General features: G+C 50.5%; 54 protein-coding genes, 1 tRNA gene and 2 pseudogenes (1 of these 57 cut by a window edge). 28 read left to right on the top strand and 29 right to left on the bottom strand.

Going from position 1 to position 56643, the window contains the following annotated elements; genetic code table 11:
- The first annotated feature begins 112 nt into the window (after positions 1 to 112).
- On the top strand, positions 113 to 757 hold the full coding sequence (locus AGRI_RS13850; protein WP_008985522.1) for a MarC family protein: 645 nt from the start codon (positions 113 to 115) through the stop codon (positions 755 to 757).
- A gap of 45 nt (positions 758 to 802) precedes the next feature.
- Here AGRI_RS13850 and AGRI_RS13855 read toward each other — a convergent pair whose 3' ends face one another.
- Positions 803 to 2311, bottom strand: a complete 1509-nt coding sequence (locus AGRI_RS13855; RefSeq protein ID WP_008985523.1) for a Na+/H+ antiporter NhaC family protein — start codon at positions 2309 to 2311, stop codon at positions 803 to 805.
- Between the two features lie 306 nt (positions 2312 to 2617).
- Here AGRI_RS13855 and AGRI_RS16805 point away from each other — a divergent pair, with 306 nt between their 5' ends.
- A complete protein-coding gene (locus AGRI_RS16805; protein WP_420169886.1) occupies positions 2618 to 2728 on the top strand; it encodes a PEP-CTERM sorting domain-containing protein in 111 nt (36 codons plus the stop codon).
- Between the two features lie 97 nt (positions 2729 to 2825).
- Here the strand turns inward: AGRI_RS16805 and AGRI_RS13860 are convergent, their stop codons facing one another.
- From AGRI_RS13860 to pepA, 3 genes are read right to left on the bottom strand one after another with little or no spacing between them, the layout of a single operon-like run.
- The gene (locus AGRI_RS13860; protein WP_008985524.1) at positions 2826 to 5684 is read right to left on the bottom strand and encodes a valine--tRNA ligase; all 2859 of its coding nucleotides are present in this window, start codon (positions 5682 to 5684) and stop codon (positions 2826 to 2828) included.
- Positions 5685 to 5703: 19 nt separating this feature from the next.
- On the bottom strand, positions 5704 to 6168 hold the full coding sequence (locus AGRI_RS13865; RefSeq protein WP_008951098.1) for a DNA polymerase III subunit chi: 465 nt from the start codon (positions 6166 to 6168) through the stop codon (positions 5704 to 5706).
- On the bottom strand, positions 6168 to 7676 hold the full coding sequence (gene pepA / locus AGRI_RS13870; protein ID WP_008609119.1) for a leucyl aminopeptidase: 1509 nt from the start codon (positions 7674 to 7676) through the stop codon (positions 6168 to 6170). The genes AGRI_RS13865 and pepA overlap by 1 nt, the downstream gene beginning before the upstream one ends.
- A gap of 230 nt (positions 7677 to 7906) precedes the next feature.
- On the opposite strand from pepA, the gene lptF reads away from it, so the two are divergent.
- Entirely contained in the window at positions 7907 to 9010 is a 1104-nt protein-coding gene (gene lptF / locus AGRI_RS13875) for an LPS export ABC transporter permease LptF (RefSeq protein ID WP_008985525.1), read from the top strand.
- Position 9011: 1 nt separating this feature from the next.
- Positions 9012 to 10079 (top strand): LPS export ABC transporter permease LptG, encoded by a 1068-nt coding sequence (lptG, locus tag AGRI_RS13880; protein WP_008985526.1) that lies wholly within the window; start codon positions 9012 to 9014, stop codon positions 10077 to 10079.
- Between the two features lie 30 nt (positions 10080 to 10109).
- On the opposite strand, the gene AGRI_RS13885 is transcribed toward lptG, so the two are convergent.
- Positions 10110 to 10613 carry an RDD family protein gene (locus AGRI_RS13885; protein ID WP_008985527.1) on the bottom strand — a complete coding sequence of 168 codons (504 nt, stop codon included), beginning with the start codon at positions 10611 to 10613 and terminating at the stop codon, positions 10110 to 10112.
- A 396-nt stretch (positions 10614 to 11009) separates the two neighbouring features.
- Between AGRI_RS13885 and AGRI_RS13890 the strand changes: the two genes are divergently transcribed.
- Positions 11010 to 11096: transfer RNA gene (locus AGRI_RS13890), tRNA-Leu, on the top strand.
- Positions 11097 to 11345: 249 nt separating this feature from the next.
- Complete coding sequence (locus tag AGRI_RS13895) at positions 11346 to 12083, top strand: hypothetical protein (protein WP_008985528.1); 738 nt, start codon at positions 11346 to 11348, stop codon at positions 12081 to 12083.
- Here AGRI_RS13895 and AGRI_RS13900 read toward each other — a convergent pair.
- Positions 12080 to 13486, bottom strand: a complete 1407-nt coding sequence (locus tag AGRI_RS13900; RefSeq protein WP_008985529.1) for a heavy metal sensor histidine kinase — start codon at positions 13484 to 13486, stop codon at positions 12080 to 12082. The two genes, AGRI_RS13895 and AGRI_RS13900, sit on opposite strands and share 4 nt — an antisense overlap.
- The gene (locus AGRI_RS13905) at positions 13479 to 14165 is read right to left on the bottom strand and encodes a heavy metal response regulator transcription factor (protein ID WP_008985530.1); all 687 of its coding nucleotides are present in this window, start codon (positions 14163 to 14165) and stop codon (positions 13479 to 13481) included. The genes AGRI_RS13900 and AGRI_RS13905 overlap by 8 nt, the downstream gene beginning before the upstream one ends.
- 155 nt (positions 14166 to 14320) lie before the next feature.
- On the opposite strand from AGRI_RS13905, the gene AGRI_RS13910 reads away from it, so the two are divergent.
- The 7 genes from AGRI_RS13910 to AGRI_RS13940 all read left to right on the top strand — a co-directional run bounded on the left by AGRI_RS13910 (position 14321) and on the right by AGRI_RS13940 (position 20758).
- Positions 14321 to 16132, top strand: a complete 1812-nt coding sequence (locus tag AGRI_RS13910) for a copper resistance system multicopper oxidase (protein ID WP_008985531.1) — start codon at positions 14321 to 14323, stop codon at positions 16130 to 16132.
- Between the two features lie 341 nt (positions 16133 to 16473).
- The gene (locus tag AGRI_RS13915; RefSeq protein ID WP_420169887.1) at positions 16474 to 17289 is read left to right on the top strand and encodes a copper resistance protein B; all 816 of its coding nucleotides are present in this window, start codon (positions 16474 to 16476) and stop codon (positions 17287 to 17289) included.
- A gap of 49 nt (positions 17290 to 17338) precedes the next feature.
- The gene (locus AGRI_RS13920; protein WP_008985533.1) at positions 17339 to 17734 is read left to right on the top strand and encodes a copper resistance CopC family protein; all 396 of its coding nucleotides are present in this window, start codon (positions 17339 to 17341) and stop codon (positions 17732 to 17734) included.
- A gap of 17 nt (positions 17735 to 17751) precedes the next feature.
- On the top strand, positions 17752 to 18645 hold the full coding sequence (locus tag AGRI_RS13925; protein WP_008985534.1) for a CopD family protein: 894 nt from the start codon (positions 17752 to 17754) through the stop codon (positions 18643 to 18645).
- A gap of 38 nt (positions 18646 to 18683) precedes the next feature.
- Positions 18684 to 19169, top strand: a complete 486-nt coding sequence (locus AGRI_RS13930) for a YybH family protein (protein WP_008985535.1) — start codon at positions 18684 to 18686, stop codon at positions 19167 to 19169.
- A gap of 20 nt (positions 19170 to 19189) precedes the next feature.
- Positions 19190 to 19696 carry a DUF411 domain-containing protein gene (locus tag AGRI_RS13935; RefSeq protein WP_008985536.1) on the top strand — a complete coding sequence of 169 codons (507 nt, stop codon included), beginning with the start codon at positions 19190 to 19192 and terminating at the stop codon, positions 19694 to 19696.
- 90 nt (positions 19697 to 19786) lie between these two features.
- Entirely contained in the window at positions 19787 to 20758 is a 972-nt protein-coding gene (locus AGRI_RS13940) for an IS481 family transposase (RefSeq protein ID WP_040292038.1), read from the top strand.
- Positions 20759 to 20937: 179 nt separating this feature from the next.
- Here AGRI_RS13940 and AGRI_RS13945 read toward each other — a convergent pair whose 3' ends face one another.
- Positions 20938 to 21363: a hypothetical protein gene (locus AGRI_RS13945; protein ID WP_008985538.1), complete on the bottom strand. Its 426-nt coding sequence runs from the start codon at positions 21361 to 21363 to the stop codon at positions 20938 to 20940.
- A 271-nt stretch (positions 21364 to 21634) separates the two neighbouring features.
- On the opposite strand from AGRI_RS13945, the gene AGRI_RS13950 reads away from it, so the two are divergent.
- A complete protein-coding gene (locus tag AGRI_RS13950; RefSeq protein ID WP_008985539.1) occupies positions 21635 to 22438 on the top strand; it encodes an undecaprenyl-diphosphate phosphatase in 804 nt (267 codons plus the stop codon).
- A 159-nt stretch (positions 22439 to 22597) separates the two neighbouring features.
- Here the strand turns inward: AGRI_RS13950 and AGRI_RS13955 are convergent, their stop codons facing one another.
- Together AGRI_RS13955 and AGRI_RS13960 are read right to left on the bottom strand one after the other, a co-directional pair.
- On the bottom strand, positions 22598 to 23785 hold the full coding sequence (locus AGRI_RS13955) for an IS4 family transposase (protein ID WP_083847149.1): 1188 nt from the start codon (positions 23783 to 23785) through the stop codon (positions 22598 to 22600).
- Positions 23786 to 23871: 86 nt separating this feature from the next.
- Positions 23872 to 24633, bottom strand: a complete 762-nt coding sequence (locus AGRI_RS13960; RefSeq protein WP_008985541.1) for an IS5 family transposase — start codon at positions 24631 to 24633, stop codon at positions 23872 to 23874.
- Positions 24634 to 25373: 740 nt separating this feature from the next.
- Between AGRI_RS13960 and AGRI_RS13965 the strand changes: the two genes are divergently transcribed.
- A complete protein-coding gene (locus AGRI_RS13965; RefSeq protein ID WP_008985542.1) occupies positions 25374 to 25784 on the top strand; it encodes a DUF3703 domain-containing protein in 411 nt (136 codons plus the stop codon).
- A 65-nt stretch (positions 25785 to 25849) separates the two neighbouring features.
- On the opposite strand, the gene AGRI_RS13970 is transcribed toward AGRI_RS13965, so the two are convergent.
- From AGRI_RS13970 to AGRI_RS13990, 5 genes are all read right to left on the bottom strand, one after another.
- Entirely contained in the window at positions 25850 to 28972 is a 3123-nt protein-coding gene (locus AGRI_RS13970) for an efflux RND transporter permease subunit (RefSeq protein ID WP_008985543.1), read from the bottom strand.
- A gap of 9 nt (positions 28973 to 28981) precedes the next feature.
- A complete protein-coding gene (locus AGRI_RS13975) occupies positions 28982 to 30001 on the bottom strand; it encodes an efflux RND transporter periplasmic adaptor subunit (protein ID WP_008985544.1) in 1020 nt (339 codons plus the stop codon).
- Positions 30002 to 30079: 78 nt separating this feature from the next.
- The gene (locus AGRI_RS13980) at positions 30080 to 31324 is read right to left on the bottom strand and encodes a TolC family protein (RefSeq protein ID WP_008985545.1); all 1245 of its coding nucleotides are present in this window, start codon (positions 31322 to 31324) and stop codon (positions 30080 to 30082) included.
- 51 nt (positions 31325 to 31375) lie between these two features.
- Positions 31376 to 31741 carry a hypothetical protein gene (locus AGRI_RS13985; RefSeq protein ID WP_008985546.1) on the bottom strand — a complete coding sequence of 122 codons (366 nt, stop codon included), beginning with the start codon at positions 31739 to 31741 and terminating at the stop codon, positions 31376 to 31378.
- Positions 31742 to 31783: 42 nt separating this feature from the next.
- A complete protein-coding gene (locus AGRI_RS13990) occupies positions 31784 to 32689 on the bottom strand; it encodes a cation efflux transmembrane domain-containing protein (RefSeq protein ID WP_008985547.1) in 906 nt (301 codons plus the stop codon).
- A gap of 76 nt (positions 32690 to 32765) precedes the next feature.
- Here AGRI_RS13990 and cadR (AGRI_RS13995) point away from each other — a divergent pair, with 76 nt between their 5' ends.
- The gene (cadR, locus tag AGRI_RS13995; protein WP_008985548.1) at positions 32766 to 33176 is read left to right on the top strand and encodes a Cd(II)/Pb(II)-responsive transcriptional regulator; all 411 of its coding nucleotides are present in this window, start codon (positions 32766 to 32768) and stop codon (positions 33174 to 33176) included.
- A 31-nt stretch (positions 33177 to 33207) separates the two neighbouring features.
- A pseudogene (locus tag AGRI_RS14000) lies at positions 33208 to 33620 on the top strand (cation diffusion facilitator family transporter); the annotation flags it as partial.
- Positions 33621 to 33830: 210 nt separating this feature from the next.
- On the opposite strand, the gene AGRI_RS14005 reads toward AGRI_RS14000, so the two are convergent.
- The 3 genes from AGRI_RS14005 to merR are packed head-to-tail and all read right to left on the bottom strand — an operon-like array spanning position 33831 to position 36107.
- Positions 33831 to 35120 (bottom strand): ISL3-like element ISPpu12 family transposase, encoded by a 1290-nt coding sequence (locus AGRI_RS14005; RefSeq protein ID WP_004574636.1) that lies wholly within the window; start codon positions 35118 to 35120, stop codon positions 33831 to 33833.
- A gap of 21 nt (positions 35121 to 35141) precedes the next feature.
- Complete coding sequence (gene lspA / locus AGRI_RS14010) at positions 35142 to 35615, bottom strand: signal peptidase II (RefSeq protein WP_008985550.1); 474 nt, start codon at positions 35613 to 35615, stop codon at positions 35142 to 35144.
- 36 nt (positions 35616 to 35651) lie between these two features.
- A complete protein-coding gene (merR, locus tag AGRI_RS14015; RefSeq protein WP_001166628.1) occupies positions 35652 to 36107 on the bottom strand; it encodes an Hg(II)-responsive transcriptional regulator in 456 nt (151 codons plus the stop codon).
- A 71-nt stretch (positions 36108 to 36178) separates the two neighbouring features.
- Between merR and merT the strand changes: the two genes are divergently transcribed.
- The 5 genes from merT to merE all read left to right on the top strand — a co-directional run bounded on the left by merT (position 36179) and on the right by merE (position 39348).
- Positions 36179 to 36544 (top strand): mercuric ion transporter MerT, encoded by a 366-nt coding sequence (gene merT / locus AGRI_RS14020; protein ID WP_008985551.1) that lies wholly within the window; start codon positions 36179 to 36181, stop codon positions 36542 to 36544.
- A gap of 13 nt (positions 36545 to 36557) precedes the next feature.
- A complete protein-coding gene (merP, locus tag AGRI_RS14025) occupies positions 36558 to 36836 on the top strand; it encodes a mercury resistance system periplasmic binding protein MerP (protein ID WP_008950835.1) in 279 nt (92 codons plus the stop codon).
- A 186-nt stretch (positions 36837 to 37022) separates the two neighbouring features.
- Positions 37023 to 38732, top strand: coding sequence for a mercury(II) reductase (gene merA / locus AGRI_RS14030; RefSeq protein WP_001157002.1), 1710 nt, complete (start codon positions 37023 to 37025; stop codon positions 38730 to 38732).
- Between the two features lie 17 nt (positions 38733 to 38749).
- Positions 38750 to 39115 (top strand): mercury resistance co-regulator MerD, encoded by a 366-nt coding sequence (gene merD / locus AGRI_RS14035; protein WP_001277463.1) that lies wholly within the window; start codon positions 38750 to 38752, stop codon positions 39113 to 39115.
- Positions 39112 to 39348, top strand: a complete 237-nt coding sequence (gene merE, locus AGRI_RS14040) for a broad-spectrum mercury transporter MerE (RefSeq protein WP_001087807.1) — start codon at positions 39112 to 39114, stop codon at positions 39346 to 39348. Before merD ends, merE begins: the two co-directional genes overlap by 4 nt.
- On the opposite strand, the gene AGRI_RS16815 is transcribed toward merE, so the two are convergent.
- From AGRI_RS16815 to AGRI_RS14055, 3 genes are read right to left on the bottom strand one after another with little or no spacing between them, the layout of a single operon-like run.
- On the bottom strand, positions 39332 to 39544 hold the full coding sequence (locus AGRI_RS16815; RefSeq protein WP_008985552.1) for a hypothetical protein: 213 nt from the start codon (positions 39542 to 39544) through the stop codon (positions 39332 to 39334). The two genes, merE and AGRI_RS16815, sit on opposite strands and share 17 nt — an antisense overlap.
- On the bottom strand, positions 39531 to 40043 hold the full coding sequence (lspA, locus tag AGRI_RS14050) for a signal peptidase II (RefSeq protein ID WP_004813174.1): 513 nt from the start codon (positions 40041 to 40043) through the stop codon (positions 39531 to 39533). Before lspA (AGRI_RS14050) ends, AGRI_RS16815 begins: the two co-directional genes overlap by 14 nt.
- Positions 40044 to 40046: 3 nt before the next feature.
- Positions 40047 to 40943, bottom strand: coding sequence for a cation efflux transmembrane domain-containing protein (locus AGRI_RS14055; protein ID WP_008985553.1), 897 nt, complete (start codon positions 40941 to 40943; stop codon positions 40047 to 40049).
- 95 nt (positions 40944 to 41038) lie between these two features.
- Here AGRI_RS14055 and cadR (AGRI_RS14060) point away from each other — a divergent pair, with 95 nt between their 5' ends.
- Positions 41039 to 41446 (top strand): Cd(II)/Pb(II)-responsive transcriptional regulator, encoded by a 408-nt coding sequence (gene cadR, locus AGRI_RS14060; RefSeq protein ID WP_001219640.1) that lies wholly within the window; start codon positions 41039 to 41041, stop codon positions 41444 to 41446.
- A gap of 153 nt (positions 41447 to 41599) precedes the next feature.
- On the opposite strand, the gene AGRI_RS14065 is transcribed toward cadR (AGRI_RS14060), so the two are convergent.
- Complete coding sequence (locus tag AGRI_RS14065) at positions 41600 to 43924, bottom strand: heavy metal translocating P-type ATPase (protein WP_082628927.1); 2325 nt, start codon at positions 43922 to 43924, stop codon at positions 41600 to 41602.
- Positions 43925 to 44240: 316 nt separating this feature from the next.
- On the opposite strand from AGRI_RS14065, the pseudogene AGRI_RS14070 reads away from it, so the two are divergent.
- Positions 44241 to 44549: pseudogene (locus AGRI_RS14070) on the top strand (response regulator); the annotation flags it as partial.
- A gap of 255 nt (positions 44550 to 44804) precedes the next feature.
- On the opposite strand, the gene AGRI_RS14075 reads toward AGRI_RS14070, so the two are convergent.
- From AGRI_RS14075 to AGRI_RS14090, 4 genes are all read right to left on the bottom strand, one after another.
- A complete protein-coding gene (locus AGRI_RS14075; RefSeq protein WP_008985556.1) occupies positions 44805 to 46079 on the bottom strand; it encodes a tyrosine-type recombinase/integrase in 1275 nt (424 codons plus the stop codon).
- 12 nt (positions 46080 to 46091) lie between these two features.
- Entirely contained in the window at positions 46092 to 47369 is a 1278-nt protein-coding gene (locus tag AGRI_RS14080; RefSeq protein ID WP_008985557.1) for a tyrosine-type recombinase/integrase, read from the bottom strand.
- 248 nt (positions 47370 to 47617) lie between these two features.
- Positions 47618 to 48370: a substrate-binding periplasmic protein gene (locus AGRI_RS14085; RefSeq protein WP_008985558.1), complete on the bottom strand. Its 753-nt coding sequence runs from the start codon at positions 48368 to 48370 to the stop codon at positions 47618 to 47620.
- Positions 48371 to 48468: 98 nt separating this feature from the next.
- On the bottom strand, positions 48469 to 49833 hold the full coding sequence (locus AGRI_RS14090) for a family 14 glycosylhydrolase (protein ID WP_008985559.1): 1365 nt from the start codon (positions 49831 to 49833) through the stop codon (positions 48469 to 48471).
- A gap of 179 nt (positions 49834 to 50012) precedes the next feature.
- Here AGRI_RS14090 and AGRI_RS14095 point away from each other — a divergent pair, with 179 nt between their 5' ends.
- The 4 genes from AGRI_RS14095 (at position 50013) to AGRI_RS14105 (ending at position 54665) form a co-directional block, all read left to right on the top strand.
- The gene (locus AGRI_RS14095; RefSeq protein WP_008985560.1) at positions 50013 to 51116 is read left to right on the top strand and encodes an AI-2E family transporter; all 1104 of its coding nucleotides are present in this window, start codon (positions 50013 to 50015) and stop codon (positions 51114 to 51116) included.
- Positions 51103 to 53010, top strand: a complete 1908-nt coding sequence (locus tag AGRI_RS14100) for an alkaline phosphatase D family protein (protein ID WP_040292057.1) — start codon at positions 51103 to 51105, stop codon at positions 53008 to 53010. Before AGRI_RS14095 ends, AGRI_RS14100 begins: the two co-directional genes overlap by 14 nt.
- A 110-nt stretch (positions 53011 to 53120) precedes the next feature.
- Positions 53121 to 53276: a hypothetical protein gene (locus AGRI_RS16605; protein ID WP_008609057.1), complete on the top strand. Its 156-nt coding sequence runs from the start codon at positions 53121 to 53123 to the stop codon at positions 53274 to 53276.
- A gap of 6 nt (positions 53277 to 53282) precedes the next feature.
- On the top strand, positions 53283 to 54665 hold the full coding sequence (locus AGRI_RS14105) for a GAF domain-containing sensor histidine kinase (protein WP_008985562.1): 1383 nt from the start codon (positions 53283 to 53285) through the stop codon (positions 54663 to 54665).
- Here the strand turns inward: AGRI_RS14105 and AGRI_RS14110 are convergent.
- The 3 genes in view from AGRI_RS14110 to AGRI_RS14120 are tightly spaced (at most 55 nt apart) and all read right to left on the bottom strand, a layout consistent with a single transcriptional unit that may run on beyond the window.
- Positions 54654 to 55568, bottom strand: coding sequence for a pirin family protein (locus AGRI_RS14110; protein ID WP_008985563.1), 915 nt, complete (start codon positions 55566 to 55568; stop codon positions 54654 to 54656). The genes AGRI_RS14105 and AGRI_RS14110 overlap by 12 nt on opposite strands.
- A gap of 20 nt (positions 55569 to 55588) precedes the next feature.
- A complete protein-coding gene (locus tag AGRI_RS14115) occupies positions 55589 to 56470 on the bottom strand; it encodes a LysR family transcriptional regulator (RefSeq protein WP_008985564.1) in 882 nt (293 codons plus the stop codon).
- A 55-nt stretch (positions 56471 to 56525) separates the two neighbouring features.
- Positions 56526 to 56643, bottom strand: partial view of a DoxX family protein gene (locus AGRI_RS14120; RefSeq protein WP_008985565.1) — the end only. The gene runs 332 nt beyond the window's last position; 118 of the gene's 450 nt are visible here — the last part of the coding sequence; its start codon lies off the right edge, out of view; its stop codon occupies positions 56526 to 56528.

Genomic DNA, 56643 nt, shown 5'->3' on the forward strand with positions numbered 1-56643 from the left:
ACGTATATTTAAAAGTTTATGTCGGTATTCAACGGGTGCAGCCCCCAGGTTTAGTAATAATAAATATCTGCTAGAATAAGCAGTTAGAATACTGCTGTTATTGGAATCTGCGATGTCTGTTACTTTACTGATCGATTATTGGTTAATTGCCATCACCGCGCTTTTTGTGGTGGTCAACCCGTTAACCACCGCTTTTATTTTTGTGTCACTGCTGCCGAATGCCAACGCTGCGCAGAGAGCCCGTGCAGCCAAGCGTTCGACACTGGTATCGGCGGGCATTTTCCTGCTGTTTGGTCTGCTTGGTAGCTTTATCTTTAAAGTTTTCGGCATCACGTTGGAGGCCTTCCGGATTGCCGGCGGCCTGATTTTATTTGGCATAGCAATGAGCATGATGCAAAAAGGTCTGGATGATGGCGAGGAAGCTACCGGCAAAGAGCCGCAAACGGATGGCAAACTGGCGAAAGATGTGTCGATTATTCCGCTGGCTATTCCTTTTATTGCTGGCCCGGGTGCCATTGCCACTGTGATGATCCTAACCAGTGAAGCGCAGAATGTATGGCACTTTATCACCGTATTTCTGGCAATAGGTATCACCACTTTTTCCTGTTATCTGGCAATGATTTATGCCCATGTATTGGTAAGGTATATCGGAGAGACCGGTAAAGAAATTATTACCCGGTTGTTTGGTTTGATTTTGTCAGTTATTGCTGTGCAGTTTGTAATTAACGGTGTGTTGGACATTTATCGCAGTTTGTAACTGGATAAAGCAGCGGGGATGTCAGACATCCCCGCTATGTAACGCTTAAGCGATAACGATAAAGCCAACAAAGGCAATAACCGCCGCAATTAAAGCGTATGGGAATTGTGTAATCGCATGGCTCATCAGGTTACAACCCGAGCCCTGCGCAGCCAGTACTGTGGAGTCACTATAGAAACAGGCCTGGCTACCAAAAGAGCTGGCAGATAACAGGGCGCCGATAACCAGTGGAATATTGGCATCGACGGCGGTGGCCAGTGGCATCACAATTGGAATGGATACCGCAAAAATCCCCCAACTGGAGCCGGTAGCAAAGGCCAGTACCGCCATGGCGAGAAATACCAGTGCCGGTAGCATTTGTGCAGTCATATAAGGCGCCAGATTTTCGATTACAAACAGTGGCAGACCTAATTTGTCGCAGACATCTTTAAAGATAAAGGCGGCGATGACGGTACTGATGGCTGGCAGCATGGTTTTAAAGCCATTCATCATCACATCCATCATTTCTGACAGCGACATCAGCTTTTGTACACCGTAATAAATCAGCGAGAACACCAGCGCGGCAATCACACCTTTTAATACATCTGGTTCGCTTAGCGAGTCACCCAGCAATACGGTAAATACAATCAGCGACAGCATCGGCACCATAAAGTTATGCACCTTGCCTTGCTTATTGCTGCTTTCAAACTCTTCTTCAATTGAGTTGACCGCATACTCATCACTGGTATGGTAGGGCATTTCTTCAGCGGCATGATGCTGTAAACGTACTGGCTGGCTTGATGAATCGGCCAATTCACAGTCGATCGGTTTACCTTGCTGCATAGCAAGCTCAGCTTTCTTCATTGGGCCGATGTCTGGCATCAGTTTTAGCGCTACCAGCATCACTACTATTACTGCTAGTATGGGGTACAGCATGTAAGGGATAGCTTCAATATAGACTGCGACACCTTTGCCTTTCTCGGCGATATCGTTATCCTCCAGTAAGCCACCAAAGAACACCGCCCAGGTAGAGATGGGAACCAGTACACAAATTGGCGCAGCGGTAGAATCAACGATATAAGCCAGCTTTTGGCGTGATACTTTAAATTTATCGGTAACCCGCTTCATCGCTTCGCCAACCGACAGCGCATTTAGATAGTCATCGACAAAGATAATACAGCCCATAATAAAGGTCATAAACATCGATGAACGTTGGCCTTTGGCTTTCTGAGCGCCGAAACGACCAAATGCCACTGCACCGCCGGTATGAATTAATAAGCCAATTAGCGCGCCAAAGCCGGCACAGACCAGAATTAACCAGCCGATGGTTTCATCCTGCATCACGTCGACGGCAATATCTGAAAAATTTGAAAGCGACTCAGTGGGGCTAAGTAATAACAAACCGACCACTGCACCCAATACTAACGCCAGTATCGGGCGTTTTAACCAAACCGCAAAAACCAATACCACGATCGGTGGAATTAAGCTTAAGGCAGAGGGTGCTGCAAGGGCGGCCGCTTCGGCCGCCGCGGCAATAGGTTCGGCCAGACTCTCTAAAGAAGCATCTGCTGACATGGTTGCTTATTCTCGTAATAAAAGCCGGGATAGCCGGCAAAGTTAACTGAACCGTTGCAGCAGATTTACAACTCAACGGAGCGGAACACTGCCTGGTGCTCTGGCTAAACGGGCGGTTTAGCTGCATAAGTATCCAGCACAGGCCTGTCTGATCTTTATGCAGACAAACGCGTGCATCATAGCAAAAAAACGATTTTGCACAATTGGAATCTTTGTGCCTGATATCGGTCGAAAGCTGTCAGCTATTTTTACAGCCTTACATTTGCGTCGAAATTAACTTTAACTCCAGCACAATTTGCATTTATTATTACAACTGAGCCGGTAAATGTTGTCGCTGCACCTAGTGTACTGGCGCTAATGGGCCTGGGTTTAGTGGCTCTGGTAGGCGTACGTCGTCGCAAGCAGTTAGTGGCATAGTATTAATCGTTAAATAAAAAATGCCGGATTATTCCGGCATTTTTTATGGTCAGTTTACCCCCTAAGAGGGGGCTATCAGGATTTAAACTACCGACGACTATAAGGCGGCGATTTCGGCCTGCTGCGCCTGAAGTTTGGCTAACGCCTGCTCCAATTCTGCCAGTTTGGCGCGCTCTTTCTCCAGCACCGCTTCCGGTGCCTTGGCAACAAAGCCTTCGTTGTTCAGCTTAGCGGCAACCCGGGATAACTCTTGCTCGGTTTTTTCCAGTTGCTTGGCAATCCGGCCCAGTTCTGCTGCTTTATCAATTAAACCGGCCATTGGGATCAGCAAGTCCATGCTGCCAATCAGCTGTGCGGCGCTGGCTGGTGCTTTAGCATCAGCCGCCAATACCTCCAGGCTGTCCAGTTTCGCCATTACCAGCAGGAAATTACGGTTTTGCTCCAGTCGGCGCTGCTCTTCTGCATTCAGATTACGCAGCAATACCGTTAATGGCTTAGATGGCGCAATATTCATTTCGCCACGCACGTTACGGATAGCGGTGATCACGGCTTTTAACCATTCCAGATCGGCCTGCGCCGTTTCATCCACCAGCTCGGCCTGATAAACCGGATAGGCGGCCAGCATAATGCTGTCACTGTTAATACCGGCCAGTGGCTTAACGGCTTGCCAGATACTTTCCGTGATATAAGGCATAATCGGATGCATCAGGCGTAACAGGCTTTCCAGCACGGTGATCAGCGTATGGCGGGTGCCGCGCTGCTCTGCTTCAGAGCCTTTGAACAACACCGGCTTGGTCAGCTCCAGGTACCAGTCACAGAACTGGTTCCAGGTAAACTCATACAGTGCGGTGGCGGCCAGGTCAAAGCGATAGCTGTCGAAGTAATGCCGTACTTGTTTTACCGTTTGCTGGTATTGTGCCAGGATCCATTTATCGGCCAGTGACAGCACCTTATCGTTGCTGTTAAAGCCGCAGTCCTGACCTTCGGTATTCATCAGCACATATCGGCTGGCATTCCACAGTTTATTGCAGAAGTTACGGTAGCCTTCTAAGCGCTTCATATCCCAGTTGATATCCCGACCGGTAGACGCCAGCGCTGCCAGCGTAAAACGCACCGCATCGGTGCCGCTGGCCGGAATACCTTCCGGGAACTGCTTGCTGGTGCGGTCGGCAATTTTCTTCGCCAGCTGCGGCTGCATCATATTGGCAGTGCGTTTTTCCAGCAGTGCGTCCAGCGTAATGCCGTCAATCATGTCCAGTGGGTCAATCACATTACCCTTGGATTTTGACATCTTATCGCCGTTTTCATCCCGGATCAGACCGGTGACATAAACTGTCTTAAAGGGCACTTGCGGCTTACCATCGGCATCTTTAATAAAGTGCATGGTCATCATGATCATCCGGGCAACCCAGAAGAAAATAATGTCAAAGCCGGTCACTAACACATCGGTAGGATGGAAGTTCTTTAAGTCTTCGGTTTGCTCTGGCCAACCCAGCGTCGAGAAGGTCCACAGCGCAGAACTAAACCAGGTGTCCAGCACGTCGTTGTCCTGACTCAGGCTGACGCTAGCTGCCAGCTGATATTTACTGCGCACCTCAGCTTCGCTACGACCGACATAAACCTTGCCGTCGGCATCATACCAGGCTGGAATACGGTGGCCCCACCACAGCTGACGCGAGATACACCAATCCTGAATATCACGCATCCAGCTGTAGTACATATTCTCATATTGCTTCGGCACAAACTGAATATCGCCGTTTTCTACCGCTTCGGTCGCCGTTTTCGCCAGTGGCGCAACCCGCACATACCACTGATCAGTCAGCATCGGCTCAATGACCACGCCGCTGCGATCACCATAAGGCAGGGTGTTGTTGACCTCTTCAATTTTTTCCAGCAAGCCGGCGGCATCAAAGGCGGCAACGATAGCTTTGCGGGCTGCGTAGCGGTCCAGGCCCTGATATTCAGCCGGGATCGCAATCTGCAGTTCAGTATTTGGCTGGCCGTTAATATGGTAGCAGTCTGCGCTCTGACGGATAGTGGCATCCGGGGTCATCACATTAATCAGCGGCAGTTGATGACGCTTACCGACTTCGTAGTCATTAAAGTCATGCGCCGGCGTGATCTTGACGCAGCCGCTGCCTTTGCTCATGTCGGCGTGTTCGTCAGCGATAATCGGAATACGGCGGTTAGCCAGCGGTAATAGGATGGCTTTGCCAATCAGATCTTTATAGCGCTCATCTTCTGGGTTTACCGCAACGGCGCTGTCACCGAGCATGGTTTCCGGGCGGGTGGTCGCCACCACCAGATAGTCTTTACCATCAGCGGTCTTTACGCCATCGGCCAGCGGATAACGCAGGTGCCAGAACTGGCCCTTTTGCTCTTTATTCTCGACTTCCAGATCCGAAATCGCGGTATGCAGTTTCGGATCCCAGTTTACCAGGCGTTTGCCGCGGTAAATCAAATCATCTTCATACAGCCGGACAAAGACTTCCTGCACGGCATTCGACAAGCCGGCATCCATGGTAAAGCGTTCACGATCCCAATCGACCGAGTTACCGAGGCGGCGCATTTGCGAGGTAATGGTACCGCCAGATTCAGCCTTCCATTGCCATACCTTTTCAATAAATTTGTCGCGGCCAAGCTCGGCGCGGCCGGGCAGACCTTCCTGCGCCAGTTTACGCTCTACTACCATCTGGGTGGCGATACCGGCATGGTCGGTACCGACTTGCCACAGCGCATTTTTACCCTGCATCCGCTGATAGCGGGTGAGCGCATCCATAATGGTTTGCTGGAACGCATGCCCCATATGCAGGCTACCGGTAACATTTGGCGGTGGGATCATAATGCAGTAGTTATTACCCGGCCGGTTATCGCCGTTCGGTTTAAAATAGCCCTTGCTTTCCCAGGCCTGATACATCGCCTGTTCTATTTCACTGGGGTTAAAGGTTTTTTCCATCTGAGTGATACCTGTAAATTCAGTCGGCAGTAATCGTTTCCGGCAGAATGCCCGCCTGTCGATACTGCTTATAGCGTTCCCGCGCCTGCGCTTTTAGCGTTGGCTCGGCGGGCACAAATTCAATGATCTGGTTAAAGCGCCGGGCAAAATCCGGCACCTGGTCGGCCAGGTTAATTAACACCTGGCGGCTGGTTTTTGGCGCCTGCCAGCCAATTTCTACCGGCGCGCCGCGTTGCGGGCCTTCGCCGGCCAGGTTGTGTGGCACAAAGCTGTCGGGTTCAAATTGCCATAACAGTTCGTCCAGCAGCTCGGCACTTTGCTGGTCGGCAGTATATACGAAAACCCGTTGTTTGGCGCGGTACAGCTGGGCACAAAGCTGGCAGGCTAAAGCAAAATGAGCTGGCGCAGGCGTCAGCTCATTAGCTTGGGAACCAGTACTGGCTGCAGCACTTTGCTCAGCCAGCACATAGAAGGTAACCTGCATCAGTGATCCTGCTGCTGACCAGTACGATTGATCAGGAACTGGGTCAGCAATGCGACCGGCCGGCCGGTTGAACCTTTGTCTTTACCGCCACTGCGCCAGGCGGTACCGGCGATATCCAGGTGTGCCCAATGATATTTGCGGGTAAAGCGTGACAGGAAGCAGGCGGCAGTAATGGTACCGGCTGCGCGGCCACCCAGGTTGCTAAAGTCAGCGAACGGGCTCTCCAGCTGATCCTGATACTCATCCCACAGCGGCAGGCGCCAGGCGCGATCGCCACTTTGCTCTGAGGCATTCAGCAACTCATGCGCCAATGGGTTATGGTTACTCAGCAGGCCAGAGGCATGTTTACCCAGTGCAATCACGCAGGCACCGGTTAATGTCGCCACATCAATCACCAGCTCAGGGTCAAAGCGTTCGACATAGGTCAGCGCATCGCACAGTACCAGCCGGCCTTCGGCATCGGTATTCAGCACTTCGACGGTTTGCCCTGACATGGTGGTTAGGATATCACCTGGCCGGTAAGCATTGGCATCCGGCATATTTTCTGCTGCTGCCAGCACCGCGACGATATTTACCGGTAACTGCAGGTTAATCACTGCCTGCATGGTGCCCAGCACTGAAGCCGCGCCACACATATCAAACTTCATTTCATCCATGCCATCGCCCGGTTTCAGGCTGATACCGCCGGAGTCGAAGGTCAGACCCTTACCAACCAATACCACCGGCGCGCTGTTATCGGCGGCACCCTGATACTTGATCACCGACATTTTCGGTTCATTCACTGAACCGCGGCCAACCGCCAGGTAGGAGTTCATGCCCAGCGCTGACATTTCGGCTACGCCTAATACTTCAACGCTGACCTTATCCGATAACTTACTCAGTGCTGAAGCCTGTTCGGCCAGATAGGCTGGAGTACAGATGTTCGGCGGCATATTGCCGACATCTTTACACTGCTTAATACCGGCAGCAATAGCTAAACCATGCTCCACCGCGCGCTCGCCAATCGTCAGATCGCGGCGGGTGGGGACATTAAACACAATTTTACGCAGTGGGCGGCGGGTTTCGTCCTTTTTGCTTTTCAGCTTATCAAAGACGTAGAGGCAATCCTGGGTGGTTTCCACCGCATGACGCACTTTCCAGTAGGTATCGCGGCCTTTAACATGCAGCTCGGATAAAAAGCATACCGCTTCCATCGAGCCGGTTTCGTTCAGGGTGCTAATGGTTTTGGCGATGATCTGACGGTATTGGCGCTCATCTAATTCGCGCTCTTTGCCACAACCAACCAATAATACACGCTCACTTAATACATTGGGCACATGGTGCAGTAACAGCATCTGGCCTGGTTTGCCTTCCAGATCGCCGCGGCGTAATAAGTTACTGATATAGCCCTCACTGATTTTATCCAGTTGCTCGGCTACGGCGGACAGCCGGCGTGGCTCGTACACACCGACCACAATGCAGGCACTGCGTTGTTTTTCCGGACTTCCGCTTTTAACGCTGAACTCCATGTTTACTCCTGATTCTAAGAGACTGTGCTACTATTGGCGCAGACAGTACCCGGTGATGTGCGGGCGTATCGCGCACGGCAGCGCTAGCTTACCTTGGTGGAATTTTACCGGCTTTACTTAAAAAAATTCGGATTTAAGCCGGCTTTCGCTGATAATAAAGTGTATAAATACCAAGTTTACTGAAAAATCACCAGCTTTCCAGAGAAAAGACAGGTTTTTAGGGGGCATTTTTGATTATTTTTCGTTATCTGATTGGTGAAGTCTTTCGCGCTCAGTTAGCTGTCTTTGTTATTCTGACCACTATTATTATCAGTCAACGCTTTGTAAAAATTCTGGCCGATGCCTCTGAAGGCGAAATTCCCGGTCAGCTAGTGATGAGTATTGTTGCACTGAAGCTGCCACAACTGGCGGTCATTATTTTACCGCTAAGTGCATTTTTGGGCATTTTAGTGGCCTATGGCCGTATTTATGCCGACAGCGAAATGACCGTGTTGCATGCTACTGGCGTCAGCGAATGGTATGTGACCCGGCTCACGCTGTTGCTGTCAGTCTTGATGGCAATCCTGGCCGGCAGCGTCACTCTGTATTTCAGCCCCTGGGCTACCGAACGCGAGTATCAGCTGCTGGAGCGGGCAGAGTCGGATGCCGGTTTATTTTCGCTGATCCCCGGCCGTTTTCAGCATACCTCGAATGAAAAAGCGGTGATTTTTGTGCAGGATGTCAGCCGTTCCGGTAATCAGTTGGCCCGGGTGTTCGTCGCGCAAAACAGTGACAAAGAAGGCAGTAATGAGCAGGCAATCGTCTACGCTTCGGCTGGTGCTGTCTATGAAGATCCGCAAACCGGAGCCCAGTTGCTGACACTGGAGCAGGGCCGGCGTTATGCCGGCGATGGCCAGTCACCGGCTTATGAAGTGATAGAGTTTGACCGCTATCAAATCCAGATCCGTGAACAGGAAGTGGAGCAGCGCCGGCGCAAACTGTCCAGTCTGAATACACCTGCGTTGCTGCAGGAGAGCAGTAATGAAGCCATCGCCGAGTGGCACTGGCGGATTGCCATTCCGCTGTCTATTCCGATCCTAACGTTGATAGCGGTGCCACTGAGCCGGGTTAATCCACGGCAGGGCAAATTTGGCCGCTTATTACCGGCATTACTACTGTATCTGGGTTATTACGCTCTACTGATTATCGCCCGCTCAGCGTTGGAAGATGGCAAGATCCCGGCGCAATGGGGCATGTGGTGGCTGCATGGCGCGGGTTTATTACTTGGTAGCTTGTTGATTTTGCGTAGCCGCGAGAGTGCGCAAAAAATCCGGGCCTGGGTAGCGGGGCGTTAAGATGTTAAAAATACTAGACCTCTATATTGGCCGCACCATTCTTACGACAACCTTACTGACGTTAAGCGTGCTGTTAGCCTTATCGTCAATGTTCCGTTTTATCGATCAAATGCGCTCTATCGGCCGCGGTTACTACGATATGGTGCATGCAGCGCTCTTTACCTTATACAGTGTACCGGGCGATTTGGTCATGTTTTTTCCGATGGCAGCACTGATTGGAGGCTTGATTGGTCTTGGCATGCTGGCCAGTAGCAGCGAGCTGGTGGTGATGCAGGCTGCCGGCCTATCACGGCTGAATATTATCAATTCGGTAATGAAATCAGCAGTGCTGATGGTGCTGGTGATGATGGCAGTGGCAGAGTGGGGCGCACCTATTACTGACCGTGCGGCGCGGGAGCTGAGAATTAAAGCGATTTCTGATGGTAATGTATTTGCTGCGCGCCAGGGCGTCTGGGCCAAAGATGGTGACAGCTTTGTTAATATCAAAGAAGTAGATGACCTCGGTAACCTGAAAGATGTCATCATCTATCATTTTCAGGCCGATTTGGCACTGGCAAAAGTGGTGCGGGCGGAAACAGCACAGTATTTTGATGATGCCTGGCGCCTGCAACAGGTTACTGAGCTGACCTTCACTGAAGAGCAAATTTCACAGCAGCGCCTGCCCAGTCAGCCCTGGCGTTCTACTCTGACACCAGACAAACTGAGCGTGGTCAGCATCAAACCTGAAATGCTGTCACTGCGCGGACTAAGCGATTATGTCGAATATTTACAGCAGAATGGCCAGGAAGCCAGTCGCTATGAGCTGGCATACTGGCGCAAAGTCCTGCAGCCGGTGACAGTGGCGGCGATGCTGCTGTTAGCCTTGTCGTTTATCTTTGGCCCGCTCCGTAGCGTAACCATGGCGGCCAGAGTATTGCTGGGCATTCTGACTGGTTTTGGCTTTTATATGAGTAACGAGGTATTCGGGCCGCTGGCGCTGGTGTATCAGTTGCCGCCATTAGCTGGTGCTGCTGTACCCAGCCTGCTGTTTATTGCTATTTCGCTGTACTTTATGCGGCGAAAAATCTAGGTGTACGTACCGAACCCTACTCAGCCCGCTTTAGCGGGCTGTTTTATGTAAATTCAGCACCTTGCTTTGCTCTTTACTAAGCACAATCATCTGACTGTTGGTCAGTTGATCCTGCAATGCCAGCCCCTTGCCCCAGCGCAACCAAAGCCAGATATTACCAAGGCTGCCAATCGCCAGTATGGCTCTGGCCAATGCCTGTATTGCGGTTAAGGGTTGTCCGCTTTGACTGACGACCAGTAAGCGCCAGGCCCGCATCCCCAGCGTTTGGCCTGCTTTACACCAAAAGTAGACATAAAAGCCGAAGATAACGCTAAGCAGATAGGTAAAATACACCCACCGACGCCAGCTACTGGTGATATAACCGGCGATGTCCTGCCCGGGTAACAGCGTGATCACCGAACTCCATACCAGAAGCTGGACTAACAGCATGGCGAGTCCTGCAGCCAGCATAATCAGCGCACAGAGAATTAACACATCATAAATAATGGCCGCTAAGCGTCGTGCAAAGCCAGCCCGTGGGGCATCCTGATACATAACTGCTCCTGAAGATAATAGCGTTAGTCTAGCATGAGGCGTCAATGGCGCCCAAGAGTTGATAACACTGTACGCCCTGTCGACTAGCATCAAAAGGATTAAGAAACACGGAGGGTTTTGAATCCACTGCGTCTAAATTGGTGCTATTTTAAGCAATTGTGGTGATAAGGCAGTGAAATGTCATACAAAGCACTTGCACCTGCTTAGCGGCATCGTATAATGCAGGCGTTTACCTCAAACAACTCCTCTCTGCCTGGGTGGCGAAATCGGTAGACGCAGCGGATTCAAAATTAACAGCTGTTATAGAGTTTTTTAGTTTAACCTTTTGAAATTAAAGAGATTAAAATTAAAAATCTTTGACAAATTAGCTGTTATAGTTTGTTATAGAACGATATTGGCTCAGTGATGAAATTGGTAGACGTGCCGGATTCAAAATCCGGTCCTGGAAACAGGGTGTCGGTTCGAGTCCGACCTGAGCCACCAAATAACAGAGAACCGTCCTTAATGGGCGGTTTTTTTTTGGTTCTAATTTGTTTCGTATTTGTATTGTTCAATTGTTATTGAGTCGCATACTGAAGTTTTTCAGGGATTTTGGTTAACTCAAAGCAAGTAAAAGCTTTACTGTTTTTTATAGTGTTGATTTTTGGTACGTGAGTGTGTTAATGATTAATGAGTTCTCGTTATATCGAGAGGATAACACATAAAAAACATTTAACATTTCAAGGAGGGCTTGTGAAGATTGTTGTTTTGTTGTTTTCTGTTCTGGTCGTAGGGTGCACGAGCGTTAATAACGCTGGTGGAAATAATCAAAATCCTGAAACTTTTGTTGGTATAGAGAATGGAAATCTGGTCTATAGGGGTGGAATAACTGAAACGTCAAACAATGCGATTTTTGCCTTGTTTAATGATGCAGAAGTGAAGCCAAGCCGTCTGCTTATAACCAGCCAAGGCGGTGAAATCGGTGCTGGATTAGATTTAGGTCAGTGGGTTAAAGATAATGGCTTGGATGTCGAAGTCGAAAGAGTATGTGCTTCGTCATGTGCTAATTATATATTTCCAGCCGCTAACAAAAAGTATCTAAGAAAAGATTCCGTTTTGCTTTGGCATGGTAGCGCTTGGCAAGCAGATTGGAGTGTTGATGACAAGAATCGACAAACGTTTGATGAATATTTAACTGGAATGCGTAAGCAAGAAACTGAATTTTACGCAAGCATCGGCGTTGACAACCTACTTGCAAATTACGGCCAATCTAAATTTAGTTCGTTGGATTTCGCTCAGAACTTATTTGGTAAAGGTACTGTTGGTTATGATTACTCCATCGCTGATATGGAGAGATTTGGCTTAAAAAATATCATTTTGATTGACGGTGAGTGGGACTGGAGAAAATACCGGCCTAAATCAGCGGATAGGGTAAAACGTATCAATGTTGACGAAGGTTTTGAGTTTAAACTTCGTCGTTTCGAGATTTAAAACGCTAATTTTTCAATTTTAAGCCTGATCACAAAACGCGTGCTCTCTAAATCTGATTCGACATTAATTTGTCCTTCGTGTGCTTCCACAATGGCTTTGGTAATAGCCAACCCTAAACCGGCACCTTCACTATGCCGTTGCCTTGATTGATCTGCACGATAAAAGCGCTCAAATAAATACGGTAAATGTTCCGGAGGAATAGGCGGTCCAGGATTTTCGACGCTGATAGTGATCGAGTCTGGTGATGCCAGTGCTGTTGTTACTGTAATGCTTTGGCTCTGAGCAGTGTATCTCAATGCGTTTGACAGCAGATTGGTTAAAGCATGTCGCAGTAAGGTGCGATCAGCCTGCACCAAAATTACCGGACCGGAAAAATGCAAACTAACACCAGACTCTTCAGCAAGGGCTTCAAAAAAGTCAAAAATCGCCTGAATTTCGTCCGCCAGATTTAACGTTTGCTTTTGCAGTGTGAGTAAACCGTTCTGGCTTTTCGCTAACCACAACATATCGCTTATCATTTTATTCAGCCGCTCCAGCTCCTCCAGATTGGAGAACAGCAGATTCTGGTACTCGTCGGCGCTGCGCGCGCGCGATAAACTAACCTGGGTTTGCGTGATCATATTGGTCAGCGGTGTTCGTAGCTCATGCGCAATATCGGCACTAAAGTGCGACAGCTTGGTAAACCCTTGCTCCAGCCGGTCTAACATCAGATTAAAAGACTGCACCATATGCCGCAGCTCGGCCGGGACCTCGCCCGGTGATAAGCGAATATCCAGTTTATTGGTTTGAATATCACGCATTTGCGCGCTTAAACCCCGAAGTGGGTTTAGCCCCTGGTGCACTGCAAGCCAGGCCGCCAGTAGAGTAAGCAGGGCGGAGCCAAGTAAAATCAGCCCCAGGCTACGCTGTAACTGCTGCAAGAAATGTTCATGAAAACTGATGTCGATAGCGGCAATCACCTGATACTGCTGATCTGCCGTGGTGAAAAGGCTGAACACGCCGCGATAGGCTTTGCCGTCCAGCTGCCAATTGTGGATGGCTTTGGCATTATAGTCGGCACTGGCCGGGGTATTGGCCGCTAGCAAGCTTAAATCAATGTCGGCGTTACGGTAGACTAAGCGGTTCTGGCTATCCATTACCTGATAGTAGACACCGTGATGGCCCGATACCGCTTTTGCCAGTGTCTGTGTCGGCTGTTGCTGGCCGTTCTGCCCGGCAGTCAGCGTGTGCTCAACCGCGTGCAGGATCACGGCTAACTCGTCGGCATCCTGTTCGATAAAGTGATGTTCGACTGAGCTGAGCAGTAATTGCTGCACGAAGAACAGGCAAATCGAAATGGTTAGCGCGACAAAAAGTACCACGCGAACGGTGATCGAGAGAGGGCGTTTGCCAGCTTTATGCATCAGTTTGCTCATCGTCCAGTTTATAGCCCATACCGCGCACGGTATGGATCAGTTTTGCCGCAAAGCCGTCATCAATTTTGCCGCGCAAGCGGCGAATAGCAACGTCAATCACATTGGTGTCGCTGTCAAAATTCATATCCCATACCTGCGAGGCGATTAACGAGCGCGGCAGAACTTCACCACGGCGGCGCATCAGCAGTTCAAGCAAGCTAAATTCCTGATTACTCAGCGCTATTTTGGCACCGCTACGACTAGCTTTACGCTTAGCAATATCCAGTTGTAAATCGGCAACTTGTAATAATTCTGACTGCGGTGCGGCCTGACCACGGCGTAGCAGGGTTCTGACCCTTGCCAGCACCTCTGAGAAAGCAAAGGGTTTGATCAGGTAGTCGTCGGCGCCAAGCTCCAGGCCTTTCACCCGGTCGTCGACGCTGTCGCGGGCCGACAGAAATAGTACCGGCGTATGGTTATGATTTTCTCTTAGCGCCTGAACAATACGTAAGCCGCTGACGTCCGGCAGCATCACATCCAGCATGATTAAATCGAAATCTTCTGTCATCGCCAGATGATGGCCATCCAGGCCATTTCTGACCAGTGACACCTGAAAACCGGCTTCGCTCAGGCCTTGCTTTAAATAGTCACCGGTTTTTTGTTCATCTTCTACAATCAGCAAACGCATCTTGTCATCTCCAAACATAGCTTTGGCAGTATTAGGCCATAAACCGCCAAACAGCAACATGACAGCAAGATTACAACTTTGTCATGTTCATGTCATGCTGCTGACAGTTTCGTCCTCTACACTGCTACGCATATAGAGAGTATTGGAGGTTGCAGATGATAAAGGCTAACACCATGATGCCGGTATCGATTTCACGGCGCCGGTTTGTGCAGGGGCTGGCGGTGGGCGGCGTGCTGGCCACTTTTCCGCATATCGTCAGGGCGGGTAGCGCCTTTAAAGATAATGCCTTTACCGGCTATGCCACTGAGCTCAGCGGTAACGTGATTGATTTAACCATCGGCGAAGCGCTGGTAAATTTTACCGGCGTGGTCCGTAAAGCCACCACCATCAACGGTTCGATACCGGCACCGACCTTACGCTTGCGAGAAGGCGATGACGTGACCATACGGGTAACCAATACCTTGTCGGTGCCCAGCTCAATTCACTGGCACGGTATTATTTTACCCTACCAGATGGACGGCGTACCCGGCATGAGCTTCAGAGGCATTATGCCCGGCGAAACCTTTGTCTATCGTTTTACGTTAAAGCAAAGCGGCACGTACTGGTATCACTCGCACAGTGGCTTTCAGGAAATGACCGGCATGTATGGCGCGCTGATCATTGAACCCAAAGCGCAGGATGTAATTGCCGCCGATCGCGAATATGTGGTGCAGCTGTCAGACTGGACCGATGAAGATCCACATACGGTGTTTCGCAAATTAAAAGTGCAAAGTGATTTGTACAATTTTAATCAGCCAACAGTGCAGGACATGCTGCGCGATATCACTGACAGAGGGCTGGACGCGGCGCTGGCGAAACGGCAGATGTGGCAGCAAATGCGGATGAACCCCACCGATCTGGCGGATATCTCCGCGGCCACTTTTACGTATTTAATGAATGGCAGTTCGCCGCTGGCAAACTGGCGCGGCCTATTTAAGCGCGGTGAGCGTGTGCGGCTGCGTTTTATCAATGGCTCCAGCAACAGCTTTTTTGATGTGCGTATTCCCGAGCTGAAAATGACTGTGGTGCAGGCTGACGGCCAGAATGTACACCCGGTAACGGTAGATGAGTTCCGCTTTGGCCCGGGCGAAACCTATGATGTTGTCGTCTCGCCGCAAAATGATGCCTACACCATTTTTGCCCAGAGCATGGACCGCAGTGGCTATGCCCGCGGTACCCTGGCCGTGGCCGAGAGCTTAAATGCACCGGTGCCTGCGCTGGATCCGGTGGAATGGCTGACGATGGCTGACATGATGGGCAATATGAACCATGGCGCAAGCGACAGCCACAGCCACGGCCACAGCGCGATGGCGCACGGCAATGGCGCGGAAGATCATAGCCAGCATGGTGCTATGGCTATCGATCACAGTCAGCATGGCCCGGCGGTGCCTTATGCCAAAGCCAGTTCAACTGTGCGTCATGCCAGCACCGAGTATGGCCCGTCGGTGGATATGCGGGTGGATATGCCAAGAACCAACCTGGACGATCCGGGCATTGGTTTGCGCAATACCGGGCGGCGCGCGCTGACCCTGGCCGATTTACATTCGCTGGACGGTATTATTGAGCCGGGCGGCCCGGAGGCGGAAATTGAGCTGCATCTGACCGGCAATATGGAGCGCTACACCTGGTCATTCGATGGCTTAGAGTTTAGTAAAAGCACACCGGTGCATATGAAGCACAATCAGCGTATCCGGGTGATCTTGCAAAACGACACCATGATGACCCACCCGATGCATTTGCACGGTATGTGGAGTGATCTGGAAAGTGACAACGGTGCCGTACAGGTACGCCGCCATACCATTCCGGTGCAACCGGCGCAGCGCATCAGCTTTTTAACCACGCCGCATGATGTCGGGCGCTGGGCCTGGCATTGTCATTTATTGTTCCATATGGATGCGGGTATGTTCAGAGAAGTGGTGGTGTCATGAAAACAGCCAACGTAACGCTAACCTTGTCGCTGCTGGCGCTGGCCTGTACTGTGGCGCTCAGCCCTGGCGTGGCAGCGCAGAACGCCACTGAGAAACCGCCGGTACCAACGCACAGTGGCATGGACCACAGCAAAATGGACCACGGCAAAATGGATCATAGCAAGATGAACCACGCTGAGCAGGCGGTTGACCATAGCCAGACGAACCCTAGTGACATGGATCACAGTCAGATGGATCATAGCGGCATGGACCACAGTAAAATGGGCCACGCTGAGCAGGCCGTAGACCATAGCCAGATGGACCATAGCAAAATGGATCATACCGAGATGAACCATAATGAAATGACCCATGCTGAGCAGGCCGTGGATCACAGCAGTATGGATCACAGCACGATGAACCATGCCGATATGCAGATGCAAGGCGGTAAGGCGCCGGCTAATGCCCGCGATCCACATGCCTACTCCAACGGCTACACCCTGACTGACGGGCCCTATGGCATGGCCGATTCACGCCATTTAAAGCACGGCGTTGAACATCCACAGTGGTCCGTGCTGGGCGATCGGCTGGAATACAATGCCGACAGTGAAGCTGGCGAACTGGAGCTGCAAGCCTGGTATGGTACGACCTATGATCGGTTGGTGCTGAAAACCGAAGCTGAAGTCAGTGACGGCAAGCTGGAAGAGAGCAGCACCGAGCTGTTATGGAGCCACGCGATAGCAGCCTATTGGGATGGTCAGCTTGGGCTGCGCCTGGATCAGGTTGCCGATGGCACAAACCGGCAGTGGTTAGCATTGGGTGTGCAGGGCCTAGCGCCGTACTGGTTTGAAGTTGATGTCACGGCTTATCTGGGCAGTGGTGGTCGCACCGCGTTAAGTGCCGAGGCAGAATACGAGCTGCTGTTAACGCAGCGTCTGATCCTGCAAGCCCGGGCGGAGCTAACCGCCTATGGCAAAGACGATGCAGTCAATCAGCTGGGTAAAGGCCTGTCTTCACTGGGCGCCGGGCTTCGGCTACGCTATGAATTTAGCCGCCAGTTTGCGCCCTATGTCGGGGTCGAGTGGCAGAACAAATATGGTAACACGGCAGATTTTGCCCGCCTGCAGGATGCATCGACAGCAGAAACATCCTGGGTTGCCGGTGTGCGGTTCTGGTTTTAATAGATCAGGGTTTTAATCAATTTGGATGTTAATAAATAAGGTGGTCAACATGAACAAATTAATCTCGCTGCTTACCCTGCTCTGTTTGGCGTTTGCCGGACCCGTACTGGCGCATGTTAAACAAAGCGGCTCGGTACCGGCGGATAACGCCATGCTCATGCAGGCGCCGGATGTACTCAGTATCAGCTTTAGTGGCCCGATCCGGCTGACGAAAGTCACGCTGTTGCACGATAACGGTAACACTGTCGATTTTGGCTTTACGCCCACCGCTGTCGCCACGCAGTTTAGCTGGCCGTTGCCAGTGCTGGAGATCGGTAGTTATCAGGTTAACTGGGTAGGTTTGGGCGAAGACGGTCATAAAATGAAAGGTGATTTCAGTTTTATGCTCCACGCCAGCGCTGACGCCGGGGGGAAAGCTGATAGCGCGCACGCGCATCAGCACTAGATGGCTGGAGATTGGCGATGTTTAGCGATACCTGGGTATTAGCCTTATTCGCCCACAAGCTGCTGAGTTATTTAGCGGTTAGCGGCAGTATTGGTGCGGCGTTTTTGCTGCAGTTGCCGGCGCTGGCTCAGCCACAGTCTGATAGCCTTGCCTTTCGGCTGTGGTTAAAACGCCTTGTACTGGGGTGGTCGGCCGCAGGTATGGTGCTGGCGTTACTGTATCTGCCGCTGCAGGCTGGTGCGCTGGCCGAAACAGGCGTAGCTGGCATGGCCGACAGGCTGATGCTACAGATGGTTTGGCAATCGGCAATGCGCACCCAGCTGCTTTTATGGTTATGCGGTTATGCAGCGCTGTGGCTTTGGGCCTGGCGCGTTAAACACAGCGGCAAAGCGGTAGTGAGCATTGCGGTAGTTAGCCTGGCCGCGTTATTGCTGGCCGCCAGTTTCAGCCAAACCGGCCATGTTGCCAGTTTGGCAGGCCTGTGGCCACTGTTACTGACGCTGCATGTGCTGGCAATTTCGGCCTGGGTAGGCGCGTTGCTGCCGCTATGGCAAAGCTGTTATCGCTTAGCACCAGACAGGCTGGTGGCGCTGATGGGGCAGTTTGGCCAGGTTGCGCTCTACCTGCTGGTACTGCTTATCAGCTGTGGCGTGTTGATTTTACTGCAACTGCTCGACTCGCCCAGTGCACTGTTTGTCACCGACTATGGCCGCTTAATGTTGTTTAAGTTGATGTTGGTAGCGGCCATGTTACTGCTGGCTGCCTGGCACAAATTTAGTCTGGTCAAAGCGCTGGCGCAACATCAGAACAGCCGGTTGCTGGCACGGTCTATTTTTATCGAAATGCTGTTAGCGCTATTGGTACTGGCAACCAGTAGCAGCTTTACCACTGTGGTGGGCTTAGCCCATTAAGCCCGCTTTATTCTAATAATTACAACAGGATACCTAATATGTTTCGCAATAAAATTCAAACGCTGTCTGCCATCAGCCTGGGCCTGGCGTTACTCTCTCCCGTTAGTGCGCTGGCGCACGGCAATGAAAAACCTGCCGCCCCGGCCTTGTTCGTCGGCGAAAGCACCGCTGCCGCTCAGGCGGTAAAAGCGTTTCATCAGGCGTTACGCGCTGGCGATGCCAAAGCGGTGCGCGCCATGCTGGCAGATGACGTGCTGATTGTCGAAGGTAATGGCGTAGAGCGCTCGGCTGACGAGTATGCCAGCCACCATATGCTGGCTGATATGAAATTTATGGCGGCGGTACAGGTAGAAGCGCTGGAGCATCAGACCAAGGTGCTGGGCAAGGTGGCCTATTCGGTTAGCCGTAGCCAACTGACTGGCGACTATAAAGGCAAGCCGGTTGACGTTATCAGTAAAGAAACGCTGGTGCTGGTAGATACAGGCGCCGGTTGGAAGATCGTGCATGTGCACTGGTCGCACTAAGACAACAGCAGGAGATCACTATGAAGCTAACTCTGGCAGCGGTTGTGTTGGTAGCTACTGCGTTACTGGCCGGCTGTAAAGACGCCGGCCCGGCTAAACCGGAAACTACAGCTGTGCCCGACAGTGCAGCAGCACTAACCCTCACGGTATACAAAACGCCAAGCTGCGGTTGCTGTAAAAAGTGGGTATCGCACCTTGAACAGCAGGGAGTGGTTGCACAGACGAAAGACTATGATGATCTAAGCGGCATAAAAGAGCGCTATGGCATCACGCCACAGTATTATTCCTGTCACACCGCCGTATCGGAGCAGGGATATGCCTTTGAAGGCCATATCCCTGCTAAATACATCCGGAAATTTCTTGCTGAGTCGCACCCGGATGCAATTGGCCTGAGTGTACCGGCGATGCCGCTTGGATCACCGGGTATGGAAGTGGAAGGCCGCTTTATGCCGTACGACATTCTGCTGCTGCATAAAGATGGCAGCGCCAGCGTTTACGCTCACATCAGTGATGCTGCCATGCAGTAAGTAGTGTAGTGTCACTGAGGGATCCCCACAAATTGCTCCCCCATATTATCTGTGTGATTCATAGACATCATTTCAATATAATGGGTGTCTATGAATAGAGAAATACAGCAGCGATTACAGTGGATAAAGCTATACGAAGAGACCCGTGATGCGGGCTTGGTCTGCCGTCGTTGTGGCATATCCAGACCTACCTTAAGAAAATGGTGGCAGCGTTATCGGAAAGACGGTGTAGATGGTCTGGGTAGCCAAAGCAGGCGTCCTAAGAGTTCACCTTCAACAAAGGTTGGTGAGACTGAAGAGCAGTTAATTTTATCTTTGCGACGCTCTCGAAACCTTGGAGCAAGGCGTATTCAAAGCGAACTTGGCCGCCTGTATGGGCTCTCTCTTGGAATTGCAACTATCCATAAGATCTTGACGCGAAATGAAGTAAAGCCTGTTGTTACCTACCGTAGGAAACCAGATTACATCAGGTATGTTCGCCCAGTTCCTGGCGATAGAATACAAATGGATACCTGTAAGATAGGGCCTAATCTCTATCAATACACTTCGATTGACGACTGCACCCGCTACAGGGTTTTAAGGCTGTATAGCCGCAGAACGGCTGCTAACACGCTGGATTTCATTGATTGCGTGATTGAGGAAATGCCATTTCCAATTCAGCGTATTCAAACAGATCGTGGCCGAGAATTCTTCGCCTGTAAAGTTCAGGAGAAATTGAAGATCCATGGCATCAAATTCAGACCAAATAAACCTGCTTCACCTCACCTAAATGGCAAAGTAGAGCGCTCACAGAAAACTGATAAAACAGAGTTTTATGCAACGGTAGACTTAGCATCAGACGATTTAGATAGCCTGCTTGCTGAATGGCAGCATTACTACAACTGGGAGAGGCCTCATAGCGCACACCATGGAAAAACACCCATGGAACGATACTTCGAAATGGCTGAACAAACGCCTTATTCTGAAGAGGTTCAGGAGCTTTATGAGCCAGCAAAAGAACCCCTACAAGAACAAAACTACAGGCTTGAATTAGAGCTGAGAAGATTGAAACGATCTCTATGAATCACACACCTAATCACCTAAATTTTTATTTTAACTACAAAATTTCTGGGGATACCTCAGGTAAATACGTCAGCTTTAATGGTGGCTAATACAATACAAGTTAGCGGTTATATTTCCGCGGGGCAACGTTAACTGTTGCCCATGGGAGTTTTTATCAACCTAAGATTATTGAGCAAAAGTTATTTTACACAAGACTGATAAGACTGGGCTTTCTGAACGCCGCTATCAATTAATGTTTTGACATCGCTGTTGTTGATATTGGCTAATAGCTTGTCCATAACTTCTTGTGCGGTAGTAGCGGAGGAGGCTTCAGCCAGGCATGAGTAAGCATTTGCAATTTTGTTTTTGACTGCCGCCATCGCTTCTGGGCTAGTGAAATCAACCGTTAGTGCATCATTAATTGATGCGGAAAGTTGACTTGCCAGCTGAGGTGAATTTTTTAACAACTCTAAGTTGAGGCCATTGATATCCACGGCTTCTAGTTTATTTTGTAGTTCAACTGCCTTTTGATTGGCTGCATCTTGGGCTTTATCAATCATCTGATTTGCACTATCACAACCTGTTAGCACGATTACACAAGCAAGCGTAATTAGAAATTTTTTCATACTGCGTCCTTTTGAAAATTAAATTATAGTGTCATTGGTATGGTTATATCTACCAGCTTTGAGAAAAGTCATATCTACATTAGTATGTAATTTTAAAGGAAGGTTCCGGAACGATTTTCTGAAGCGAACAAATTCCGATTACATCACCAACAGACAATATCAGTGCATGCGAAAACATTTTAGCCCCCTTGAACCTAAAAACGGCGTTTATGTTAAACTGCTGCGATTTTTGCCGATCTAGTTTGCTGATAAAACGGAACTTTAACGCGATATGAGTGCACTTTACGCTATTTTTCTTGGCATTTTACAGGGTATTACCGAGTTTTTGCCGATTTCCAGCTCTGCCCACCTTATTCTGGCACCTTTGGTTACAGGCCAAGTCGATCAAGGGTTGGCATTTGATTTAGCTGTGCATATGGGCACCCTTTTGGCGGTGCTGCTGTACTTTCGCCGCGATGTGTTCAACTTAACAACAGATAGCCTGGCAGCACTTGCGCGGCGCCAACATGTCGGACAAAGCCCTCTGGCGCTTGCCGTTGTGCTGGGCACCATTCCGGCCTGCATCGCTGGTTTACTACTACTGGATTTAATTGATACCCACCTGCGCTCGGTGGCCGTTATTTTTGTTACTACCTTAGTATTTGGTATTCTGCTTGGTTTTGCCGATGTTACGGCTAAGGCTGAACGCGATTTGTCAACATTGACACTGAAAGACGCGCTGCTGGTGGGGTTAACGCAGGCCGTTTCTCTGATCCCCGGCACTTCACGCTCTGGTGCAACCATCACAGCAGGTTTGCTGCTGGGTTTAACCCGGCAAGCTGCGTCGCGCTTTTCATTCCTACTGGCGATACCTATCACCTTTTTAGCAGCCAGCGTTAAATTGCTGGAAGTAATTAGTACTGATGCCGCCAGTATTGATTGGCTGGTTTTTGCCATTGGCACCTTTACCGCTTTTATTACTGCACTTGCTGCCATTCACTTTTTCCTTGCTTGGCTAAATCGCTTTGGTATGTGGCCGTATGTGATTTATCGATTATTGTTGGCAGCGGCGATTTATTGGTTTTTAATGAGATAAGCTATGTAACAGCACCGATTTTCAATTTTATTACTGGTTAGTATTTTCAGGTGCTGTAACAGAGGCGAGGCATGCTGCCTTTGTTGATCGTTTAGTCAGATAATTACGGTTACAATAGGGTGGGTTCCCTGAGGGATCCCCACAAATTGCTCCCCCATATTATCCACACTCTATCAGATCGTCCGGTGTCCAGCACCACTGAGCTATCCACTGCAAAATTTGCTTTAGCCCTTGCTGATAATATCGCCTACTTATATTAAGCTTTTGCTCTTTACAGAGCAGTATCCCAAGGGAACAAAGAGCGAGCACTCGTCTATGCTTAACGGTATTAGCCTGATATCGTCGTTGTAAGCCAGCCTTCTCACCCGCACTGCCAAGCAGGTAATGAAACCAGTTAGCCAGGGCTGCCAAGAGCAGTAAGATCTCCAAGCGTGATTTCTTGCGAGTACCATGTAGATCGCTACCTAACCCGTAACGGTGACTTTTTTGATCCCGGAAGCTTTCTTCTATCTGCATTCGGCAGCTATAGCATTTGGCAATTTTCTCGGCATATCCATGACTTTCTGGTAAAGAGGAAACTAATAGCCAAGGCTCTTTGTATTGCCTGTTTTTATCTCTTTTCAATAACTTGTAACCTTTTCCAACCAAAACAGCTTGTGTTTCATAGCTCTGAGATTGGGTGAGTAAGATGTTGCCGACATGCTTGGGCTTGGCTTTGGCCTTACGATAAAATTGGTTAACAGTGATAAACTCTTCCTGCTCTGTCACTTTCAGCTTCACATTCCCTCTGACTCTGGCGACATAATGCCAGCCGAATTCGCGTACTTGTTTTAACCAAGGCACTTTAAATCCGGCGTCTGTCACGATAATTGGCTTGCAGCCTTCTGGTAACATAGCTTTAAGTTGCTCTAAGAATGCCTGATGCAAACGGGGGCTGGTGTACTCTTCTTCAGCAGCGATTTTTTGCAACAACGTTAATGCTCTGCCGTCCGCAGCAATACTCGCTCGTAAAATAAAGTGACGCTTGGCGGTATCCGCATTACTCCAATCGACTAAAATCGTTGGATGGGAATAGGGGGTTACAACAGAAGCAGTCAACGCGGCATAAATCAACGGTAGCTCTCGTTGCAGATTGGCATTATTGAGTAATCTGTTGGCTCGCTTGATGCTGATTTTGTCTGAGGGCCCTGGCATAGCGCGACCAATTGCTGTAACGGTGCAACGAGCGTCTTTAGCAAGAGCAGTAACCGCATCTAACAAGACAGAAAATCTGGCTTTATGCATGGTTTTTGGGGTGACAAATCGGAGGAAATCAGCGAGCATAGTTTTAACATTCATGGCGAGCATCCGCGGTGTGGGATTTTTGGCGAATGATCAGATCGGGAACCGCCATGAATGTTCCCTAGGGCCTGTTGATCTTTGCTGCTCATAATTCAGTCAACCCACATTGGCCGCCATATGAGACAGCATGCCAAGGCCAGTGTACTTGCATAATTTCGCGCCAACTTATCATAGCGTGTTGCTACTGAGCGGTAATGTTTTAACCGCGCAAACACGTTCTCTACTAAATGACGATATTTGTACAAACACCAATCAATATCGCCATTTCCAATTTTTGAATTACGTTTACGCGGTATCGTCGGGACGCCATTTTTCGCTCGGATGTGCTCCCTGACTTTCTCACTGTCATAGCCCCGGTCTGCGATAACATGCTCGGCATCAGGCAGTTGTTCAAGTAGCTCTATAGCCGCTTTGCTGTCGTGAACTTCACCGCCTGTCACGATAAAATCTACAGGCAAGCCAGAACTATCCACTGCCATATGGATTTTCGTCGTGTTGCCACCACGACTTTTACCAATCGCTTCTTTATCTTCTGAGCAGGCACCCGTCGCATGCTGATGCACTTTAACGATGCTGCCGTCTATAAATTCCCATTCCAAATCAGCCAGTTGCCTAAGCTCTGTAAACAGCTGCATTAGTATGCCTTTTTTAGACCACAAGTTAAAACGCCGGTAGATGGTACTCCAATCTCCAAAAGCTTGTGGCACATCACGCCAAGGGCAACCGACCCGCATCCGATACAAAATGCCTTCAAAAGTATTTCGATGTTCCGGTTTGTCATAAACGCGGCCTGTTTTAAGCATCAATCTGATTAGCTTTGACCAGCACTCGTCTGTTAACATTGTCCTTGGCATGGTGGGTTGTCATGGTTAGTTTTTGGCGAAAGTAATTGTACCAGCCCATCATGCTGTCTAATAATCCATCTCGAAAGATCAACAAGCCCTAATCACCTAAATTTTTATTTTAACTACAAAATTTCTGGGGATACCTCAGGTAGTGTCAATCCTTGCTGCTACGCGGTGCTGTAATGACAACTAAATCACTGTTTTAGCTAAATTAGTACTATGAGCAGTGCGGTCAGGCTTGCAACCTGCCGCACGGCTTACCACAGCGAAATGTTAGTCCGCCATTTTTGCTGACTTGCAGCTCATTTCAGCATTGCAACACGACGCTACTGACGCTGCCGGCGAGCTGGGCACCTGTTCTCCTGAGATACCCTGAAATTCCCTCCTGAAAATACACTGCTATGTGCTTGAACTTACTTTAGTCACTATCTGCTGTTCAGCAGCGCTCAGAGCTTATCTGTGTTGCAGAAGTGTAAAGTTTAGCTAAAGTAGTGACAGTAGTATCGAAATTAACTATGTTAGTGACAAGGTATGCACTTTGTCGCAGATCCAGCTAAAAATCTGCACTTTAATGCACATTAAAGTGCAGAATAGAATCTATGTCTTATCATTATCTAATGTATGTAGTCTCTAAAGAGTACACTTAAGTTAAGCTTTAATTTAATAATCAGTGATATGCTTCGCGTCTCTTATTTAGCGATCGAGGATTGCTCTTTTCTTTCGCAGACTCATTATCTTAGTGATAGTAAATGAATAAAAAAATTAAACATGAGTACCAAATCAGTATGCGCTCAGCCATGGAGGCTGAACAAGTCAATGATTTAGACAATGCGTTTAAGTCTCTTGAAAGAGCGCATATTTTAGGGCAGAGATATTTTATACCGCACATAGCGACGCACTGGCAGATGTTACGAATTGGGCTTAAACGCAATGATAATCGCGAGGTTATTGGTCAGATCGTCCGTTTGATAGCAACGGTTCCGGGTTTTATATTTGGTTGGGTTCCAAGGGGAAATCCTGGAGGCGCGAATATCTCTGCTTTAAAGCCAGTGCCCTTGCCAGCTGACTTGCAACCCTTGCTAGCTGACAGCCCCATTTGGCGGGACGTCTTAATACGCCTGACTATTTACGCGGTTATCGTTTTAATCGTATTAGCATAAACACCCATACTATTGCCAAAACGTTCTTCGCTGCAGCCCAATGCTGCAGCGAAGCAGGTTAATGATTATTCCGTTTGCTGTTTGCGGTTATCGTTTTTGTGCACCCAATGATATAACACGGGCAATACCAACAATGTCAGCAAGGTTGACGAAATAATACCGCCAATCACCACTGTCGCCAGCGGGCGCTGCACTTCAGCACCGGTGCCAATATTAATCGCCATCGGCACAAAACCGAGGCTCGCGACCAAAGCGGTCATTAGCACAGGGCGCAACCGGGTAAGCGCGCCTTCCGTTATCGCTAACAGCAAGTCACCTTTCTCACGCCAGAGATCGCGAATAAAGCTCAGCATCACCAGACCGTTCAACACCGCTACGCCTGATAAGGCGATAAAGCCAATGCCAGCAGAGATTGATAAAGGCATACCCCTCAAATACAAGGCCAACACACCACCGGTGAGCGCCAACGGCACACCGCTGAAGATAATCAACGCATCTTTAAATGACGCAAAAGCCATCACCAGAATACCTAAAATCAGCAGCAACGTAACAGGCACCACAATGCTAAGGCGCTGACTGGCGGACTCCAGCTGCTCAAAAGTACCACCATAGTCCAGCCAGTAACCGGCTGGTAATGTAACGTCACGGTTGATTTGGGCCTTTACCTCTTCTACAAAACTACCAAGGTCTCGCCCGCGCACATTCGCGGTTACCACTACCCGGCGTTTGCCATTTTCACGACTAATTTGCGCCGGCGCAGGCGACACATCTAAGGTAGCCACTTCCTGTAACGGTACAAAGTCCCCATTTGGTAATGGCACCGGCAACACCGCCAGTTTGTCCAGATCGCGACGCAGGGTTTCCGGCAAGCGCACAATCAGCTCAAAGCGTCTGTCACCTTCATACAGAATACCGGCCGACGTACCTCCAATTGCCGCTGATACCCAGTCCTGTAGTTCAACCACATTTAAGCCGTAACGGGCAAGCGCAGTTCGGTTGGGGATCACCGACAAGGTTGGCAAACCAGTGACTTGTTCCACTTTAGTATCCGCAGCACCTTGCACCTTGTTGACGGCTTGCAGAATTTGATTAGCGCTTGTAACCAGCTGATCTAAATCATCACCAAATACCTTAATACCCAGATCTGCTCGTACACCGGAAATCAGTTCATTAAAACGCATCTGAATAGGTTGGGTAAATTCATAGTTATTGCCCGGCAATGTCGCCAAAGCAGCTTCCATTTCAGTGACCAATTGGGCTTTGGTTTTATCCGGATTGGGCCATTCACTGCGCGGTTTTAATATCACAAAGTTGTCAGCCACATTGGGTGGCATCGGATCGGTCGCCACTTCTGCGGTACCAATTCTGGCAAACACTTTATCAACCTCAGCAAAGGTTTTGATCTTCTGCTCCAGAATTTCCTGCATTGCAACGGCTTGTTCTAAGCCGGTGCCCGGAATACGCATGGCATGTAAAGCGATATCGCCCTCATCAAGCTGAGGCACAAACTCTGCCCCCAACGTGGTCGCCAACCACAGACACACACCAACCAGAGCACTGGCCAAACCAATCACCAGCCAGCGAAATTTGAGTGCCAGCGCTAATAGCGGTGCGTACAGGGTTTTAGCGCCTCTTATGACCGCACTTTCTTTTTCACTGATTTTACCATTTAAGAACACCGCCACAGCGGCAGGCACAATGGTCAGCGACAACACCATAGCGGATAACAGGGCCATCACCACAGTCGCTGCCATAGGATGAAACATTTTACCTTCGACACCGGTCAGCGAAAAAATAGGAATATACACGATAGTAATAATGGCCACACCGAACAAACTGGGCCGGATAACCTCTGCAGTTGCCAGATACACCGTATTTAAGCGCTCTTTTAGCGGTTGGATACGGCCGTTGTGCTGTGCCTGCGCCAGGCGGCGAACCGCATTCTCGACAATAATCACCGTACCATCAACAATTAAGCCAAAATCCAGCGCACCCAGGCTCATCAGGTTGGCAGAAACGCCGGCTTGTACCATGCCGGTAATGGTCATCAGCATTGATAGCGGGATCACCGCCGCAGTGATTAACGCCGCCCGCAGGTTGCCCAGCAGGATAAACAACACTACGATCACCAGTAATGCGCCTTCCAGCAGGTTTTTACTGACGGTTGCAATGGCTTTATCCACTAAGGTGGTGCGATCATATACGGCTTCAGCAATAATACCCTCTGGCAGAGAGCTTTTGATCTGCTCCAGCTTTTGCGCGACATCGCGTGCCACTGTGCGTGAGTTTTCACCAATTAACATCATGGCTGTACCCAGCACAGCTTCTTTACCATCCTGGGTTGCCGCACCGGTTCGCAGCTCTTTGCCAATGGCAACATCGGCAACGTCACTCAGCTTTACCGGTATGGTGTCGTATTGCGTAATAATGACATTAGCAATGTCATCCAGAGAGGTTAACTGACCGGGCGAGCGTACCAGCAGTTGCATGCCCTCACGTTCAATATAACCGGCACCCCGGTTGTCATTGTTGGCTTGCAGGGCCAGTTCAACATCCTTAATACTCAGGCCATAATTAAGCAGTTTCAGTGGGTCGGGTAACACATGGTATTGCTTGTTGTAGCCACCAATGCTGTTTACTTCCACCACACCTTTAACCTGTGCCAGCTGAGGTTTTATTATCCAGTCCTGGATTTCCCGCAGTGCCATGGCATCGTAAGGTGAACCATTTTGTTGCAGCGCGCCCGGCTTGGCCTGCACCGTATACATAAAGATTTCACCAAGACCGGTTGAAATAGGGCCCATTTCAGGCTCTATGCCCTCGGGCAACATATCCTTGATAGCGCTTAACCGGGTGTTGATTAAATTGCGGGCAAAGTAGATGTCCGTGCCTTCTTCAAACACCACCGTTACCTGTGACAAGCCATAGCGTGACAATGAGCGGGTATAACTTAAATTGGGTAAGCCATACAGGGCAGTTTCTACCGGATAGGTAATACGCTGCTCTGCTTCAAGTGGCGAATAACCTGGCGCCGCCGTGTTTATTTGCACCTGAACGTTAGTAATATCCGGCACTGCATCAATCGGTAACTGTTGGTAGCTCCAGCTACCAATGGCAATAATCAACAGTGTCAGCGTTAAAAATAGATACCGCCTCGCAATAGCCAGGCGCAACATGGATTCAATCATAGTGCCCCCTTAATGATCATGCTCGGCTTCAGATTTTTCAATATCCGCTTTTAACAGATAGCTATTTGTCGTGACATACCACTGGCCGGGCTTTAAACCGGCAATCACTTCGACATAATCCATGTCGCTACGGCCAAGCTGCAATGGGGTAAAGACATATTCGCTATTGTTTTTTACGAAGACTCCGCTTTTATTGTCCAGTATTTGAATGGCCGATTTTTTAACGGCAAGCTCAACGTTGAATTCACCGCTTATCACAGCACCTTCGATCAATTGCCCGGACGACAGTTTACCGTCACGGTTATCCAGCTTAACTCTGGCCAGTTGATAGGGCTGGGTTAATGATGGGATGATATGCGCAATTACGCCGTTAATCTCAGTGTCAGCGGCCATAATGACCACTTTTTGTCCTGTCGCGACAGCATCTTGTTGTGACGGGTACAGGCGAAAATCTGCCCACAGGCCGCCAAAATCAGCAATGCTAAACAGCGTCTGCTGCTGTGCGACTTCACCAACATTGGCGCTGCGCTGAATAATAACGCCGTCAATTGGCGCTTTAATGGTATAGGTATTTAAGCTCTCATTTGACTCGACAACGGCCAGTACATCGCCTGCTTTTACGCTGTCACCCAGCGAGAATTTCACCGAGGTAAGAATACCGGGAAAACGGGCATTAACATGGCTGATGCGGTTTGGATCAGCGCTAAGCTTGCCATAAACAACCTGATGTTGGCGTAATCGCTGGCTGTCAGCACGGTCTGTGACAATATTAACTGCCGTAGCCATATCATCACTAATGCGGCTGCTTAGGGTTTCGTTGTGTTCATGCTCGTCGTTTTCGTCGTGCCCTTCATGCTCATTGTGTTCTTCATGTTTTTTGTGCTCTTCATTTTTCTTAGTGTCAGATTGCGGCTTTACCGCTTGTTCTTTGGCATGGACGTGAGCTTGTTCTTGCTCATTGGCGGCCATTACATGCATCGGCATCAGCCAGGCTGCAATAAACATTGCCAGTGTTACATGTGGTTTCATAATGCTATCTTCCTGTATGTTCTGTTTGCCACGTCGCACAGTTAATGAAGTGCGGCAGCGGGGCAATAATCTTGTCAGTTACTGCGTTACCGGCTCGGCGGTAAGCTGTTCAATCGTCGCCTGGCTCAATAGCACCGCAGTGGCGGTTTCCAGTAAGTGTCTTTTTGCCTGCAACAATTCTTGCTGGGCATTAAGCCAATCCTGATAATTTGAGCGCCCGCGCTGGTATGCATCACGCGTAAGATCCAGCGCTTGTTCCAGGTTGGGGATCACGTACTGCGCCAACTGTTGGTGACTGGTAATAAATTGCTGTCGTTGCGAGTACGCATCAAACAAGCGTTCATGCAGGATCAGTAAGCTATCCTGCTGTCGATACTCGACATTGTTTCGCTCTGCCAGCGCAGCTTCGATGGCTGCACTATTGCGACGTTCAGCAAATAACGGCACTGAGATACCAAAGGTAAGGCCTGTATCATCACTGGCCTGATAGCGTCTTACCCCTACCTGCCAACTCAGATCGGCGCGATTCTGGCTTTGTGCCAGTCGCACTTCAGCGTCTTTTAACCGACGTTCAGAGGCAAAAATGGTTAACGCCGGCGATTGTTGCAGCCGCTGATACAGCTCAGCAAAAGGGCGGCTTTGGCCAAAAGCAAACAAGTTACCTGCCACAACGTTAAAGTTGGCGCTGGTATCACCCCAAAAACGTGCTATGGCTATTTTTTGCCGCTCAATGCGCTGCAACAGGGCGTCCCGCCCGATCTGAACCTGCGCCAGTTGCGCCTTTGCCCGCATGATTTCAGCATCTGACAAGGCACCGCTGGCAGCACGTTTTTCAGCGCTTTGCAGCAGGGCTTCTGAGAGCGCTACGGCCTCTTCTGTCAGTGTCAATTCCTGCTGGCTGGCCAATAGATTAATATAATTGCGGGTAAGCTCTGCCAGCACATCCAGGGTTTGCGCCTGTTGCTGCCATTCAAGAGTATTGAGCCTGGCGTCTACTACCGCAGCGCGCCATTGAGCTTTATTATCCAGCTCTATCACGGAAGATAAGGCGATTGTCAGCTCAGCACCGGCCAGCCCTCTGGCCTCTCCGGTGCCCGCAACATTCTCAAGCTCTACACCGAGTTGATAACCGGGTTTAAGGCTTTGCAAATCACGCTCTGCAAACAGACGCTGTTGCGTAAATTTAAACTGATGCAGCTGAGGGTTGTGTTGCAGCGTTTTATCTATTGCCTGTTGTAATGTCAGTGCTTGCGGCTCTGCACGTAGCGGAAGCGCGCAAAATACCGCCGCCAGTATTGCTGGCAGCATTAGTGTCATACGCATGGGTATGCTCCTGAAAGTTAATCGTTAATAAAAAAAGATAAACAAGCAGGATCAGATATTTGGCGGCGGCACCGGTGGGCGATAGCTAATGAGGTTTAACCCTGGTTGGGTAGCGGCTATAACACTGTCACGGAAGTTAAGCAGTTCCATGCCCTGAAAAAAAGCGATATAGCAGGTCACATGAGCATGATTACTGTGTTCGTCGGCATCATGCTCAGAGTTATGTGCAACGTTATGTGCAGTGACTTGCTCACTGCTTACGTCGAAAAGGGTATCTGAGTGGCAGTGTTCATGTTGCAGGTCAGTGTAGGCATGGGCATGATCAGGCAAATGCATAACTAACGCATCACAGGCCATCACGGCATGATTCAGCATAATCAGCAACAGTAATAATAAGCCTGATGTACGACCTAACATAAATCCCTCAGTAAGTTAGCGCTATGGTAGCGCTATTGCGACTTACGCTTTTAGCTGTAAAATCCTGCGCGCACCATTGAGTACAACTAATCCAATGATGAACCCTATTACCAGATCCGGATAGCGTGACCCGGTCCAGGTGACTAATAATCCGGCCAAAATCACCCCAGCATTTACGATAACGTCATTTGCAGAGAAAATCCAACTGGCTTTCATATGCACGCCGCTTTCTTTTTGTTGATGAATTAACGAAAGACAGATCACATTAGCAACCAAAGCAATAGCGCCCATAATTAACATCAACGTCGACACTGGCTCGTTACCAAACAGGTAGCGCCGTATCACCTCACTGATCACCCCAAAAGCTAAAATTAATTGCAGCCAGCCGGCAAGCTGTGCGGCGTTTAATTGAACCTTGCTACTACGCCCGACTGCGTATAGCGCAACCCCGTATACCGCTGCATCGGCAAACATATCCAAAGAGTCGGCTATTAACCCGGTTGATTGAGCCAGCCAACCGGTCACAAACTCTACTGCAAACATCACCGCGTTAATGCCCAGCAACCATTTTAAAATTAACTCCTCACGCAGCGAACCTGATGCTGTGGATTGTCTGGCCTGCGTTACCTCTTCGGGTTTCACCGGCCCGGTCTTTGTCAGCGATGCGCCCAGCCCTAAGCTGTGCATTTTTGTTGTAATTTCATTGGCATTCACCGTGTGAAAAACGCGAACCTGCCTTTGTCGGATATCAAACTGTAACAGAACACCGGGCTCAACTGTTTCCAGCGCCATACGGATCAAACGCTCTTCGGCAGGGCAGTCCATTTTAGGCACCCTAAATTCACTAAGGTAGGCATATTTTGCATGCTTATCAGGTGCATCAACGGCGCTATTTTCACTGTTGCCCGTTTCGCTACACTTATCATTGGAACAGCATTTTGCATTCATAACCGATAAACCTTGGGTTGATATGAAACCTAGTTTAAACTCTGTAGTTACTATAGAGTCAATAGGCAGTATCGAGATGATCAAGATTGGAGAGCTGGCAAAAATCTCTGGCTGTTCTGTGGAAACCATCCGTCACTATGAAAAGGAGCAGCTTCTTGCGGCGAAATTACGTAGCGATGGTAATTTCCGCCTCTACGATCACGCTGATATCGAGCGGTTGCTATTTATTAAACACTGCCGGAGTTTAGATCTGAGTTTGGCAGAAATTCGTCAGTTACTGAGTTTGAATGACTCGCCAATGTCGCAGTGTGATGATGTTAATCAGATGATTGAACAGCATATCGAGCAGGTAGAACGTCGCATAGCGGATTTAACGCAGCTTAATAAACAACTAAAGGCTTTACGTCTTAGCTGCAACTCGAAGCGCACGGTAGAGCACTGTGGTATTTTAAAACAATTGAATGAAGCCGTTAGTCAAACCAACTAAGTTGTTATCAGCAATAAATAGGTGAGTCTTAATGCACCAGCACAACCATTCATATATCAAAGACGACAGCGACAACCGGATCGCTATGGCTTTTTTCTTAATGTGGGTTTTACCCTAATTGAGTTTATCGGCGGTTGGTTAACCAACAGCACAGCAATTATGGCAGATGCAGTGCATGACCTGGGTGATAGCTTATCTATTGGCAGTGCATGGCTGTTGCACCGGCTTGGCCGAAAGTCTGCAAACCGACAATTTACTTACGGCTACCGCAGATTGTCATTGTTTGGCGCCTTAATTAACGGCTTGGTATTGATTGCCGGATCGGTTTGGGTACTGACTGAGGCAATACCGCGGCTGGCTAACCCGGTAATGCCAGTGACAGAGGAAATGCTGGCTTTAGCTGTGCTGGGTGTTGCAGTCAATGGCTTTGCCGCTTACCGCTTGAGCAAAGAAGGATTTCTGAGGTGTCTTCGAAGTTAGGAGTTCCGATTGATTTGTTGGCTGGTGATGATTTTGCTCGCTTCGTCTTAAGGTATGCACCCGAAATGTTATTCAGACTAGAAAGAAATGGGCAGTGACCTTTATCTAAAATTTTAGGGTATACGGATTTGATGGTTGATGGGGCACCTTCACCCCATCAATCTGATACCACCCTCAGATGGTTGATAGATCGACTCCGTAGTTGAGTTCCTCTGCGAAGTCCGGCAGTCCGTAACCGATGGTTTTCTTGTAGAAAGGAGAGACCTTCGCAGTCGGTGCCTTCTTCTTGTGCTTCGTGGTGTAGAGCATTCGTGCCCGCATCACCTCGAAGGAGTAACCGCGCCCTTCACGGTTCTTGTCCTTGGCCAGTCGGTTGATGGACTCCGTGTAAGCGTTGGTGACGGGCATGTCCGTCTCGAAGTAGGTCATGGTCTCTTCGCGCCAGTTTCCCACTGCCCTGACCAGATCGCTCCAGACTTCCTTTTGGCCCTTCGGGATGGTGGCTATCCACTCGTCCAGGGCGGCTTCTGCCTGGAGCCGTGTGGTGGCGTCCCAGATGCCGTAGAAGCGCTCCTTGTGCTCGTAGGCGGCCAGCAGTTGCGGGAACGCGCCTGTCCAGGTCTCCATGATGAGGCGCTCCCGGTCTGAGACTTCGTGAGCGCGTTTCAGCAGGATTTTCCGGTCTCCCTTGAGAGTCCGGCTCTGGGACGGTTTCAGCTCCTTTCTGAGGCCCTTGCGCACTCTCTCTAGGGCATCGTTGGCCATGCGCACCACATGGAACTTATCGACCACGATACGGGCCTGGGGCAGCACAGCCTTGACCGCTGCCCGGTAGGGGTTCCACATGTCCATGCTGACGATCTCGACCTTCTGCCGGTCTTTCAGCTTCATCAGGTAGTTGGTCACCACGTCCTGGCGGCGGGTGGCCAGCAGGTCGAGCAGGGTTCGCTCCTCAATGTTGGTCAGAATGCAGCGGTAGCGCTTGTTCAGGTATAGCTCGTCAATGCCCAGGATGCGGGGCGTCTCGAAGCGGTGCCAGCGCCCCAGGAACTCGGCGCGGGCGTTGAAGATGTCGCGCACCGTCTTCTCGTCCAGGCCGGTCTGTGCCGCCACAAAGGTGTAGGGGTGGTTGAAGGATTCCTTCTCCACGTACTCATGCAGCCGCAGTGTCATACGGAATCCGTCCACCATCTCCGGTAGCTGGGGCCTGAATGTTGTCTTGCAGGCCCGGCAGGTGTATCGGCGGCGGACCACCCAGAGAGTGACCCGCTTGCCGTGGATGGGCAGATCACGATAGGGAACGTCACGCTTGCCGAACCGTACGAACTCACCCTGCACGCCGCATTCCTCGCAGGCGATGGGATCGGGCACGTCCACCTGGAAGTGCATTTCGTCGTCGGTTGATTTGCAGCCCAGTACTTGGTATTGCGGCAGGTGAAGGATGTTGTCGGGAAGTTCGGTCATGGTGTTGTATAGGCGTAGGTGTCAGTCAGATCCATCCGGCTCGGCATTGGTGTTTGCTTTTTTACCCAACAAGCTGCTGGAAACGAAAAGTAAGGCACCGAGGACAATTGCAATATCAGCCAGGTTGAAGGCCGGCCAATGCCAGTCTCGCCAATAGAAATCAAAGGAATCCACAACATAGCCGCGAAAGACCCGGTCAATCAGGTTGCCCATGGCGCCACCGAGGATAAGACTGTAAGCGATGGCTTCTCCTTTATGACGATTTTCAAGGATCAGCTTGATCAGAAAAATCGAGACCACTACCGCGATTCCGATAAAAAAGTAGCGCTGCCAGCCTCCACCATTCGCAAAAAGACTGAATGCGGCACCGGTGTTCCATAGGTGCACCCAGTTAAAGAACGGGGTCACCGAAACATACTCGCCATAGGCCATTGATTGCTGCACCAGCCACTTTACAGCCTGATCAGACGCTGCCAGCAGGCCCGATATGGACAATAGGGGGTCGTCTCAGAATTCGGAAAATAAAGCACGCTAAGGCGTAGTCACCCCGTGACTCCCCCGCGCCGATGCAGCGAGCTTCGTTCCGTCTTGCAGTGACGCAATCAGCGGGCAGGAAACGTTCCCTTTCCGCGCATGGCAGGCGCACACCAGTTCAGACAGCACGGCCTCCATGCGTGCCAAGTCGGCCATCTTCTCGCGCACATCCTTGAGCTTGTGCTCGGCCAGGCCGCTGGCTTCCTCGCAATGGGTGCCATCCTCCAGCCGCAGTAGCTCGGCGATTTCGTCCAGGCTAAAGCCCAGCCGCTGGGCCGATTTCACGAACCGCACTCGTGTTACATCCGCCTCGCCATAGCGGCGAATGCTGCCATAGGGCTTGTCTGGCTCCGGCAGCAGGCCCTTGCGCTGGTAGAACCGGATGGTCTCCACATTGACCCCGGCCGCCTTGGCAAAAACGCCAATGGTCAGATTCTCAAAATTAATTTGCATATCGCTTGACTCCGTACATAACTACGGAAGTAAGCTTAAGCTATCCAAACCAAATTTGAAAGGACAAGCGTATGTCTGAACCACAAAAGTCTGAACCACAAAACGGGCGCGGCGCGCTCTTCGCCGGTGGGCTGGCCGCCATTCTTGCGTCGGCCTGCTGCCTGGGGCCGCTGGTTTTGATCGCCTTGGGATTCAGCGGCGCTTGGATGAGTAACTTGGCGGCATTGGAACCTTACCGCCCCATCTTTCTCGGTGCGGCATTGATAGCAATGTTCTTTGCCTACCGCCGCATCTTCCGGACTACGCAAGCATGCGAGCCTGGCGATGTATGCGCTGCCCCACAAGCCAAGACGTCGTACAAAGTCATCTTTTGGATTGTGGCTGCGCTAGTTGTCGTTGCACTAACGTTCCCGTATGTAATGCCCCTGTTCTACTAATTGAGGAAAAATCATGAAAAAACTGCTTACCGCTCTTGCCCTTGCCGCTACCTTCGCTGTCCCTGCCTGGGCCGCCACGCAGACGGTCACGTTGTCCGTTCCCGGAATGTCCTGCGCGACTTGCCCGATCACCGTCAAAATGGCGATTTCCAGGATTGAAGGCGTTGATAAAGTTGACGTTACCTTCGAACCACGCGAAGCGGTTGTCACCTTCGATGATACCAAGACCAGTGTGCATGAGTTGATCAAGGCGACGACGGACGTGGGCTACCCTTCTGAACTGAAGAAATAAGGCATCAAATGACGGCGGCGTCGCCAGAGCCAGATAGAGATGTTGTTCTGGCGATTCTACTGTCAGTCATTCCGTGCACAACCTGTAAATGACGTACGGAGCCTGTTCGCTGATGCGAAAAACTGATCCAGTTACCGAGGCGTTGTACGAGTCGGCTTGGGCATAACGGATGAAAGAGAGAGCAAAATGCAAGAATTAAACGAAGTTGGTCTGAGCGTGGCGGGCATGACTTGCCCAAGTTGCACAAAGCACGTTGAGGACGCGCTGCTGGCGGTTCCCGGCGTGATACGAGCGTCTGTCGATTATCCGGCGAACAGGGCGCAGGTCACGGGCAATAGGCTTGACGTATCGGCACTCGTGACGGCAGTGGGGGCACTTGGTTATCGTGCTAAGCCTGCAGACGAAGTGGAAAGCAAAAGGCGCAGTGCTGAACGGCCAGGACTTCTTGGCAGAGCCGCCCAGTGGCTGAGCGGTGACCGCGCGGTGGAGGAGCTGGCCGGTCAGTTACATGTGGCGGTTATCGGTAGCGGCGGAGCCGCTGTGGCGGCTGCGCTCAAAGCGGCGGAAAACGGTGCCCGGGTCACGCTGATCGAGCGCGGGACTATCGGCGGCACCTGCGTCAACGTGGGTTGCGTTCCCTCCAAGATCATGATTCGGGCAGCCCATATCGCTCATCTGCGCCGTGAAAGTCCTTTTGACGTGGGGCTCACTGCGACGCCGCCTGTTGTCTCGCGTGACCGTTTGCTTGTCCAGCAACAGGCGCGCGTGGACGAGCTGCGAATTGCCAAATATGAAAGCATCCTCGAAAGCAATCCGTCAATCAATCTGGTACGAGGCAGCGCCCGTTTCAAGGATGGCCACACGCTTATCGTGGAAGCTGCAGAAGGGGACTGGCACGAAGTGGCGTTTGACCGCTGTCTCATTGCTACCGGCGCGAGCGCAGCCATTCCGCCGTTGCCTGGTCTTGCAGAAACCCCCTATTGGACTTCCACCGAAGCGCTGGTTAGCGAGACCATTCCGAAACGGCTCGCAGTAATCGGTGCCTCAGTAGTAGCGCTGGAACTGGCGCAGGCGTTTGCACGGCTGGGCAGCGAAGTCACGATCCTGGCGCGGCGCACGTTGTTTGCGAGCGAGGACCCTGCCATTGGCGAGGCCGTTACAGCCGCGTTCCGTGCCGAAGGGATCAAGGTATTGGAACACACGCAAGCCAGCCAGGTCGCGCATGTTGACGGCGAATTCGTGCTGACCACCGGGTACGGTGAAATACGCGCCGACCAGCTGCTGGTCGCCACTGGCAGGGCACCGAACACGCGCAGCCTGGCATTGGAAGCGGCGGGAGTCGCTGCCAATGCGCAGGGGGCCATCGTCATCGACAAGGGCATGCGCACCAGTACGCCACACATTTATGCGGCTGGCGACTGCACCGACCAGCCTCAGTTCGTCTATGTGGCGGCAGCGGCCGGCACCCGTGCTGCGATCAACATGACTGGCGGCGATGCGGCCCTGGACCTGACCGCAATGCCGGCCGTGGTGTTCACCGACCCGCAGGTCGCCACCGTGGGCTACAGCGAGGCGGAAGCACATCACGACGGGATCGAGACCGACAGTCGCACCTTGACCTTGGACAACGTGCCGCGTGCGCTTGCCAACTTCGACACACGCGGCTTCATCAAGCTGGTCATCGAGGAAGGTAGCGGACGGCTCATCGGCGTGCAAGCGGTGGCCCCGGAAGCGGGTGAACTGATCCAGACGGCGGTGCTCGCCATTCGCAACCGTATGACCGTGCAGGAACTGGCCGACCAATTGTTCCCCTACCTGACCATGGTCGAAGGGCTGAAGCTCGCGGCGCAGACCTTCAGCAAGGACGTGAAGCAGCTTTCGTGCTGCGCCGGATGAGGAAAAGGAGGTGTTCAATGAGCGCCTACACAGTGTCCCGGCTGGCCCTTGATGCCGGGGTGAGCGTGCATATCGTGCGCGACTACCTGCTGCGCGGATTGCTACGGCCGGTCGCGTGCACCACGGGCGGCTACGGCTTGTTCGATGACACCGCGTTGCAACGGCTGCGCTTTGTACGGGCTGCCTTCGAAGCGGGTATCGGCCTGGACGCACTGGCGCGGCTGTGCCGGGCGCTGGATGCTGCGGACGGTGACGGTGCGTCTGCGCAGCTTGCCGTGTTGCGGCAACTCGTCGAGCGTCGGCGCGAGGCCCTGGCCAGCCTCGAAATGCAACTGGCCGCCATGCCAACCGAACCGGCACAGCACGCGGAGAGTCTGCCATGAACAGCCCAGAGCACTTGCCGTCTGAGACGCACAAACCGATCACCGGCTACTTGTGGGGCGCGCTGGCCGTGCTCACCTGTCCCTGCCATTTGCCGATTCTCGCCATTGTGCTAGCCGGCACGACGGCCGGCGCGTTCATCGGGGAGCACTGGGGTATTGCAGCCCTCACGCTGACCGGCTTGTTTGTCCTGTCTGTGACGCGGCTGCTGCGGGCCTTCAAGGGAAGATCATGACCGCTTCCCAGCCAGCCGAGAGTGGGCAGCTTTGAGCTTCGCTACCAATCTGGAGGAGTACCACCATGAACGCAAACGCCCCGAACACTGCCAGTTGCACCACCTGCTGCGTATGCTGCAAAGAAATTCCGCTCGATGCCGCCTTCACCCCGGAAGGCGCGGAATTGTAGTAGGCGTAGGTGTCAGTCAGATCCATCCGACTCGGCATTGGTGTTTGCTTTTTTACCCAACAAGCTGCTGGAAACTAAAAGTAAGGCACCGAGGACAATTGCAATATCAGCCAGGTTGAAGGCCGGCCAATGCCAGTCTCGCCAATAGAAATCAAAGGAATCCACAACATAGCCGCGAAAGACCCGGTCAATCAGGTTGCCCATGGCGCCACCGAGGATAAGACTGTAAGCGATGGCTTCTCCTTTATGACGATTTTCAAGGATCAGCTTGATCAGAAAAATCGAGACCACTACCGCGATTCCGATAAAAAAGTAGCGCTGCCAGCCTCCACCATTCGCAAAAAGACTGAATGCGGCACCGGTATTCCATACGTGTACCCAGTTAAAGAATGAGGTCACTGAAATAGACTCGCCATATGCCATTGATTGTTGCACCAGCCATTTTACGGCCTGATCAGACGCTGCCAGCAGGCCGGAGATGGACAACAGAGCGTACGGTGACAGATGTTTGCCAAAAATGGACATTGCTTAATCCTTGAGCGCCAGAATGCGTCTAGCACCGTTAAGTACAATTACCCCCGCGATGGTGCCGATAATCAGATCCGGATAATTGGACCCGGTCCACGCGACCAGAGCGCCGGCGGTGATGACCCCCAGGTTGATCACCACGTCGTTGGCCGAGAATATCCAGCTTGCCTTCATGTGCGCCCCGCCCTCCCGATGTTTGGATATGAGCAGCAGACAACTGGTATTGGCAATCAATGCGACGAATGCGATAGCCATCATCACCAGCGATTCAGGCTCACTACCGAATACAAAGCGTCTCACCACCTCTATGAGTACGCCCACAGCCAAGATCAGTTGCAGTACACCAGCAAGATGCGCGGCACGTACCTGCATTTTCACGCTATGTCCAACCGCATAAAGGGCAAGCCCGTACACCGCCGCATCGGCAAAATTGTCCAGGGATTCTCCAATCAGGCCGGTGGACCGGGCGATCAGACCGGCAGTCATTTCCACCACGAACAGAAGTGCATTGATGCCGAGCAACCAGCGCAGGGTCCCGGATTCTTGCTTAGCAGAAGCTGCCGAAAACTCGGCGGCCTTGATGGTCTCCGGATTTGCAGCGACGGTTTCCTGAAGCGAGGCGCCTAGCCCCAAGGTCTTCAGTTTCGAGGTGACGGGCTCGACCTCACCGTCATGCACGACCTTCAACCGGCGGTTCGACAAGTCGAAGGACAGCGCCCGAATCTCCTCAAAGCCGTTCAGGGCTAGGCGAATCATTCGTTCTTCTGATGGACAGTCCATCTTCGGCACGGCATAAACACTGACCCATTCCCCCGACGCATCGGAGGAGGCCTGCATATCGGTATCCGCCGCAGGCCTTGCATGGTCGCCACAGGGGCCTCCGCAGTTTTTACTCATGATATGACTCCACTTGAATATGATCGGGTTTTCATTTAAAACTATATAGTCGCTATAAGGTCAATAGCGTAGAGAATCCGTTGCGGAGGAACCCGATGCGTATTGGTCAGTTGGCACAGTCAGTAGGGGTAGATACACAGACGATCCGCTTCTACGAACGGCAGGGCTTGTTGCCGCCGCCTGGTCGGCAGGAGAACGGTTACCGTGTCTATACCGAGAAACACGTTGAGCGGCTGGCCTTTATTCGTCGCTGCCGCATCCTGGATCTGTCACTGGCAGAAATTCACGAACTAAAGCGCTATCAGGACGACCCTCATCAGTCCTGTACCGCTGTCAACGCCTTGCTCGATGATCACATCTCTCATGTGCGGTCGCAGATAACCGCTCTGCAAGCGCTTGAGAAACAACTCGTTTCACTAAGAGCGCGTTGCAACGATGACCGGGAAGTTAAGGCGTGTGGGGTTCTTGCTGGAATTAGCGAAGGAAACATGCACCAGCAGTAGGTGAAGCATCAACCAGATAATCCGATGAGATGCCGGTCTGTCTCACTCTCATGCAAAGGTAAGATCAACCATTTAATCCCCTTACCCGAAAAACCGAAGAAAAATGGCGAGTAGAGACTCGCCATTTTCCGCTACCCCCTCGACGTATCCAGCTTAAACCGAACCACGAAGCCGCAGCGAGTTGAATACAACGGACGCTGAACTCAGACTCATCGCCAGGGCTGCAAACATGGGTGATAGAAGCAACCCGGCAAACGGGTACAGGACGCCAGCAGCCAGTGGAACGCCTAACGCATTATAAATGAACGCAAAACCAAGGTTCTGCTTCATATTGAGAACAGTCTTGTTTGACAGGTCCCGGGCAATCGAGATACCCCGCAGGTCTCCTTTTACCAAGGTGATTTGCGCACTGTTCATCGCTACGTCCGTCCCGGTTCCCATAGCGATACCGACATTCGCCTTGGCCAGTGCCGGGGCATCGTTGATGCCGTCGCCCGCCATCGCAACGATGCAACCTTCTGATTGAAGCTTATCAACCAGATTCAGCTTGTCGGCCGGTTTCACTTCGCCATGAACTTCGTCTATGCCTAGTTGTTCGGCGACCGCTTTTGCCGTTGAAATACCGTCACCAGTAGCCATGATGACCCTGATTCCCGCGGCCTTGAGCGCCTGTACCGCTTCAGGGGTGCTCTGTTTGATGGGGTCGGAAACGGCGAGTAGGCCGACCAGTGTGCCGTCAACCGCCAGGTACATCACACTCGCACCCTTTATCCTCCATCCCTCAGCGGTGGCAGCCAGGCCATCAACATTGACGTTATCCTGCTGCATGAACGCAGTGTTGCCCAACAGCAGTATTTTGCCTTCAACCTTGCCCCGTACGCCTATGCCGCTACCCGAGTCAAAGTCGTCCACTGGGCTGAGCACCAAATTACGTTCGCGCGCAGCGCTGACAATAGCGTCAGCCAAAGGATGCTCGCTGCCTTGATCGAGGCTGGCAGCCAGGCGCAAGATTTCATCGGCGTCCAACTCGCCAGCGGAAACAGCCTGATCGAATGCGGGTCGGCCTTCTGTCAAGGTGCCGGTCTTGTCTACGATGAGCGTATCGACTTTGCGCAGATTTTCTATTGCTGCTGCATCACGAAACAGAACACCCTGGGTTGCGCCTCGTCCGGTAGCAACCATGACTGACATGGGCGTTGCGAGCCCCAACGCACAAGGGCAAGCGATGATCAGAACAGCGACCGCATTGATCAGGCCATAGACCCAGCTTGGCTGCGGGCCGAACATGCCCCACACGACCAAGGTGAGGATGGCGATGGCTACCACCGCCATGACAAAGTAACCCGCCACCAAATCAGCCATCCGTTGCATCGGCGCCCGAGAGCGTTGGGCCTGAGCCACCAACTGGACAATTTGTGACAACACAGTGGCCGAGCCGACTTTCTCCGCCCGGATCACAAGTGCACCAGAGGTGTTCATCGTTGCCCCTATGACCTTGTCACCCGGGCGCTTGCTGATGGGTAACGATTCACCAGTCAACATGGATTCATCGAGAGAACTTGCACCCTCTTCAACAATGCCATCGACAGGAACTTTCTCACCGGGACGTACGCGTAAACGATCACCTTCATGCACATGCGTCAGCGGTACATCTTCTTCTGTTCCGTCAGCATTGATACGGCGGGCCGTCTTGGGCGCCAGACCGAGCAATGACCGGACGGCAGCGGATGTCTGGGAACGCGCGCGAAGCTCCAGCACCTGACCAAACAGCGTAAGGGAAATGATCACCACTGCGGCTTCGAAATAAACCGCCACACGCCCCATGGACATGAATGTTTCCGGAAATATACCGGGAGCTACGGTTGCCAGCGAGCTGTAGACGAAGGCGGCACCGGTACCCAAGCCGATGAGCGTCCACATGTTGGGACTGCGGTTGACCACTGATTGCCAACCCCGTACGAAGAACGGCTGTCCGGCCCACAGCACCACGGGAAGCGACAGTACAAGCTCTATCCACGTTTGCGTCGCCATCTCGAACCAGCCAAGCTGTGGCCCAAACATGGCAAGCACCGTGACAATGACGGTAAAAGGCAATGTCCACCAGAATCGCCTGGAAAAATCGTCCAGCTCGGGATTGTCATCTTCCAGACTGGGCATCAGGGGTTCAAGTGCCATGCCGCATTTAGGGCAGGTTCCGGGGTTGTCCTGACGTATTTCCGGATGCATCGGGCACGTATAAATTGTGCCTTTGACCGCTTCCGAGGGAGGTGGCGGGGTTGGTGAAAGAAACTTCTCAGGGTCATGCTGGAATCTATTCATGCATTTGGTGCTGCAGAAGTAGTAAGTTTTACCCGCATGCTCAACATGCTGGGCAGAGTCTGCCGTTACACCCATGCCGCAGACCGGGTCTGTAAGCCCTGAGCCCGTGTGGGAGGGTGTATGGTGATGACAATGAGACTCAGAATTATCGTGACCCATGGATAAGCACCTTTTCAAATAAGCAGGCAGTTTGCGCCGCGTTTTTTGCGGCTTCTTAAAGGAGGAGATTACATGAATCATGATACCATAAACTTATTAGTTAAAGATGACCAGGCTGCTCCCGCAAGCATTACATTTTAGTCATGTTATGCGAACAACGCTTTTCTCACCGATATAACCTAGCTTCCGGCCACCAACATTACATATTTGTCATTTTCTGGTCATGTTGTGGGCAGATTTCAGACTATAAAATTGATATTGACGACAATGAAATGGACTGGCTTCCTTGGCCTGAACTGTAGAGCGGAGTGGAACGATGAAGATTCTCATCGTAGAAGATGAAGTAAAAACTGGGGATTATATCCGGCAGGGCTTCATGGAATCCGGCTTTGTGGTAGATCTCGCCCGGACCGGGCTCGATGGTCACCACCTGGCGATTACCGGCTCGTATAACTTGATTGTCCTTGATGTAATGCTGCCTGATGTGGATGGCTGGCGAATTATGCAGTCATTGAGAGAGGCCAGATCCATCACGCCTGTGTTATTTCTCACCGCAAGGGACAGTGTAGAAGACCGGGTCAAGGGTCTGGAATTGGGAGCGGACGACTATCTGGTCAAGCCTTGGCAATCTATGGGTACAAATATTTGTGCTTTGTGCCTGAGGGTAGTTAACCTGCAAATTCGACTTAACTTTAAATGCTCCAAAGTTCGTCTCGCTTAACTCGTGCCGAATGTCCGCTTTCAGTGAAAAGCTCCGATTTAATCGAATCTCAGTGAATTTCTGCTATTGGCACAAAGTGACTTTATCTGCGATTTTTTATTATTTATTCAAGAAAAAGGTAAGCTTTCAGTAAAAATGATCTCTTCTTGTAAAGAAGTTTTAAACGTATCCGCGAGTCTTATAATTCTGATCCAAAAGTGAGTAATTTTTTATATTTAGCTCTTTCGCTTTTAAACTAAGCTGTCTCTGTTTAAGAGAATCTGGTTCTATCTGCTCATACACCACCCCACTAAATTCTTGCCTGAACATAGTCGGCAGTAAATGGCTATAAGTTCTGTCAATCATCTCAATGCTTGTACCACACTGTTTAGCCAGTGCTGCGTAATCCGCTTTGCTTTTCAGGTTCCAAGTAATATACGAGTGACGAAGTGAATACAGTGTGCGCTCACCATATGGGCTTTGTCTTAGGTTCAGCTTTTCCAGCACATAGGTGAATTTCTTGCTGAGACTTTTAGTGCTTGATCCGTCTGCAAGCACGAATACCAAGTCATCTGCTTTTCTGTCTGGAAAGCGTTCTACCAACTGTTCTAGGTTAGCCACAAAGTCGCTTCGCACAACAACTTGCCGAGTGCCAGTATATAAAGTGGTTTTGCCTTTACGAACTGCTACGGTAATTTCTGGTACACCGTCTACCAATTTAAAACTGATGTCGCTCCACTTAACATTTTCAATTTCAGTACCTGGCCGCATACCCGTTGCCAGTGCGAAGTCGATGTAGTCTTCCATCAGCTCCAGCAGCATTTTACTTTTCTTGTTTTTAGTTCGCTGCATCTCTTCATTTATGAAGTCTGATATTTTGCGATACTCTTCCCAAGTAAAAGCGGCACGACGTTCTTGCCGTTTGCCGTCAGTCTCAAAAGTTGGGATATGGTATTTAGTGATTTGGCCTTTTCTTAACGCCTTTTCATAAACTTTAGTTAGAACGGCATTATGGCTTTGCAATGTTGATTTTGAGGGTTGTCCACCAAACTTTGTCTCGCGCCAGCGATGAAAACTGTCCATATCAGATTGTGTGATCTGATCAATCCGCTGGTCTTTAAAAAATGGGATATGGTAGTTAAGTAGAATGCCTTTATAAATGGAGTTGTTCTTCTTGGAAACGCCTTTGTTTATTAAAGCTTCTAATTCTGAGATGACTTCAGCAGCAAGCTTATCAAAAGGCTGCGCACCAGCAGCAATACCAAGTTTCACTTCAGCTCGACGCTTATACATTGCGTCAATGGCTACCACTTTTGCTTTTTCTAGTTCAGTCTCACCAGTTGAGAAGGTGATATGCTTTTTATCGACTTTAAAGCGGGCGTACCAGCGCTTTGAATTGGACTGAGTATAAAGGTATAAACCCTCCATAACTGCAACTCGTTCCTGATACGCCAACGCTGCCTCCTGCTAGATGTAGCCTCTATGCTTGTAGTTATAAGCCCATTCATTTATTCGTTGTTGTAACTGCTCGTCATAAGTTACATCTTCAAATTGTCGAACGACTCTTTCTTTTGTTTCCAGCTCGATCCCTGACAACTGTCGACCGAACATTCTTGGGATGACATGGCTATAGTGTTGCTCAATCATTTGAATGCCAGTGCCACACTGCCGCGCTAACACATCAATACTGACGTTTTGTGCTGCCAATTCCCATGTAATGTAACTATGTCTAAGAGAATATAAACTTCTTTCACCATATTGTGAATTCTTAAGTTCAATCATTTCTAATGCCGCATCAAAGTGTCTGTTCATCTCCCTTGAGGTTGTTCCATCTGAAAGCCGAAAAAGTCTGTCGTTACCTGTTCGGTTTTGGAAACGTTCCGACAAACGATTAAGCACTTTGACTATTGCTGCCTTACAAACGATCTCACGTGTGCCAGTGTACTTAGTGGTTTTGCCTTTTCTTACTGTGACATAAAAGCGCATTTGTGTTTCATCCCGTTCAGGGTGAAGGTCTGCCCATGTTAGGTTATCCATCTCTGATCCAGGGCGCATACCGGTTAGGATCGCGAAATCCATATAATCAACAAGTAGCTCTCGTAGCTGGCGCGTTTTTTCCTTGCGACTTTCTTTCCCCATTTGAATAACTTGTTCTCTAACTCGCGCATATTCATCAATGGAAAATGCAGCGCGTCTTGAGCCACTAGCACCTTTGTTTTCTAATGTTGGCACTTGGGAAACCAACATGTATTTTCGTCTAACTGCAAAATCAAACACCATTTGTAGTGCTGAGTTATGATTTTGCACAGTGGATTTAGCGGGTATTCTGCCAAGCTGTTTCACTCGCCATACGTCAAAATCATCAAGTTGATCGGCATTGATACGAGTTATATGAGTATCGCCAAAGAAGGGGATGTGATACTTGTTCAGCGCACCAATGTAGTCATCGTAAATGACTTTACCTGTGCCTGTTGCCTTTGCGACTTTCATTTGCTCAATAACTTTCTCGGCAATAAATGCAAAACGCTTTGATTCAACAACAAAGTTATTTGTTTCAAAACGAATTTCAAATTCAATCAAGAGACGATGTGCTTTAGCTATTGCCTGCGGTAAATCAGGAGTTTGAGTGGATCGAATGATATAGGTTTTGTCCACTTTTAAGCGTACAATCCAGTTATAACAGTTCGATTGTTTGTAAATTTTTAGGTTAGGTGCAAGTGTGTGTTTCTCAAGGATTTTTGCCATGATATGACTCCTAAATCCGGAACACCTTTTGTGAAGTTTTTTCAAAGGTGGAGGATTTATATTGTTAAGCTACTGAATTTATAGCAACAATATCTTATAGTCATTTCATTCAAAATCCGCCGGGGGAAACTCCGTGTCGGTTCGAGTCCGACCCTAGGCACCAAACAATATGTTACGGCCACTCTCATTTTTTACGATGTCGTTGAGCATTCACATATCAGCGTTCAGGCTGCTATAGCAGGCAGCGACTACTCTTTGCGAACTGCTGGTTGGTAACGCAACAAAATCCTCTGGATAGTGCCATCATCTATCATTAACTGCAGCGTTTGCTGCACCCGACTTGCTAATTCTGGCTGATTAGGGTTAATCGCGCAGTAGACGTTATCTGGTGCTGCCCAAAGCGGGTCTGCATGCAAGCCCTCACTATTAAATTGTTGCTGATGATATTCATAAGCCCGATCCACAGTCAGTACCGCATCAAGTCGCTGTTTTTGCAGCCGCATCAGATTGCTTTGTAGTGAGATGGCGTCATCCCGAATAATCAGGCGCTGTGAAAAGACTGCATCAAATTCAGGGTAGCTGAAACCACGGTCGGTGCCGACCCGCTTACCCAATAGATCAGTGAGCTGGGTGATAGAAGGGCTATGACTTCGTCTTACGATAACCTGGCGCGTTGTAAAGAGGCTGGGACTCCAAGCCAAAAGCTCTGGCTGCTCAACCCATGCCGGACTCAGAAAGCAAGCGATGTCAGCTTCGTCACGAAGTAACCATTGTTCCACCCGTCCCCGGGGTAAAGGTAAAAAGTTCAGGGTAAGTGTGCTGCGGCTGGCAAGAGCTTCAAGAATATCTTTGCTGATCCCCCCAGCTAGATCGCCACTCTCGTCAAACAGTGCATAAGGGGGCGCGTTAGAGCTACTGACAATAGCCCGCAGTGAGCCGGTATCGGCGACGACCGGCGCCGAGGTTAATATCAACGAACTAATCAATAACAAGCCGCGCACCAACACCTCAGATGAATACCGCCGCACTTTTAACTTAGCATGCTATATCCGAAAAACAAGCGAAGTCTAATTCGGCTAACTATTTCAATAAAACATGACTAAAATCCCGGCTGCAGCTGTTGTAGGGTAGCTACAGCTAACGGATTCTCGACGATGTCATTAAGGCGCAATAACGTCAGTCCCTGATAATTGCCATTTCGTAGCACTTGTTGCAGGTTACTCCAGCCCTCGGCATGATAGAGACCTGCGGCGAGCGCATTTTCGCCTTTTAATATAACACCCTGTCTACGTGCTTCTGCACCAATCCAGTTCACCAGTGTGCTTGGCATAGAACCTGCCTCACCCTCTGGCTCATCAGACATTTCGAGCGCGGTAAAATGCACTACAACTTTGCGCTGTTGTTTGGCTTTCGGAGCTGCCAGAGCGATTATTTGCTGATAACCCGGCTCAGGTGTGGAACTGAAGGCGGCATTCGCATCAATAATACCGGCCGCTAACTCTGCGGTACGAGCGCCAATGTCAGAGTTGATTGTCCAATGAATACCGGGGATTTTAAAACCCAATGGAATTTCGGCTGGTAGCTGTTGGAAAGCGTATTCTGCATAGCGCAACATCCTGGCGCCGTGCGCCACCAGTGCTTGGTGATACCATTGCAAAAAGTCTTGCCTGGATGGCTCGGTCAGATGTTGGTTGCTTGCTATCGCCTGGTCCCAGGACATTGGGAGTGCTATCTCTGCGAAGTTTTGATAAGCGGTGCCCCAGCCTGAGTTGAGTGTGGCGATGCTTTGATAGCGTTGCTCCAGCCAGTGTTGGAAGTCAGTTCTGCTCAATAAAGAGTAAGCCTGAAAACGTCCGCGTGACGGAAAAGCCGCCGCAACGCCATCATGGCTGTTATATGAAGGGTAGCGTAACTCACCGGCCGGCCCCATAGAAATATTCAGTTCAACAAAGTCTGTGGCTATTGTCTGATATCGCGTTGCGAAAGCTTGCATAAACTCAATATATTGGGTTTTTACCAGTTCATCTGACCATAGTGACAGGGTTTCATTGGCCGTATTGCCGTCTTCGCTTTGATAGCGTAAATCGTCAGGCGCAATCCCCTTTCTTTGATAATGTGTCCAAATCCAGCCAGGTAACGGGATATCGCAGTCGTCACCCACATTACCGCCGCATTGATGAAATGCCATAATGGGGATAATTTTTAGTCCGGCAGCGCGAATATCTGAAAAAACATCATCATAGTACTGCCAGACAAATTGTTGGTCGCCGGCTTGCTCTACCAGCCCCCACCAAACATCTACTGAGATTGCTGTTATTCCAAGTTTTTTTGCGACCTTGAGTTGATGCTGAAATTCACTGCGCTCCCTGACAATTAAGGGCGCCATGGCATTAATCTCTGGTAATGCCTGTACCGGCCATGTTAAACAAAATAACAGTGAACAGAACAACATCACTTTACGCATGACAGCTTTCCGTTAACTAAAGACCCGATACTCTAGGCCGAAAAGTCACTGCTGTCAAAATGGCGACTTTGCCAACCTCGCCAGAGTCTGGCACTGTGTTATTATCAATTCTGTTTTCCAGAAACTACGCCATGTTATGGTAGTTACTGAGAGTGTCAGAGCTTAATCCGGGTATCCTTATGTCACAAATTTTCAGCAATGTTGCCGTTAGCAGAGCGTTATTGCTCCTCATTCTGGCGGCAGGGGTGTATTTTTTTATTGGCTTTCTGGTACCGGTGCTGGCGGCGCTGATTATTTGTTTTGCCAGTTGGCCGGTATATCAGCGGTTAGTCAGGCAGTGTGGCAATAATACAACCCTTGCCGCGACGCTGGCGCTGATTCTGATTGTATTGTGTCTGGTGGTACCGCTAACCTGGGTGTTTAGTTATGCGATAGCGGAAATGAAGCTCTGGATGAAATGGTTATTGGCAGCGAATCAATCGGGAGCGCCAGTACCCGATTGGATTGCCGCGTTACCGGGTGTAGGAAGCTGGCTGGCGCAAGTCTGGCAGGATTATTTAAGTGAACCTCATCAATTGGGGCATGCAGTTAGTGTGATTAGTGGTGAACACCTGAGCGGGATCTCGCGTACTGTATTAAATCTGGGCTGGCAAACGGCCGGCGCTTTGTTAACCATTTTATTCATGCTGATCACACTGTTCTTTCTTTACAAAGATGGCGATAAATTTGCGGGTCAGTTAGATACGGTCGGGGAGAGAATTTTACCTGCGCGTTGGCAGCGTTTCTCCCGGGTGGTGCCTGCCACCGTAAGCTCTACGGTGCTGGGCATGACCGTGATTGCGATTGGTGAGGGGATAGTGCTAGGTGTCGCCTATTGGATTGCCGGGGTGCCGTCGCCGGTGGCTTTTGGTGTGATCACCGGCTTTATGGCGTTGATCCCAGGTGGCGCGCCGCTGGCCTTTACACTGATCTCTTTATATCTGGTTGGCATCGGCGACCTGACTGCGGGTATCGCGCTGTTTTTGTGGGGCAGTGTCGAGCTGTTTATTGTTGATAAAACCATCCGGCCGACTCTGGTCGGTGGGCCAATTAAGCTGCCTTTTTTACCTACTTTTTTTGGTTTAATCGGTGGGGTAAAGACTATGGGGCTGGTCGGCTTATTTATTGGTCCGGTGCTAATGGCGCTGCTAGTGGCAATGTGGCGTGAGTGGTTACGGGAAGTGCCGCCGGCCGCTGAGGTAACCGAGGTAAACTCCAGGGTAGAGGTGGATGGCAGCAGTTAAGGTTTGGGCCGGGCCCATTTTAAGGCGGTTGACGCCAGAGAGGTTGACGTTTTGGCTGGCAACCGATGCCCCAGTAAGGCTCGATCTCACGCTCACACCACAAGATGGCGCAGCGATTAGACTTTCGCAAGATCATTTAAAAGCCGGACATACCGAACTTAAAGCCGGTGCCAAGCTGTACTTTCAGTTGCTGGATATTCACCTGCCAACCGCCTTGCCAACCCAGCAGCCAATTTACTACCAGTTATTATTAAACGGTGAGCGCTGGCAGCAGTGGGCGCCGGATCTGTGCTTTGCCGATCAGCCTGAGCCATTTTTTGTCTTACAACCTGATGTGCGGCAACTGTTGCACGGCTCCTGCCGTAAACCGCATCATCCTGCTGCTGATGGTTTGCTGCAGGTGGAGCAGTTACTGGCCGAGACGGCGCCAGAGCAGTGGCCAGCGCTGTTAATGCTAAGTGGCGATCAGATTTATGCTGATGATGTGGCCACACCTATGTTAGTTGCCATCCACCAATTACTGCCGCAACTGGGCTTGCCAGATGAAGCGCTACCTTGCAGTGAAGTCGCCAGTGCCGGTGCATTGCATCAGCAGCAGCCTTATTATTTGAAGCGGGAAGCCCTGTTACCGGATAATAAACTTAGCCGCGATATGGTGACTAAGGTATTCGGTGGAGTACGTAAACCGGTATTTACTTCAGACTCAGCCCATAATCATCTGATTAGTCTGGGTGAAGTGCTGGCAATGTATTTATTGGTTTGGTCGCCGCAGCCCTGGCAACAGGTTCTGGCGAGCGGGGGATGGCCAGCTGCGCCGGAACTGGACGCACAGCTGCAACAACAATATCAGCAACAGCAACAGATATTGCAGCAATTTGTTGATGGGTTGCCGCGGGTTAGAAGAGCCTTGGCGCATTTACCGGTGGCGATGATTTTCGACGACCATGATATTACTGATGATTGGAATTTAACGGCGGCTTGGGAGCAAGCTGCTTATAACCACGATTTTTCGGCACGGATTATTGGTAATGCCTTGTTGGGCTACCTGATGTGTCAAGGTTGGGGTAATTGTCCTGAAGCCTTTAGTGCGGACTTGCTGCAACAGGTACAGCAGGTGCTGGCGCAGCCGGGGCAGGACTTGCACGATAAATTACTGCAGCAGTTATTTCGTTTTAATCAATGGCAATACCAGTGGCCGACCGAGCCGCCACTGCTAGTGCTGGATACCCGCACTCAGCGCTGGCGCTCCGAGCGCTCGCTGGAAAGTCCGTCTGGGTTGATGGATTGGGAAGCCATTACCGATTTGCAGCAACGCCTATTGGGGTTAGAGGCAGTGATTCTGGTCTCGCCGGCACCGATTTTTGGTGTAAAGTTAATTGAAAGCATTCAGCGGGTATTTGCCTGGTGTGGTAAGCCGCTGTTAGTTGATGCAGAAAACTGGATGGCTCACCCGGGTGCCGCCCATGCCATGCTCAATTTGTTCCGGCACCCGAAAACGCCGCGACACTTTGTTATTTTGTCGGGTGATGTGCACTACTCCTTTGTTTACGATATCAGGTTAAGGGGTAAAAGACGTGGACCTGACTTGTGGCAAATTACCAGCAGTGGCCTGAAGAATGAGTTCCCCAAAAAACTGCTCGATGTTTTTGATCGCTTAAACCGTTGGCTGTACTCGCCACGCTCGCCATTAAACTGGTTTACCCGCCGCCGTCGGATGCAGGTAATACCTCACAAACCGGAAACGGCCGATCCCGGCGAGCGGTTACTAAACGCTTCTGGAGTCGGACTGGTCACCCTCAATGCTGATGGTTCGCCACGAGAGGTCATGCAGCTGTGTGCCGATGGGCGTAAGATTCGCTTTGTGTTACGTGAAGAGGAAGGGCGCTGGGAATAATCAGTGCTGCTCCAACTTGCCAAATCAGCTAAACCTTATACACTGATAAAGCGCGTAAATTCGCTTCTTATAATAATTAAAAGAAAACAAACAGATAGGAATATGCTGCTATGGGTGCACTCACTAAATCGCTGCAAAATATCAGCGTGCGTACCAAATTATTAACCGGTTTTCAGGCCAGTGAGCAGACTGCGATGGCCAGTACCAACCTAAGCCAGCTGGGTAATGATTTACAACAAGTCGCGGCACGCTTTCGGGTAGCCTAGTCGCCGATGCTGAACGATTTACTGGAAAACTTGCTGCTGTCGTTATCGATGGATCCGGTGTTAGATAGCGGCGATAAAGCGCAAGCAGAGCTGCGGTTATTACAAAGCTGTTTACAGGGACTAGACACCAGCCGTGCTAGTATCTGGCTTTATAATGCCGGGGGTGATGCGATGCATTGCCAGCGGCTTTGTAAACGCAATAACAGCCAAATTACCGAATTACCAATTTTAACCCGTGCACAATTCCCTCACTATTTTGCTGAGCTAGATAAGAAAAGGGTAATTATTGCAAGCCATGCGCGTTCAGATCCCGCAACCTCAGAATTTACTGAGTCTTATCTGGTGCCGCAGGATATTTGGTCAATGCTGGACGTGCCCTTGCGTTATCAAGGCGAAGTGATCGGCATAATTTGTTGTGAGCATACCACAGCTCCACGACAGTGGAGCGACGGAGATGCCAGTTTTGTTGCCGCGTTATCGGATTTATATGGCAGGGTATGCGCAGCGGTAGATCGGGTGCGTTATCAGCAACAACTGGAGCAGGCAAATGAGCGTTTGGAAAGCCAGGTAGTAGAGCGTACCGCCCATTTACAGCAAACACTGGATCAATTACGACAAACTCAGCAGCATTTAATTGAATCAGAAAAAATGGCATCGTTAGGCAGCTTGGTTGCAGGTATTGCGCATGAGGTGAATACTCCGGTGGGTATCGGTTTAACCGGCATTTCGCATTGCAGTCACTTATTAAACTCTGTACAGCGAAGCATTGATAACGGTACCTTGGGGAAAATGCAACTGCAGAAAACCTTAGCGGAATTACAAAACTCGGCCGGCCTGGTTGAGCGTAATCTGATTCGTGCAGCCGAGTTAATCAGCCAATTTAAACAAAGTGCTGTTGACCAGTCACATTACGAGTTGCACCGATTCGCAGTTGATGACTATATTTTGGATGTCGTCAATACACTGCTACCGTTCTGTAAACAGCATCAGGTGAAGCTTGAGCTAGCCTTGCAAAGCGGGATGACCTTAAGCTCTTACCCCGGGGCCATAGCGCAGGTGCTGACCAATCTGATTACCAATGCTTGCATCCATGCTTATGACGGCTTTGCCCGGGAGACGGTTCGAGTGATTGCCATAGAGAGTTCGATGCTGTCTTCCGGGCGTGCGCAAATTCGGGTAACTGATAATGGCTGTGGCATCCCAAAAGACGCACAGCAGCGGATCTTCGAACCCTTTTTTACCACCCGACGCGGTCGCGGCGGCACGGGGCTTGGGCTTTCAATAGTGTATAACATTGTGCAGAAAAATCTGCAGGGCGCGATCAGTGTGGTCTCTAAACCAGGTATTGGTACCCGGTTTAGTGTCCGGCTTGATGACTTAGCCCGGTAACGGAATAAACTCTTCCTCATCGCCAGGAACTTTGGCAAAGCGTCCGGCTTGCCAGTCGGCTTTGGCCTGCTCAATCCGTGCTTTACTGCTGGAAACAAAGTTCCATTCGATAAAGCGTTGGCCAATGCTCTCGCCGCCAATCAGCGCCAGCTGACAGTCAGTGCTGGCGAAAACTTCCAGCTCAGTCTCAGCGCTTAATACCACCAGTTGTTGTGCCTGAATGCGGCTTCCTCGCAGCGTCAGTTCGCCGTGCGTTAAATACAGCGCCCGCTCAGCGGCTGGTGGCAGTTTCAACGTTTGCCCAGCCTGTAAACGAGCCTCCAGATAGAGCGTTTCGAAGAAGGTTTTTACTGGCGAGGTCACACCGTATGCCTGACCAATCATCACCCGAACTGGCACGCCAGCCAGCTCCAGGGTTGGAATACTGTCAGAGGGATAATGATAGAAACCAGGATCACATTCTTCGTCGGCTTCTGGCAGCGCCAGCCATAACTGCAAGCCATGCAAAGGATGTGCTTGTTGGTGCACTTCGGGCCGTTCACGTTCAGAGTGCACGATGCCACGCCCAGCGACCATTAAATTAATATCACCTGGCTGAATTGCCTGATAACTGCCCAGCGAGTCGCGGTGCAGAATTTCGCCGGCAAACAGATAAGTCACTGTTGCCAGGTTGATATGAGGGTGGGGTCTGACATTAACCCCGCTACCGGCCTCAAACTGCGCCGGGCCCATTTCGTCGAAGAAGATCCAGGGACCGACATTACGCTGCTGCCTCACCGGTAGACAACGACGCACGGTAAAACCACCGAGATCTTTGGCTTTAGGTTCGATAATCATCGCGATGCCAGGGCAGCTTTGCCCCAGTTCACAATCCGCATCAATCTGTGGTTGTTGATTACTCATTATTTGCTCTCCATGGTCTGTTAATCATTACTCAGGTAGCGTAAGTGACCTAAGAAGCTACGTGCTACCGGGCCAAGTGTATCAGCATCATTAAAATTCAAATAAAAAGTGAAGGTACGGCTGCTGCCACGGGGGAGTTGTAAGGGTAAGAGTTCACCGTTATCCAAAAAGGGTTGCACGGCGTGCTTAGGTAACCAGGCGAAGCCCAAATTCTTACGTAATAACTCAATTGACGTTGCAACATGGCTGACAGTCCAGCGTTGTTCTGATCCCAACCAGCCGACATCTTTCTTCTGATGCTGTGCCGAATCACGTAACACGATTTGCCGGCACTGTTTCAACTCTTCCAAAGCCAGCTCCCGTCTTGGCTGAGTCAGGGGGTGTTGCGGCCCAGCCACGGCAATAAACTCGATTTGACACAGGTCCTCATTCAGATTATCCGGCAAGGTAAAAGGTGAGACCGCGATTTCTGCTTTACCCTGGCTCAGTAACTCGTTGGCGCCAGACAAGATAGTCTCCAGTAATTCGATCCGGATCAGCGGGTATTCCGCCGAAACGGCGGCCAGGGTCTGATAGAGAATATCGCGCGGGAAAGCCTCATCCACGGCAATACTCAGTTTGGATTCTACGCCGGCTTTTAAATTCAGTGCGACATTTTCCATCCGATCTGCTTCGGCCAGCAAAAAGTTAATCCGGCGTAATAATTGTTCACCGGCAGCGGTAAGCGTCGTTTTCCGGCCTTCCACCTGAAACAGCTGGACATCAAGAGTTTGTTCCAGTTTGTGCACAGCGTGGTGTACCGTAGACTGGCTCTTATAGACAACTTCAGCTGCCTGATGGAAACCACCATGTTCGGCGACGGCTTTAAACATCCGCCATTGTTCCAACGTTGAACGTGCCATCTGTCGCTCCTGCAAAAGAGGCAGTTTGCCGGCTTAGGCAAACTGCCTGGCGAAGTTAGTGCTTGCGGCTGATTAACGCATCGACAGATACTTTACCCGCCCCGCTGAACAGCAAGGAGACACTGGCTGCTAATAACGCTAAGCCAAACTCGTAGCCATTGTTGCTCATAAAC

Origin of the sequence: Alishewanella agri BL06, assembly GCF_000272005.1 — a bacterium.
GTDB classification, from domain to species: Bacteria; Pseudomonadota; Gammaproteobacteria; order Enterobacterales; family Alteromonadaceae; genus Alishewanella; species Alishewanella agri.

What these genes read in the sequence shown, in the direction of transcription:
- AGRI_RS13850 (WP_008985522.1), top strand. Translation starts at nt 113, where the DNA reads ATGTCTGTTACTTTACTGATCGATTATTGGTTAATTGCCATCACCGCG.
- AGRI_RS13855 (WP_008985523.1), bottom strand. Translation starts at nt 2,311, where the DNA reads ATGTCAGCAGATGCTTCTTTAGAGAGTCTGGCCGAACCTATTGCCGCG.
- AGRI_RS13860 (WP_008985524.1), bottom strand. Translation starts at nt 5,684, where the DNA reads ATGGAAAAAACCTTTAACCCCAGTGAAATAGAACAGGCGATGTATCAG.
- AGRI_RS13865 (WP_008951098.1), bottom strand. Translation starts at nt 6,168, where the DNA reads ATGCAGGTTACCTTCTATGTGCTGGCTGAGCAAAGTGCTGCAGCCAGT.
- pepA (WP_008609119.1), bottom strand. Translation starts at nt 7,676, where the DNA reads ATGGAGTTCAGCGTTAAAAGCGGAAGTCCGGAAAAACAACGCAGTGCC.
- lptG (WP_008985526.1), top strand. Translation starts at nt 9,012, where the DNA reads ATGTTAAAAATACTAGACCTCTATATTGGCCGCACCATTCTTACGACA.
- AGRI_RS13885 (WP_008985527.1), bottom strand. Translation starts at nt 10,613, where the DNA reads ATGTATCAGGATGCCCCACGGGCTGGCTTTGCACGACGCTTAGCGGCC.
- AGRI_RS13900 (WP_008985529.1), bottom strand. Translation starts at nt 13,486, where the DNA reads ATGCATAAAGCTGGCAAACGCCCTCTCTCGATCACCGTTCGCGTGGTA.
- AGRI_RS13905 (WP_008985530.1), bottom strand. Translation starts at nt 14,165, where the DNA reads ATGCGTTTGCTGATTGTAGAAGATGAACAAAAAACCGGTGACTATTTA.
- AGRI_RS13910 (WP_008985531.1), top strand. Translation starts at nt 14,321, where the DNA reads ATGATAAAGGCTAACACCATGATGCCGGTATCGATTTCACGGCGCCGG.
- AGRI_RS13915 (WP_420169887.1), top strand. Translation starts at nt 16,474, where the DNA reads ATGACCCATGCTGAGCAGGCCGTGGATCACAGCAGTATGGATCACAGC.
- AGRI_RS13920 (WP_008985533.1), top strand. Translation starts at nt 17,339, where the DNA reads ATGAACAAATTAATCTCGCTGCTTACCCTGCTCTGTTTGGCGTTTGCC.
- AGRI_RS13925 (WP_008985534.1), top strand. Translation starts at nt 17,752, where the DNA reads ATGTTTAGCGATACCTGGGTATTAGCCTTATTCGCCCACAAGCTGCTG.
- AGRI_RS13930 (WP_008985535.1), top strand. Translation starts at nt 18,684, where the DNA reads ATGTTTCGCAATAAAATTCAAACGCTGTCTGCCATCAGCCTGGGCCTG.
- AGRI_RS13935 (WP_008985536.1), top strand. Translation starts at nt 19,190, where the DNA reads ATGAAGCTAACTCTGGCAGCGGTTGTGTTGGTAGCTACTGCGTTACTG.
- AGRI_RS13940 (WP_040292038.1), top strand. Translation starts at nt 19,787, where the DNA reads ATGAATAGAGAAATACAGCAGCGATTACAGTGGATAAAGCTATACGAA.
- AGRI_RS13945 (WP_008985538.1), bottom strand. Translation starts at nt 21,363, where the DNA reads ATGAAAAAATTTCTAATTACGCTTGCTTGTGTAATCGTGCTAACAGGT.
- AGRI_RS13950 (WP_008985539.1), top strand. Translation starts at nt 21,635, where the DNA reads ATGAGTGCACTTTACGCTATTTTTCTTGGCATTTTACAGGGTATTACC.
- AGRI_RS13955 (WP_083847149.1), bottom strand. Translation starts at nt 23,785, where the DNA reads ATGCTCGCCATGAATGTTAAAACTATGCTCGCTGATTTCCTCCGATTT.
- AGRI_RS13960 (WP_008985541.1), bottom strand. Translation starts at nt 24,633, where the DNA reads ATGCCAAGGACAATGTTAACAGACGAGTGCTGGTCAAAGCTAATCAGA.
- AGRI_RS13965 (WP_008985542.1), top strand. Translation starts at nt 25,374, where the DNA reads ATGAATAAAAAAATTAAACATGAGTACCAAATCAGTATGCGCTCAGCC.
- AGRI_RS13970 (WP_008985543.1), bottom strand. Translation starts at nt 28,972, where the DNA reads ATGATTGAATCCATGTTGCGCCTGGCTATTGCGAGGCGGTATCTATTT.
- AGRI_RS13975 (WP_008985544.1), bottom strand. Translation starts at nt 30,001, where the DNA reads ATGAAACCACATGTAACACTGGCAATGTTTATTGCAGCCTGGCTGATG.
- AGRI_RS13980 (WP_008985545.1), bottom strand. Translation starts at nt 31,324, where the DNA reads ATGCGTATGACACTAATGCTGCCAGCAATACTGGCGGCGGTATTTTGC.
- AGRI_RS13985 (WP_008985546.1), bottom strand. Translation starts at nt 31,741, where the DNA reads ATGTTAGGTCGTACATCAGGCTTATTATTACTGTTGCTGATTATGCTG.
- AGRI_RS13990 (WP_008985547.1), bottom strand. Translation starts at nt 32,689, where the DNA reads ATGAATGCAAAATGCTGTTCCAATGATAAGTGTAGCGAAACGGGCAAC.
- cadR (WP_008985548.1), top strand. Translation starts at nt 32,766, where the DNA reads ATGATCAAGATTGGAGAGCTGGCAAAAATCTCTGGCTGTTCTGTGGAA.
- AGRI_RS14005 (WP_004574636.1), bottom strand. Translation starts at nt 35,120, where the DNA reads ATGACCGAACTTCCCGACAACATCCTTCACCTGCCGCAATACCAAGTA.
- merR (WP_001166628.1), bottom strand. Translation starts at nt 36,107, where the DNA reads ATGCAAATTAATTTTGAGAATCTGACCATTGGCGTTTTTGCCAAGGCG.
- merT (WP_008985551.1), top strand. Translation starts at nt 36,179, where the DNA reads ATGTCTGAACCACAAAAGTCTGAACCACAAAACGGGCGCGGCGCGCTC.
- merP (WP_008950835.1), top strand. Translation starts at nt 36,558, where the DNA reads ATGAAAAAACTGCTTACCGCTCTTGCCCTTGCCGCTACCTTCGCTGTC.
- merA (WP_001157002.1), top strand. Translation starts at nt 37,023, where the DNA reads ATGCAAGAATTAAACGAAGTTGGTCTGAGCGTGGCGGGCATGACTTGC.
- merD (WP_001277463.1), top strand. Translation starts at nt 38,750, where the DNA reads ATGAGCGCCTACACAGTGTCCCGGCTGGCCCTTGATGCCGGGGTGAGC.
- merE (WP_001087807.1), top strand. Translation starts at nt 39,112, where the DNA reads ATGAACAGCCCAGAGCACTTGCCGTCTGAGACGCACAAACCGATCACC.
- AGRI_RS16815 (WP_008985552.1), bottom strand. Translation starts at nt 39,544, where the DNA reads ATGGATCTGACTGACACCTACGCCTACTACAATTCCGCGCCTTCCGGG.
- lspA (WP_004813174.1), bottom strand. Translation starts at nt 40,043, where the DNA reads ATGTCCATTTTTGGCAAACATCTGTCACCGTACGCTCTGTTGTCCATC.
- AGRI_RS14055 (WP_008985553.1), bottom strand. Translation starts at nt 40,943, where the DNA reads ATGAGTAAAAACTGCGGAGGCCCCTGTGGCGACCATGCAAGGCCTGCG.
- cadR (WP_001219640.1), top strand. Translation starts at nt 41,039, where the DNA reads ATGCGTATTGGTCAGTTGGCACAGTCAGTAGGGGTAGATACACAGACG.
- AGRI_RS14065 (WP_082628927.1), bottom strand. Translation starts at nt 43,924, where the DNA reads ATGGGTCACGATAATTCTGAGTCTCATTGTCATCACCATACACCCTCC.
- AGRI_RS14080 (WP_008985557.1), bottom strand. Translation starts at nt 47,369, where the DNA reads ATGGCAAAAATCCTTGAGAAACACACACTTGCACCTAACCTAAAAATT.
- AGRI_RS14090 (WP_008985559.1), bottom strand. Translation starts at nt 49,833, where the DNA reads ATGCGTAAAGTGATGTTGTTCTGTTCACTGTTATTTTGTTTAACATGG.
- AGRI_RS14095 (WP_008985560.1), top strand. Translation starts at nt 50,013, where the DNA reads ATGTCACAAATTTTCAGCAATGTTGCCGTTAGCAGAGCGTTATTGCTC.
- AGRI_RS14100 (WP_040292057.1), top strand. Translation starts at nt 51,103, where the DNA reads ATGGCAGCAGTTAAGGTTTGGGCCGGGCCCATTTTAAGGCGGTTGACG.
- AGRI_RS16605 (WP_008609057.1), top strand. Translation starts at nt 53,121, where the DNA reads ATGGGTGCACTCACTAAATCGCTGCAAAATATCAGCGTGCGTACCAAA.
- AGRI_RS14105 (WP_008985562.1), top strand. Translation starts at nt 53,283, where the DNA reads ATGCTGAACGATTTACTGGAAAACTTGCTGCTGTCGTTATCGATGGAT.
- AGRI_RS14110 (WP_008985563.1), bottom strand. Translation starts at nt 55,568, where the DNA reads ATGAGTAATCAACAACCACAGATTGATGCGGATTGTGAACTGGGGCAA.
- AGRI_RS14115 (WP_008985564.1), bottom strand. Translation starts at nt 56,470, where the DNA reads ATGGCACGTTCAACGTTGGAACAATGGCGGATGTTTAAAGCCGTCGCC.